This window comes from Nocardia sp. NBC_00403, from assembly GCF_036046055.1.
GTDB lineage: Bacteria > Actinomycetota > Actinomycetes > Mycobacteriales > Mycobacteriaceae > Nocardia.
Genome location: NZ_CP107939.1, coordinates 4,365,776 through 4,423,446 on the forward strand (window position 1 = coordinate 4,365,776; position 57,671 = coordinate 4,423,446).

General features: G+C 65.4%; 53 protein-coding genes (2 of these 53 running past the window's edge). 25 read left to right on the forward strand and 28 right to left on the reverse strand.

The features are described 5' to 3' along the window. The 4 genes from eat to OHQ90_RS19355 all read right to left on the reverse strand — a co-directional run. Positions 1-312 carry the 5' end (the start) of an ethanolamine permease gene (eat, locus tag OHQ90_RS19340; protein WP_328399390.1) on the reverse strand. 1,122 nt of this gene lie to the left of the window's left edge, so 312 of the gene's 1,434 nt are visible here — the first part of the coding sequence; it begins with the start codon at positions 310-312; its stop codon lies off the left edge, out of view. 25 nt (positions 313-337) lie between these two features. Continuing rightward, positions 338-895 (reverse strand): DUF779 domain-containing protein, encoded by a 558-nt coding sequence (locus tag OHQ90_RS19345; protein ID WP_328399392.1) that lies wholly within the window; start codon positions 893-895, stop codon positions 338-340. After that, the gene (adh, locus tag OHQ90_RS19350) at positions 895-2,418 is read right to left on the reverse strand and encodes an aldehyde dehydrogenase (protein ID WP_328399394.1); all 1,524 of its coding nucleotides are present in this window, start codon (positions 2,416-2,418) and stop codon (positions 895-897) included. The genes OHQ90_RS19345 and adh overlap by 1 nt, the downstream gene beginning before the upstream one ends. Before the next feature lie 92 nt (positions 2,419-2,510). Beyond that, on the reverse strand, positions 2,511-3,818 hold the full coding sequence (locus tag OHQ90_RS19355) for a transcriptional regulator (protein WP_328399396.1): 1,308 nt from the start codon (positions 3,816-3,818) through the stop codon (positions 2,511-2,513). A 164-nt stretch (positions 3,819-3,982) separates the two neighbouring features. Between OHQ90_RS19355 and OHQ90_RS19360 the strand changes: the two genes are divergently transcribed. After that, on the forward strand, positions 3,983-4,558 hold the full coding sequence (locus OHQ90_RS19360; RefSeq protein WP_328399398.1) for a GNAT family N-acetyltransferase: 576 nt from the start codon (positions 3,983-3,985) through the stop codon (positions 4,556-4,558). 58 nt (positions 4,559-4,616) lie between these two features. On the opposite strand, the gene OHQ90_RS19365 is transcribed toward OHQ90_RS19360, so the two are convergent. Next, positions 4,617-4,913: a hypothetical protein gene (locus tag OHQ90_RS19365; RefSeq protein WP_328399400.1), complete on the reverse strand. Its 297-nt coding sequence runs from the start codon at positions 4,911-4,913 to the stop codon at positions 4,617-4,619. A 323-nt stretch (positions 4,914-5,236) separates the two neighbouring features. Between OHQ90_RS19365 and OHQ90_RS19370 the strand changes: the two genes are divergently transcribed. Then, positions 5,237-5,542 (forward strand): hypothetical protein, encoded by a 306-nt coding sequence (locus tag OHQ90_RS19370; RefSeq protein WP_328399402.1) that lies wholly within the window; start codon positions 5,237-5,239, stop codon positions 5,540-5,542. 44 nt (positions 5,543-5,586) lie between these two features. On the opposite strand, the gene OHQ90_RS19375 is transcribed toward OHQ90_RS19370, so the two are convergent. The 4 genes from OHQ90_RS19375 to OHQ90_RS19390 are packed head-to-tail and all read right to left on the reverse strand — an operon-like array spanning position 5,587 to position 9,324. Further along, positions 5,587-6,924: a hypothetical protein gene (locus tag OHQ90_RS19375; protein WP_328399404.1), complete on the reverse strand. Its 1,338-nt coding sequence runs from the start codon at positions 6,922-6,924 to the stop codon at positions 5,587-5,589. Then, a complete protein-coding gene (locus OHQ90_RS19380; protein ID WP_328399406.1) occupies positions 6,921-7,298 on the reverse strand; it encodes a hypothetical protein in 378 nt (125 codons plus the stop codon). Before OHQ90_RS19380 ends, OHQ90_RS19375 begins: the two co-directional genes overlap by 4 nt. Continuing rightward, entirely contained in the window at positions 7,298-7,486 is a 189-nt protein-coding gene (locus OHQ90_RS19385; protein WP_328399408.1) for a hypothetical protein, read from the reverse strand. Before OHQ90_RS19385 ends, OHQ90_RS19380 begins: the two co-directional genes overlap by 1 nt. After that, positions 7,483-9,324, reverse strand: a complete 1,842-nt coding sequence (locus tag OHQ90_RS19390; RefSeq protein WP_328399410.1) for a hypothetical protein — start codon at positions 9,322-9,324, stop codon at positions 7,483-7,485. Before OHQ90_RS19390 ends, OHQ90_RS19385 begins: the two co-directional genes overlap by 4 nt. A gap of 162 nt (positions 9,325-9,486) precedes the next feature. Between OHQ90_RS19390 and OHQ90_RS19395 the strand changes: the two genes are divergently transcribed. Continuing rightward, positions 9,487-10,143 carry a SanA/YdcF family protein gene (locus tag OHQ90_RS19395; RefSeq protein ID WP_328399412.1) on the forward strand — a complete coding sequence of 219 codons (657 nt, stop codon included), beginning with the start codon at positions 9,487-9,489 and terminating at the stop codon, positions 10,141-10,143. 1,241 nt (positions 10,144-11,384) lie between these two features. On the opposite strand, the gene OHQ90_RS19400 is transcribed toward OHQ90_RS19395, so the two are convergent. Then, complete coding sequence (locus tag OHQ90_RS19400; RefSeq protein ID WP_328399414.1) at positions 11,385-12,008, reverse strand: sigma-70 family RNA polymerase sigma factor; 624 nt, start codon at positions 12,006-12,008, stop codon at positions 11,385-11,387. 797 nt (positions 12,009-12,805) lie between these two features. Here OHQ90_RS19400 and OHQ90_RS19405 point away from each other — a divergent pair. Next, positions 12,806-14,140 (forward strand): lipase family protein, encoded by a 1,335-nt coding sequence (locus OHQ90_RS19405; RefSeq protein WP_328399416.1) that lies wholly within the window; start codon positions 12,806-12,808, stop codon positions 14,138-14,140. Here OHQ90_RS19405 and OHQ90_RS19410 read toward each other — a convergent pair. Further along, positions 14,137-14,763: a TetR family transcriptional regulator gene (locus OHQ90_RS19410; protein ID WP_328399418.1), complete on the reverse strand. Its 627-nt coding sequence runs from the start codon at positions 14,761-14,763 to the stop codon at positions 14,137-14,139. The two genes, OHQ90_RS19405 and OHQ90_RS19410, sit on opposite strands and share 4 nt — an antisense overlap. After that, positions 14,760-15,608, reverse strand: a complete 849-nt coding sequence (locus OHQ90_RS19415; protein WP_328399420.1) for an enoyl-CoA hydratase/isomerase family protein — start codon at positions 15,606-15,608, stop codon at positions 14,760-14,762. The genes OHQ90_RS19410 and OHQ90_RS19415 overlap by 4 nt, the downstream gene beginning before the upstream one ends. A gap of 88 nt (positions 15,609-15,696) precedes the next feature. Between OHQ90_RS19415 and OHQ90_RS19420 the strand changes: the two genes are divergently transcribed. Continuing rightward, the gene (locus OHQ90_RS19420; RefSeq protein WP_328399422.1) at positions 15,697-16,338 is read left to right on the forward strand and encodes a DedA family protein; all 642 of its coding nucleotides are present in this window, start codon (positions 15,697-15,699) and stop codon (positions 16,336-16,338) included. Between the two features lie 43 nt (positions 16,339-16,381). On the opposite strand, the gene OHQ90_RS19425 is transcribed toward OHQ90_RS19420, so the two are convergent. After that, positions 16,382-16,537 (reverse strand): hypothetical protein, encoded by a 156-nt coding sequence (locus tag OHQ90_RS19425; RefSeq protein ID WP_328399424.1) that lies wholly within the window; start codon positions 16,535-16,537, stop codon positions 16,382-16,384. A gap of 286 nt (positions 16,538-16,823) precedes the next feature. On the opposite strand from OHQ90_RS19425, the gene OHQ90_RS19430 reads away from it, so the two are divergent. Continuing rightward, entirely contained in the window at positions 16,824-17,747 is a 924-nt protein-coding gene (locus OHQ90_RS19430) for a DMT family transporter (protein WP_328399426.1), read from the forward strand. A gap of 51 nt (positions 17,748-17,798) precedes the next feature. Here the strand turns inward: OHQ90_RS19430 and OHQ90_RS19435 are convergent, their stop codons facing one another. Continuing rightward, positions 17,799-18,215, reverse strand: a complete 417-nt coding sequence (locus OHQ90_RS19435; protein ID WP_328399428.1) for a hypothetical protein — start codon at positions 18,213-18,215, stop codon at positions 17,799-17,801. A 143-nt stretch (positions 18,216-18,358) separates the two neighbouring features. On the opposite strand from OHQ90_RS19435, the gene OHQ90_RS19440 reads away from it, so the two are divergent. The 5 genes from OHQ90_RS19440 (at position 18,359) to OHQ90_RS19460 (ending at position 26,105) form a co-directional block, all read left to right on the forward strand. Beyond that, positions 18,359-19,030, forward strand: coding sequence for a hypothetical protein (locus OHQ90_RS19440; protein ID WP_328399430.1), 672 nt, complete (start codon positions 18,359-18,361; stop codon positions 19,028-19,030). A gap of 380 nt (positions 19,031-19,410) precedes the next feature. Continuing rightward, positions 19,411-21,072, forward strand: coding sequence for a fatty acyl-AMP ligase (locus tag OHQ90_RS19445; protein ID WP_328399432.1), 1,662 nt, complete (start codon positions 19,411-19,413; stop codon positions 21,070-21,072). Positions 21,073-21,099: 27 nt separating this feature from the next. Then, the gene (locus OHQ90_RS19450; protein ID WP_328399434.1) at positions 21,100-21,366 is read left to right on the forward strand and encodes an acyl carrier protein; all 267 of its coding nucleotides are present in this window, start codon (positions 21,100-21,102) and stop codon (positions 21,364-21,366) included. Beyond that, positions 21,363-25,754: a type I polyketide synthase gene (locus OHQ90_RS19455; protein WP_328399436.1), complete on the forward strand. Its 4,392-nt coding sequence runs from the start codon at positions 21,363-21,365 to the stop codon at positions 25,752-25,754. The genes OHQ90_RS19450 and OHQ90_RS19455 overlap by 4 nt, the downstream gene beginning before the upstream one ends. A 141-nt stretch (positions 25,755-25,895) precedes the next feature. Then, positions 25,896-26,105, forward strand: a complete 210-nt coding sequence (locus OHQ90_RS19460) for a hypothetical protein (protein ID WP_328399438.1) — start codon at positions 25,896-25,898, stop codon at positions 26,103-26,105. A gap of 59 nt (positions 26,106-26,164) precedes the next feature. Here the strand turns inward: OHQ90_RS19460 and OHQ90_RS19465 are convergent, their stop codons facing one another. Further along, positions 26,165-26,386 (reverse strand): hypothetical protein, encoded by a 222-nt coding sequence (locus OHQ90_RS19465; protein ID WP_328399440.1) that lies wholly within the window; start codon positions 26,384-26,386, stop codon positions 26,165-26,167. A gap of 215 nt (positions 26,387-26,601) precedes the next feature. Here OHQ90_RS19465 and OHQ90_RS19470 point away from each other — a divergent pair, with 215 nt between their 5' ends. The 9 genes from OHQ90_RS19470 to OHQ90_RS19510 all read left to right on the forward strand — a co-directional run bounded on the left by OHQ90_RS19470 (position 26,602) and on the right by OHQ90_RS19510 (position 37,443). Next, the gene (locus OHQ90_RS19470) at positions 26,602-27,909 is read left to right on the forward strand and encodes a cytochrome P450 (protein ID WP_328399442.1); all 1,308 of its coding nucleotides are present in this window, start codon (positions 26,602-26,604) and stop codon (positions 27,907-27,909) included. Positions 27,910-28,083: 174 nt separating this feature from the next. After that, positions 28,084-29,226 (forward strand): polyprenyl synthetase family protein, encoded by a 1,143-nt coding sequence (locus tag OHQ90_RS19475; protein ID WP_328399444.1) that lies wholly within the window; start codon positions 28,084-28,086, stop codon positions 29,224-29,226. 15 nt (positions 29,227-29,241) lie between these two features. After that, positions 29,242-29,868: a biliverdin-producing heme oxygenase gene (locus tag OHQ90_RS19480; protein WP_328412946.1), complete on the forward strand. Its 627-nt coding sequence runs from the start codon at positions 29,242-29,244 to the stop codon at positions 29,866-29,868. Between the two features lie 41 nt (positions 29,869-29,909). Then, positions 29,910-31,085, forward strand: coding sequence for a PucR family transcriptional regulator (locus OHQ90_RS19485; protein ID WP_328399446.1), 1,176 nt, complete (start codon positions 29,910-29,912; stop codon positions 31,083-31,085). Between the two features lie 177 nt (positions 31,086-31,262). Beyond that, on the forward strand, positions 31,263-32,711 hold the full coding sequence (gene lpdA / locus OHQ90_RS19490; protein ID WP_328399448.1) for a dihydrolipoyl dehydrogenase: 1,449 nt from the start codon (positions 31,263-31,265) through the stop codon (positions 32,709-32,711). Positions 32,712-32,722: 11 nt separating this feature from the next. After that, positions 32,723-33,769, forward strand: a complete 1,047-nt coding sequence (gene pdhA, locus OHQ90_RS19495) for a pyruvate dehydrogenase (acetyl-transferring) E1 component subunit alpha (RefSeq protein ID WP_328399450.1) — start codon at positions 32,723-32,725, stop codon at positions 33,767-33,769. Between the two features lie 41 nt (positions 33,770-33,810). Beyond that, entirely contained in the window at positions 33,811-34,794 is a 984-nt protein-coding gene (locus OHQ90_RS19500) for an alpha-ketoacid dehydrogenase subunit beta (RefSeq protein ID WP_328412947.1), read from the forward strand. 18 nt (positions 34,795-34,812) lie between these two features. After that, entirely contained in the window at positions 34,813-36,102 is a 1,290-nt protein-coding gene (locus tag OHQ90_RS19505; RefSeq protein WP_328399452.1) for a dihydrolipoamide acetyltransferase family protein, read from the forward strand. A gap of 84 nt (positions 36,103-36,186) precedes the next feature. Continuing rightward, positions 36,187-37,443 (forward strand): cytochrome P450, encoded by a 1,257-nt coding sequence (locus OHQ90_RS19510; RefSeq protein ID WP_328399454.1) that lies wholly within the window; start codon positions 36,187-36,189, stop codon positions 37,441-37,443. A gap of 372 nt (positions 37,444-37,815) precedes the next feature. Here OHQ90_RS19510 and OHQ90_RS19515 read toward each other — a convergent pair whose 3' ends face one another. Continuing rightward, entirely contained in the window at positions 37,816-39,126 is a 1,311-nt protein-coding gene (locus OHQ90_RS19515; RefSeq protein WP_442941137.1) for a class I SAM-dependent methyltransferase, read from the reverse strand. 270 nt (positions 39,127-39,396) lie between these two features. Between OHQ90_RS19515 and OHQ90_RS19520 the strand changes: the two genes are divergently transcribed. Continuing rightward, positions 39,397-40,041 carry a class I SAM-dependent methyltransferase gene (locus OHQ90_RS19520; protein WP_328399456.1) on the forward strand — a complete coding sequence of 215 codons (645 nt, stop codon included), beginning with the start codon at positions 39,397-39,399 and terminating at the stop codon, positions 40,039-40,041. Between the two features lie 74 nt (positions 40,042-40,115). Here the strand turns inward: OHQ90_RS19520 and OHQ90_RS19525 are convergent, their stop codons facing one another. The 5 genes from OHQ90_RS19525 to OHQ90_RS19545 form a co-directional block, all read right to left on the reverse strand. Further along, positions 40,116-40,835 (reverse strand): DsbA family oxidoreductase, encoded by a 720-nt coding sequence (locus OHQ90_RS19525; protein ID WP_328399457.1) that lies wholly within the window; start codon positions 40,833-40,835, stop codon positions 40,116-40,118. Between the two features lie 264 nt (positions 40,836-41,099). Beyond that, on the reverse strand, positions 41,100-42,164 hold the full coding sequence (locus OHQ90_RS19530; RefSeq protein ID WP_328399459.1) for a sulfite oxidase: 1,065 nt from the start codon (positions 42,162-42,164) through the stop codon (positions 41,100-41,102). Continuing rightward, positions 42,161-43,534, reverse strand: coding sequence for an FAD-binding oxidoreductase (locus tag OHQ90_RS19535; RefSeq protein WP_328399461.1), 1,374 nt, complete (start codon positions 43,532-43,534; stop codon positions 42,161-42,163). The genes OHQ90_RS19530 and OHQ90_RS19535 overlap by 4 nt, the downstream gene beginning before the upstream one ends. A gap of 549 nt (positions 43,535-44,083) precedes the next feature. Then, on the reverse strand, positions 44,084-45,376 hold the full coding sequence (locus OHQ90_RS19540; protein ID WP_328399463.1) for an MFS transporter: 1,293 nt from the start codon (positions 45,374-45,376) through the stop codon (positions 44,084-44,086). Then, a complete protein-coding gene (locus OHQ90_RS19545) occupies positions 45,376-45,600 on the reverse strand; it encodes an FAD-binding protein (RefSeq protein ID WP_328399465.1) in 225 nt (74 codons plus the stop codon). Before OHQ90_RS19545 ends, OHQ90_RS19540 begins: the two co-directional genes overlap by 1 nt. A gap of 113 nt (positions 45,601-45,713) precedes the next feature. On the opposite strand from OHQ90_RS19545, the gene OHQ90_RS19550 reads away from it, so the two are divergent. From OHQ90_RS19550 to OHQ90_RS19560, 3 genes are all read left to right on the forward strand, one after another. Then, positions 45,714-46,298 (forward strand): helix-turn-helix domain-containing protein, encoded by a 585-nt coding sequence (locus tag OHQ90_RS19550; protein WP_328399467.1) that lies wholly within the window; start codon positions 45,714-45,716, stop codon positions 46,296-46,298. Positions 46,299-46,425: 127 nt separating this feature from the next. After that, on the forward strand, positions 46,426-47,034 hold the full coding sequence (locus OHQ90_RS19555) for a ClpP family protease (protein ID WP_328399469.1): 609 nt from the start codon (positions 46,426-46,428) through the stop codon (positions 47,032-47,034). Beyond that, positions 47,031-47,624 carry a ClpP family protease gene (locus OHQ90_RS19560; protein ID WP_328399471.1) on the forward strand — a complete coding sequence of 198 codons (594 nt, stop codon included), beginning with the start codon at positions 47,031-47,033 and terminating at the stop codon, positions 47,622-47,624. The genes OHQ90_RS19555 and OHQ90_RS19560 overlap by 4 nt, the downstream gene beginning before the upstream one ends. Before the next feature lie 46 nt (positions 47,625-47,670). On the opposite strand, the gene OHQ90_RS19565 is transcribed toward OHQ90_RS19560, so the two are convergent. The 3 genes from OHQ90_RS19565 to gndA all read right to left on the reverse strand — a co-directional run bounded on the left by OHQ90_RS19565 (position 47,671) and on the right by gndA (position 51,263). Beyond that, positions 47,671-48,057: a helix-turn-helix domain-containing protein gene (locus OHQ90_RS19565; protein WP_328399473.1), complete on the reverse strand. Its 387-nt coding sequence runs from the start codon at positions 48,055-48,057 to the stop codon at positions 47,671-47,673. A gap of 217 nt (positions 48,058-48,274) precedes the next feature. Further along, positions 48,275-49,588 (reverse strand): hypothetical protein, encoded by a 1,314-nt coding sequence (locus OHQ90_RS19570; RefSeq protein WP_328399475.1) that lies wholly within the window; start codon positions 49,586-49,588, stop codon positions 48,275-48,277. A 229-nt stretch (positions 49,589-49,817) separates the two neighbouring features. After that, positions 49,818-51,263 (reverse strand): NADP-dependent phosphogluconate dehydrogenase, encoded by a 1,446-nt coding sequence (gene gndA, locus OHQ90_RS19575; RefSeq protein ID WP_328399477.1) that lies wholly within the window; start codon positions 51,261-51,263, stop codon positions 49,818-49,820. A gap of 416 nt (positions 51,264-51,679) precedes the next feature. On the opposite strand from gndA, the gene OHQ90_RS19580 reads away from it, so the two are divergent. Beyond that, entirely contained in the window at positions 51,680-53,221 is a 1,542-nt protein-coding gene (locus tag OHQ90_RS19580) for a flavin-containing monooxygenase (protein ID WP_328399479.1), read from the forward strand. Positions 53,222-53,237: 16 nt separating this feature from the next. On the opposite strand, the gene OHQ90_RS19585 is transcribed toward OHQ90_RS19580, so the two are convergent. The 4 genes from OHQ90_RS19585 to OHQ90_RS19600 all read right to left on the reverse strand — a co-directional run. Then, positions 53,238-54,389: an aminotransferase class I/II-fold pyridoxal phosphate-dependent enzyme gene (locus OHQ90_RS19585; protein ID WP_328399481.1), complete on the reverse strand. Its 1,152-nt coding sequence runs from the start codon at positions 54,387-54,389 to the stop codon at positions 53,238-53,240. Between the two features lie 23 nt (positions 54,390-54,412). Beyond that, positions 54,413-55,633, reverse strand: coding sequence for a cytochrome P450 (locus OHQ90_RS19590; RefSeq protein ID WP_328399483.1), 1,221 nt, complete (start codon positions 55,631-55,633; stop codon positions 54,413-54,415). Next, entirely contained in the window at positions 55,630-57,402 is a 1,773-nt protein-coding gene (locus OHQ90_RS19595) for a non-ribosomal peptide synthetase (RefSeq protein WP_328399485.1), read from the reverse strand. The genes OHQ90_RS19590 and OHQ90_RS19595 overlap by 4 nt, the downstream gene beginning before the upstream one ends. Positions 57,403-57,482: 80 nt before the next feature. Beyond that, a protein-coding gene (locus tag OHQ90_RS19600) for an alpha/beta fold hydrolase (protein WP_328399487.1) crosses the window boundary here: on the reverse strand, positions 57,483-57,671 show its 3' portion. It continues 633 nt past the right edge of the window; 189 of the gene's 822 nt are visible here — the last part of the coding sequence; the start codon falls outside the window, past its right edge; it ends in the stop codon at positions 57,483-57,485.

Below are 57,671 nucleotides of genomic sequence, written 5' to 3' on the forward strand. Positions count from 1 at the left end.
CCCGAGCGCGCGCCGGGCGAAGGTGTAGCCGCCACCCGCGGCGGGCAACGCCGAGGACATCTCGGCCATGCCGAGCACCATGGCCAGGTACATGCCTGCGATTACCACGGTGGCGATGAGCAGTCCGCCGAAACCGCCTTGCGCCAGGCCGTTGTTCCAGCCGGCGTAGTCGCCGGAGATCACGTAGCTGATGCCGAGACCGGCGAGGAGTAACCAGCCCGCGGACCCCGACTTCAGGGTTCGCTTCGCGAGGTAGGCACTGTCCTCGGTGTGGAAGTCCTCGTGGGTGGGCTTATTGGTGGGGATCGCCATTGCGACCTCCTTCTTGCTGGATGAATCACAGGGTGTTCTGGGATGTTCCGCGGCCGGGAACAGGGCAGGCATCGGCCGCTTCGGCGACGACCTGGGGTTGGGTTGGTGGTGCGGGACGCTCGCCGCGCTCCCAGCCCGCGCCGGTCACGGTGTCGACCGTGGCCAGCGCGAGCAGTTCGGCTTGCTCGAAAACTCTTCCGCGACTGAGGAATCGGAACCCTTCCGGCGATTCCAGGCTGAATCCGGAACCACGTCCCGGCACGACGTCGAGGACGAGCTGGGTGTGCTGCCAGGCGGCGAACTGCGGGCCCGAGATCCACACCGGCGCGATATCGTCCGGTTCGGGCGCAGTGCCGGGCAGTTCGTCCACCAGCAACCGTAGATCCAGCAGTCCGAGCAGCACATCGCGGTCGCCGACCACGAATTCACCTGCGGGATAGCACATCGGAGCCGAGCCGTCACAGCAGCCGCCGGACTGGTGCAGCATCAGCGGCCCGTGCAGACCGCGGAGGCGACGGAGCAGATCCATCGCCGCCGCGGTGGCACGCACCCGCCGGGGGATTGCCGCAGCGGCATCGACCATCAGAAGAAGCCTTGCGCCTTCGACGCGTAGCCGACCAAGAGGTTCTTCGTCTGCTGGTAGTGGTCGAGCATCATGTGGTGGTTCTCGCGGCCGATCCCGGACTGCTTGTAGCCGCCGAACGCCGCGTGCGCGGGGTACTGATGGTAGGTATTGGTCCACACCCGCCCGGCCTGGATGTCGCGGCCGGCCCGGTAGGCCACCGCGCCGTCGCGCGACCACACACCCGCGCCGAGTCCATAGAGGGTGTCGTTGGCGATCTTGATGGCGTCGTCGTAGTCGGCGAACGAGGTGACCGAGACGACGGGGCCGAAGATTTCTTCCTGGAAGATCCGCATCGCATTGTGTCCCGCGAAGACCGTTGGCTGCACGTAGTAGCCGCCGGACAGGTCGCCGCCGAGGTCGGCGCGCTCGCCACCGGTGAGCAGTGTGGCGCCCTCACCCTTGCCGATCTCGATGTAGGACAGGATCTTTTCGAGCTGATCGTTGCTGGCCTGCGCGCCGATCATGGTCTCGGTGTCGAGTGGATCGCCCTGCCGCACAGCCTTGGTGCGCACCACGGCCGAGGCCAGGAATTCGTCGTAGATATCGGCCTGGATAAGTGCGCGCGACGGGCAGGTGCAGACCTCGCCCTGATTGAGCGCGAACATGGTGAAGCCTTCCAGGGCCTTGTCCTGGTAGTCGTCATTCGCGGCGAGCACATCGGAGAAGAAGATGTTCGGGCTCTTGCCGCCGAGCTCCAGAGTGACCGGAATCAGATTCTGGGAGGCGTACTGCATGATCAGGCGGCCGGTGGTGGTCTCGCCGGTGAATGCGATCTTCTTGATCCGCGGGCTCGATGCGAGTGGTTTGCCCGCCTCGACGCCGAAGCCGTTGACGATATTGAGGACGCCGGGCGGCAGCAGATCGCCGATGAGGCTGATCAGGAACAGGATTGAGGCCGGGGTCTGCTCGGCGGGCTTGAGGACAACGGCATTACCCGCGGCGAGGGCGGGTGCGAGCTTCCAGGTGGCCATCAGAATCGGGAAGTTCCACGGAATGATCTGGCCGACCACGCCGAGCGGCTCGTGGAAGTGGTAGGCGACCGTGTCGACATCGATCTCCGACAGCGAGCCCTCCTGGGCGCGGATGGCGCCGGCGAAGTAGCGGAAGTGGTCGATCGCGAGCGGGATGTCGGCGGCCAGGGTTTCGCGGATCGGCTTGCCGTTGTCCCAGGTCTCCGCGAGGGCGATCGCCTCGAGGTGCTGTTCCATCCGGTCGGCGATCTTGTTGAGGATGATCGCGCGTTCGGCAACCGAGGTCTTGCCCCAGGCCGGCGCGGCGGCGTGGGCGGCATCGAGGGCGAGTTCGATGTCCTCGGCGGTGCCGCGGGCGACCTCGCAGAACGGCTGACCCGTGACCGGTGTCGGATTCTCGAAGTATTGCCCCTTGACGGGCGCTACCCATTCGCCGCCGATCCAGTTGTCGTAGCGGGCCTGGAACGACATGGCGGCGTCGGGCGTTCCTGGGCGGGCGAAGACGGTCATCGAATGCTCCTCGGTCTGGTGACATTTCCTGCGGCAGGTGTGACCCGGAACACTACGAGCGTCCATGTTGCACGACAGTTGCAAAAAACTGGTCAAATGCCCAATTTGTGGTCGAGCAGCGTCAGCTGGGATTTGACCTGGGCATACATCGAGGACTGGTGGTCGAGGGAAGCGAGGTAGGCGGTCCACGCTGCAACGTCGTCGCGCCCGTCGACCGAACTGGTCCACCGGCCGAGCAGCCTGCGATCACCCGCCGTCAGCAGGGCGGCACGCAGTCGGCCACGCAACTCGGCGCGCAGCTCGGTGATGCCGGGCGCCAGCGAGCGGGGCAGGATCGGGCCCGGATAGGCGCGCAACGCCGCCGTCGTATCGCCGCGCGCGAGTGCCCGTCGGACCTCGTCGACATCGGTGTCGAGCTCCATCAGTAGCCGATACGGTCGCGAGCCGAGACCGTTGGCGCCCAACAGCTTGCGCACTCGGGACAGTTCCGCCCGCACCGTCACCGGATCCAGCTCCGATTCGTCGAGCAGCATCGCGAGGTGGTCGGCGCTCAGTCCCTCCGGGTGGTCGGCCAGCAGCAACAGGATCTCGGCATGTCGTTGCGACATACGGATGCGCTCACCGTCACGGGTCAGCGACGGACGGTCCGAGCCGAGCACCCGCAGTCGCGGCGTCGCCGCATCGAGCGGCTTGGGCGAGTTGAGCAGGTGCAGCCGCAGCTCGGATTCAGCGGCCAGCACAGTTGCCCTGATCAGCGACAATGCCTCCACCGCGGCGACGCGCGGGCCGCCGGTGATGTCGATGGCTCCGATGATCTGGCCGGTGAGCGGATCGTGCACGGGGGCGGCCGAGCAGCTCCACTCGTGCGCGACGCGGCTGAAGTGCTCGGCCCCGAAGATCTGCACATGGTGATCGAGGGCGAGTGCGGTACCGGGGGCATTGGTGCCGACCCTGTCCTCGCTCCAGTCCGCGCCCTCCACGAAGTTCATCGCAAGGGCCCGGTCCTTGACCCTCGAATCGCCCTCGACCCAGAGCAATCGGCCCTCGGCGTCACTGATCGCCACGAGCAGTCCGGCCTCGGCGGCGTCTTCGACCAGCAGTTTTCGCACCACCGGCCGGATGAGCGCCGTCGGATGCGCGGCCCGATACCGCTGCAGTTCCAGACCGTCGAGATCCACCGCATCGCCGAAGCCGTCCGGGTTCACACCGTTGTTGCGGCTGCGCCGCCAGGAATCGAGAACCACCGGACGCACCGAGCCGCCATCGGGGCGCGGCGTCGGCGGACGGTCGACGCCTTCGAGGAAGGAGCGGTGCGCGGACGACACTCGTTGCGCCAACTGCGTGAGGTCGTCATCCGGTCTGACGGCGACCCAGGGGTTGCCGCGCGCTGCTGTGTTCAATCGGTTTCCTTCGTGTTTGCTCGCAACCACTGTAACGCTGGTCACATATCGTTTATTCAGGGGTGACGGAGTTGGGGCGGACCGATGCACGACCTATACGCAAGCCGCTTGTGAATCGCGGTGGCGGCGCCGCCGAAGGTCGGCGGCCGCTAGGGTCGGAAGGCGTGCTGCAACCGGACTACCCGATAGTGACCGAGCGACTCCTACTTCGACCGGCAACCGTCGCGGACATCGACGACATGCATGCGTATAAGTCTCGGCCCGAAGTCTGTCGGTATTTGCCGTACGAACCGATGTCTCGCGCCGAGGTGGCCGAGCGGGTCTCGGGGGTATGGGCCAGAACTGAGCTCACCGAAGTCGGTCAGGCGCTCAATCTGTGCGTCGAGGAGGCGGCGTCCGGTCGGCTGCTCGGCGATGTCGTCTTGTTCTGGCGTGATGCCGAGAACCGCACCGGTGAGATCGGATTCGTGTTTTCGCCGGGTGCGGCAGGGCGCGGTTATGCCACCGAGGCGGCGAGCGTGCTCTTGCGATTGGGGTTCGAAGGGCTGTCGCTGCACCGTATTACCGCAAGGCTGGATGCGCGCAATCATGCCTCCGCCCGTGTTCTGGAGCGGATCGGAATGCGTCGCGAAGCTTTGCATGCGCAAGACCTGTGGTCCAAGAACGAGTGGAGCGATACCGCGGTCTACGCGATGCTGAACCATGAATGGGAGCAGACACCTCGGCTCCAAGGATCCTGACCGCTCCCATCCTGCCACCGGCACGTGGCTCTGCCTGCCGCGCGCGGTCGGCGGGTGTCTATAGCAGTTCGGCGTACATGGCGCCGTCGAGGACGCCGAACTCGATCTGGCGGGGGAACATCGTCGGATGACGAGTGGCCAAGTGGGCGTGGGTGGTTGCGATGACGGTAATCGCCCAGTCGTGCAGTTGTTCGGGCAGCTGTAGCAGGGTGCTGTCGGTGCAGCGAATGTAAGGGCGGGTCGGTTCGCCCGTTGCGGCCATGGGGTTGCCGAGGCCGACGTCGGCGACGTCCACGATGAGTCCCGTGTGGCGTGGGGACGCGACTGTCGGCGGTTGCAGTTCGATCTCGTCCATGGCGCATGAGGATAGCCAGAAGTGAACTCGAGTCAGCTCGAATCGGCGGAGGTTCGTCGATATCGTGATAAATCGTTTCGGCAAGTGGTGTGCGGCCCAATAGCCAAGCAGCGTAGCGTCGCCGAGGGCGGGCCAGGGCATCCAGGTGTCCGCGGGTTGACAGCTGCATTCGCAGTGTGGAGTTCGCCATACTGGATGTCGGTGTGGGAAGGTCGCCATATTGCTTTTGCAAGTACATCTGTCCTTGCAGGAGTACCGTACGCCACGGAAGGCGGGGTGTTCCATACCAAAAGAACACCGATCCCAATCCAACGGAGGTTCGGGTGGAGGCGTTGATCTATGGGTACTTGCGTGAAGATTTGGCCGATGGTCGCAGTGCAGAGCTAGAGGATGCAATGAGCACCCTCGCCCGCGAGGCGGGCCTCTGCTTCGCCGCAACGTTCCATGAATCGACTTCAGGTGACGGCACCGCGTTCGCCGAGCTCACGCAGGAGCTCAAGCGGGCCGACGCGCACCATGTGGTGGTGCCGTCGCTCGATCATTTTGCCGGCCAGACGATTCCGCGATGCGTACTGCTCGCGAAGCTCACCGGGGAAGCGGCGGCCAAGGTCTGGACCATCGAGGGCTGAACAACGACCATTTCGGTAGTGCGCCTACCGGTCCCGCGATCGATTCATCCGCCGAACAGCAGATACAACCCGGTGAAGGTGAATCCGACCATTGTCAGCATGAGGGCGAGCTGGCCGGTAGCGCGATGGGCGGGCGGTAGCAGGCGCAGGCAGCGGTCGTGGGCGGCGGTGACGCCGAGTACGTGACCGGTGAGGACAGCGAGCACCTTGGTGGTGGCCAGCACGGAGGGATGGTTCGACAGCACATAGTGCACGCGGTGGCCCGCGAGCCCGAGCAGGTTCCAGCCACGCTGCCACGGATCTTCGAAGAGCAACAGCGTGTTCTGACCTTTCTCGACAAGAAAGGTCAGGTAGTGCGCGATCACGTAGCCCGCGATGATCGGTGTGATGCTGTGGGCGAGCAGGCCGGGCAGCCGAGCCCGCTCGACGCGGCCGAGACCGCCGGTCGCGCGGGCCGCCAGGCTGAAAACTGTTCCCACGACCAGGATTACGGTAAGCAGTCCGAGTGTGCGAATCATCGTGGCAACCACCACCGAATCGCCGCCGAGCGAGTCGCGGAGATTCCGCCAGGCGGGCAGCGCGGAGAGGCTGTCGAAGGCAGTGGAACCCAACAGCGTCGCCGCAAGCGCAACGGACCCGGGCAGCACCGGGGTCCCGGCCAGGTTGTTCAGCGGTGCGCGCAAGACCAGAGCGCCCGACGGACGGCGGCGTCCCAGCGGGCCGAGTCGGGCCAGCAGACTGCTGTAGACCTCGAAGGGGTCGGCGCGCTCGGCCCACAGCGTGCCGAAAAGAACAGTACCCGCTCCCGTGATCAGCACATACCCGAGCAGCCACCAGCCGACGGCCGCAACCGAACCGGGATCGGGTGCCGCAAGTTCCAGCCAGACGAAGGTGAACAACCCCAGCACCGCAGGCCGGCATCCCCACGACGACGGGTACCCGAAGAAGCCGTCTTCAGGACTGCGACCCGATATCCGACAGCCGAATCGGTGCACTGCCCGCACTGGTGAGATCACCTTCCAGACCGGCCCGAGCAGCAGTGACGCCAGCATCACCCCGACCCACAGGTAGATGTACACCACACCGGGGAGCGGATTGCGGTGCGGCGAAGGCGAACCCGATACCACGATCAGTCCGACCACGCTCGCGGCACCAACGCTCGCCACCGCGATCAGTGCCCGAACCACCCGAGAATCGACCACCGACCCGACGATGGTGGGCAACAGCACGCCGGGTGAGTCCGGGTCCAGCCGGGGCCGCCGCCACACCACCAGCAGCACCGCGAACGAGAACGTCAGCGTCCACGCGGCGCCGATCAGTGCGTAGGACAACGGAATCGGCAGATCGGCTGCGCCGTCGATACCGTGCGCCAGCGGTGTCACTGGCGAATCAGCAGCGTGGTCACGGTCTTACCGGCATGGTGCAGTTCCACGTCGACACGACCGGGCACAACGACCGTGAATCGGAATTCCTGCCCGGCGCGGGGTTCGACAGGAAAGGTGTAGCCCGGCTCGGAGTGCACATGCAGTTCCTCGCTGGTGTCGCTGTCGACGCGAAGGACGATCGGCTGAAACACCCTCGCTTCGGTCCGCGTGTTCGTGGGAGTGACCGTCCCTCCAGCGATTCGCACCGCAATGCCGACCTCGTCAGGGGGCACGGTCGGTGACGCTCGGTCCGGATCGGGAGTCGTCGAACAAGCGGCGACGATCGCCGACCCGGCAATGATCGCGGCAAGCATTCGTCCGGCGTCGCGCATCAGTTCTCCTTCTCTTCCGACCGGGATTCGATGTCGTCGTCGTCGGCGGCGTCGCGGGCCTCGGAGCGGCGATCACGCACCGCGATCACCACGATGACACCCACCAGCGCCAGCGCCGGCACGAACGCGGGGATAGCCAGCAGGACAGTATGATCGGCGAGAATCTCTACACCGTGCGCGTACCTCACCGCAGTGCCCTCGGCGTCGACGCGTCGGTGTGTGTGGCACGGCGGTAGGCGAGGTTGATGCGAGCCGCGCCCCATGACAACGCCCAAATGAGGGTGAGCGAGCAGAGCAGCACGACCATCGACGCGGTTGTGAGCAGCCATGCCGGGTGGTCGAAAGATCGTTCTCGTTGCAGCACGGTGACTTCTGCGACGAACGGCCGGGTGAACTGGTCCAGCGCAGGAACCCCGGCCGCGTCGATGCCGCGATCATGTGGCATGTAGATCGGCAGTGCGGTCAGTGTGCGGGCGTCGTGCACCCGAAGGATTGTCTTCCAGTTGCCGTAGGCCGGAACCGGTTTCGTGCTGACATAGTGCCCAGGACCGACCTGCTGCAGCCGATCGACCACCAGTCCACGACCGGGGCTCGTCGGGCCGATACCGCCCTGCCAGGCGAGGATCTGCACCCACTCCGGATCCGCACTCACCAGATCGGCCGGGGACAACGTGACATCCGCGGTCACCGTCCGCCCGCCGTCCACCGGTTCGGCATCGCGCAATTGCACTGTCGCGGAGGCATTCTCGGGGACTTGGATTCGCAGGCCGTTGGCAGTGGCCAGGGCGGCAATCGCCACGGCGCCGATGACGATGACGCGCCGCATCGAGGCTCCCGGCAACGGCTCGCCGCGCAAGACGAGGCCTAGCATCGCCCCGAGTGCGCCGCCCGCGATCCCGACCGGCACCGCCATCGAGAGCAGCTCCGGCCACATGGCGGCGGGCCAGGGATCGACGAACATTCTTCGCACCCACAAGGATTCGAGCCAGAGACCGGCGGTGGCGGCCACCAGCCCGGTCAGCGCACCCCACCACACGGGCTTGCGGATCAGCGGCAGCAACCCCATCGACTCCACCACCAGCGCGACGCCGAGGTACAGCGGGAACACATTGTGTGGCGCGCCGAGTATCGGTCCGACCAGCACCGCGACGGACCCGCGCACCGCGAATGCGAACGCGACGACGACCAGTGCGCTACCGCGCCCGAGGGTGTAGCGCGCCGCGACCAGGGCGATCGTGCTCGCTGCGGCGATCAGCATCGGCTGGAACACGAGGCGGAACTGCTCGACACCGAAGTCGAATTCGACCTGGTACACCGATAATCCGATCAGCAGTCCGCCGAAGACGAGGGCCCGCACCAGCCACAGCAACGGGCCATCGGTGCGTTCCGGATCGGGCCGGTCGAGGCGGCCTTCGAATTCGAGTAGCAGCACCGCGATCAACGACAGTCCCGCCCCACCGATCAGCATCAGATGCGTCGGCCCCCAGAGGGTGACATCCTGGCCGAAGAGTCGATGCCAGATGTCGTCGAGCGGAAAGCCGATCAGGGCGTAGAGCCCCGCGCCCGCCATGAGCACGCCACCGACCGGCGCGTGCCAGTCGCGGGTGATTCGGATGGCGGCCGGACCCGGCTTCTCGTCGAGCGGCAGGACGACGGCCGACATGCCCGCGATGAACAGGAAGAACAACCCGACCAAGATGAAGTAGTGGGCCGGATTGGCCAGCGGACCTTGATCGCGGCCCTTGCCGATGTGCAGGCTCACATCCCAGATGAACCCCAACAGAGCCGTGTTGATGGTGGCGATGAACAGCGCAAGCGGCAATGCCACCCAGCCCGGTCGATTGGCGAGCCGCCCCAGGCTATCGGCCGTGGTTTTCAACCAGGTGATCCTGCGGGTGCGGTGGAGGTACGCGACCCAGAACGACGCGACGGCGACCACCAGCGCGGCCCCGGTCATCAACGCGACTTGATCCAGGGCGGCTCCGCCGCCTTCCGAACCACGCCCGAGCACCGCGAAGGTTGACATCGCTCAACGCTCTTCTCTGTAACTCCCGGTTCTCCCAACTTGCGAGTGCCCACGAATCCGACAGATATGCGCAAGATCGTGCACAGATTCGCAATAGCTTCGGGTGTCCATGGCTGCCCTGACGGCATCAAGCGCGCCGGGCTGCGCACGTAGGCTCATTTGGTGAAGCAACCAACTGTCGGTGTAGTGGCGCGGGGTGGGCAGTCCGGCGGCGGGCCAGGGCGGCGGGTGCACAGGAGGCTCGAGTTCGGCGTTGTGCTCGCGGCGGGGCTGGTGTTGGTCGTGGTCGGGGCGAATGTGCGGCTATGGATGATGTCGTCGGGGCACAGGTTCGAGCCTGCGGCGGCGCCGGCGGTTCCGGTGGTGATCGTGCCGGGGGCGAAGGTGGGGCCTGATGGTGCACCGATGGCGTATCTGAGGGGCCGGCTCGATGTCGCGATCGAGCTGTTGCGGGCCGGGAAAGCCCGCGAGATCCTGGTGTCCGGCGATGCGGCGGGCACCTCGGGGGACGAGATTGCTTCGATGACGAGGTACCTCGTCGACCACGGAGTCGATCCAGCGCTCGTGCGCTCCGATGGGGAGGGCCTGTCGACGCGGGAGACGTGTGCACGAGCCGAACGGTTGTTCGATATCGACCGCGCGATCATCGTCACTCAGTATCGACATGTGCCGCGGGCTGTCGCGTTGTGCCGTGCGGAAGGGATCGACGCCGACGGAGTGACCGCGTACTGCGAGTGCAGGCGGATGACGGTGGTGCGCAACAATATCCGCGAGTGGTTTGCCGCTCCCAAGGCGGTAGTGGGCTTGATCCTGCGTTGATCAGGTCGGGTGCGGGGCCCAGTTGATCGGCCGACCGGATCTCGGTGCTCGACTGAAACGCCCGGTCAGCAGCTTCCCGGCTTTGGGGATAGTCACTATTGCGCCATTCGGGCGTGCGCGTGCGCTGGTGTTCGGCACAGGCTCGGCGAATTCTGCACAGTGAAATCTGTTGGGTCCCACTCGATTTACTGTGCGGTGTAAAGCGTTGGATCGGCAAATGATCTTGATTGCGGCGTAGACGCTCTATTGATTCGGGGGTTGAGGATTTGCAGCGTGCTGTGAATTCGGGCGTACGCTTCGGTCGGAAATCGCAGGTAGGACTGGTTTGCAGTCACGGCAAGAATGGAGGAAGGCCATGGCTACCGGGACCTTCACCTTCAATAATGGCTACGGATACTCTGAGCAGATAGAAAATCCGGACGAATATCAGACATATAACATAGTTATTGGCAATGGTTTGGTTGACAACCAGACGAGTGCCACTGTCACGCTCTACTCCGAACCTGATTGCCGGGGAAACTCCGACTATTTGTACTCACGCAGCAGCAAGTACCTTGGTGAGTCTTGGCGTAGCTTCAGATTCACCAGCTGACGGGTCGGCCGCCTTCGTGTCGGCCGATCGAGATCGTGCTCCTGCCGCGGGTGAATGTCCGGATCCTGCCGGGTGGGAGTCGATGCGCCCCTGGGCTGTGGCCTGCGCGGAGGTGGTCATCCGTCGGACAGATTATTCCCTGTGACGGGAAGGCCCTTGTGGTCGGCGAGAGGAGAATTGAAGGGGTCGACAGTGAAGTACTGATCAATCGCCCTCGACGGCAGTGCGGTGCGAACAACCTGTCGTCACGTGCGCAGGAAGTTGATGTCCCATGCTCGACTCACGTATTTTCTTCATTCTGGTCGTCTTGATGGTTCTCGTGGTGACGGTCGCCATCAGTGCGATTCATTTGCGGGCTCTGCACCATCCGCCGGGAGTCGGCGGTGTCGGAATGCGAAGGCGCACTGCGGCCGTGAATCGAATACCGACGAAAAAGGTTGTGCGGTACGACATTTGGCCCGCTGCCTGGACTCACGAGGCTCCATCGCAACCGTTCACGATCGCGGAGGCGCATGACGAAATGCAGCGGCACCGCAATTGTGGCGTCGACATCTGCGATCGTAAGGCTGCCGCGCTCAGAGCATTGGTGGAGGGCGGGAAGGTCAAGTTGGATTCGTCGCGCCATCGGGCGTAGCGCAACACCTCTCCGTCATTCGTTGCTCAGCCATACCTCCAGCTGCTTGAGTCCGACGCGAATGCGGCTCTTGACGGTCGGTAACGGGATTCCTAGGAGGTCGGCGACTTCGCGGTAGGTGCGGTCGCCGTAGTAGGCCAGGGCGATTGATTCGCGTTCGCGTGCATTCAGTCTCGCTAGATTGTCTCGGATCGATTGGTAGTCGAAATGCTCGTCGACCTGTTCGGCAACGACATCATGACCACGCCTGGTCTCGGTATTGCGGTAGTTGTTCTCCCGGGCTACGATCGCCTGCTCGGCTCGCACCAGGTCGACGGCGCGCCGATGAGTCAGCATCATCAGCCAGGTCAGCGGGGCGGACCGAGTGTGGTCGTAGCGATCGGCGGTGGTCCAGGCCTGTAAATAGACCTCCTGAGTGATGTCCTCCGCGATCGTGCGGCTGCGCACGATGTGTACCGCGAACCCGAAGACCCGTTGGCTGGTTGCGTGATAAAACTCGGTGAAGGCGGCCCGATCACCGGCGGCGATCTCGGCGAGCAGCTCGCCGAGCCGGTGTCGCGGATCGATCGGAAGGCCGTTGTCCGACGGTCGAGGTGTCGCGTCTGTCCGAACAGCTGTGCTCGGTGTCATAACGACCATCGCTGCCTCCTCATTCCGGACGGCTCGGTTATCGTCCAGTTCGTGGCGCGTCGGCATTGGGGGTTGGCGCAGCCTTTGGTAATGCGCGCCGACGCTGGGCATTCGAGGCTGTCCGCAATCCGATCCGAAAGGGGAGCGATAAAAGCACGCGCCCGAATTCGGCGGATTGCCCGAGCGATCACGCTCTGCATGTGATCGCTCGAAAGGGCTTGTCGACCGAGGATTCGTACTCTACTGCTTCAGCGTAAACAGTCGTGGGTTTTTTGATCCAGACTGGGGGCAAACTGTGAGCATTGCCGACTCCGAGTATGAACTGATTGCCATCAGTGAGCTCTACCTTGCGAAATACGAATGTAGCGCAGTACCTGTTTCCAGTAGGGATCCTTCTTTTGTAACGAGTGGGTATCGAAATGGTCGATTATTAGTTGCAATTGTTGTCGTGCTAGTTGATATCGCGGCAACTCCTGTTCTGGAATGCGAGGAAACTCCTGTTCTGGAATGGAATTCGCAGGGAATCGGCATTGCGGAACCGGTTCGGTGCGGTGGCCGCGTACTCGGGTCGTGGTCAGCGCTCGACAGGTCCATGCCGTGTCCTTCGGCAGCGACCACCACGAGGCGAACCGGCGGCCGAGACGCTGGCAGTACGTGATGCGCTGCGGTGTCCGTTGGCGACGTGCACAACTGGTCGCAGCGGAAGCTGTCGGAATGCGGATGGCGTCACAGCTTGGTTCAGCGGTCTACTTGTCACCAGTCCGGTGATCGGACGACTGGATCACATACATCGAGGTGAGGGCTATATGTTCGGGGTTCCCCGTAGATCCAAATGGGTCGCGGCGCTATTGACGGCGCTGTGCCTTTCGGTGGCCGCCGGGGTCGCCGCAGGCGATCCTTTTCCAGCCTTTCCGCCGGATCAAAACCAGTTGCCGCAGTTGCCTGCGGAACCGTCGCTCTACGACCTGCTCCCGATCCCGGTACCCGACGAGGACCCGTGGTACGCGGATCCGGCGGATTTGGCGGCATATGCGCCGGGTGAGATCATTCGCACCCGCACGGTGCAGACTCGGATCCTGGGAATCCCGTTCCCCGTCGACACCAGGCAGCTGCTCTATCGCAGCAACGATGTGCACGACAACCCCATCGCGACCGCCACCTCGGTGATCACTCCCGGCATTCCGTGGCTCGGTGGCCCCCGCCCGGTTGTTTCGTTCCAGGAAGCGATCGACTCGACCGACTCGTCGTGCAATCCGTCGTACACGCTGCAAACGGGCACCATGAAAGAAAGCCTGCTTGCGCAATATTGGCTGATGCAGGGCTTCGCGCTGAACGTCCCGGATTTCGATGGCAAGTTCAACACCTTCAATACCTTCGACGAAGGCAAGATGGTGCTCGACAGTCTTCGTGCCATGAAAAACGATGCGGCGCTGGGGCTTACCGATTCGGGGATCGCGCTGTACGGCTACTCCGGCGGCGGTTCCGGTTCGATCCGGGCGGCCGAGCTGCGCAGAACATACGCTCCCGATGTGCGACTGCTGGGTACCGCTATCGGCGGCACACCCGGTGATCTGCGGTTACAGGCGCGCTACGCGACCATGCGGCAACCCGGACTCACCGGAATCAGCAACTTCACCATGTGGCTCGGTTTCGCGGGCCTATCGCGTGAATTCCCTGAGGTATTCGACGCGAAGAAGCTGCTGACCGAGGAGGGCCAACGCATTCTGCACGATGTGCAGAGCCGCTGCGTCTACACCATTGCGCTGACCGGAATGTATCGGCCGATCAGCGACTACTACCAGCCGGGCAAGACGTTGGAATCCATTCCCGAGGTCATGCAGGTGCTGACGGAGCAAAGTCTCGGTCAGCAGATTCCGGACAGTCCCCTCTTCTGGTGGCATGGGATGTGGGACGAGTTGATACCGCCGTCGGTGGTGCTGCCGGTGGTCGACGAGTACTGGAATCGTGGCGCCGATCTACGGTTCTACACGATGCCGCTGCCGGAGCACATCACCAACGCGGCCGCGGGATGGCCGCCGGCGGTGGCGTGGACCAGCGCGGTCCTGCGTGGTCTTGCGCCGGGTCCTCGGTTCAAGGCGGACTCCCGGATCCTGGGCAGCACTGGCCTCCCGGGTAGCTAGTTCGGGCTCGTCATCCCGTTCTCCAGCAGCGCGAGGCAGTCGTCGAGCAATTGTCGGTGGCGCTGCATGAATCCTTCCGACAGGTCGTCAGCCGCTGCAGTCCATGCTGCGATCGCGACGCCGATGATGGCGCCGGCGAGGGTGGTGGTCGGTAGGTCGGGAGCGGGCAGGCCGAGGCGTTCGGCCAGCTCACCCGCGAGCAGCGGGATCGCGGCGGCCATCTGTGCGGGCACCCTAGCGCGGAGTTCGGGGACGGTGCGCAGGAGATGTTCGCGTTCCGCGCTGATGGCCCTGTCGGCGGGTGTTGCCGAGTCGGTCAGTGCGCGCACTGTGTCACGAAGTGCCCGAACGGGATTGATGCCTTCGAGGTTGTCCGGGAGTGCGGCGATCACCGCGAGGTCGGCGACGTCGTGCAGCACGACGTCGGCCTTGGCTGGGAAGTAGCGGAAGAAGGTCACGCGTGACACGCCCGCGGCGGCAGCGATCTGGTCGACGGTGGTTGCGGTGTAGCCCTGTTCGCGGAACAGCCGTAGTGCTTCGCGTTGCAGCGTGGCCTGTGCCAGCGCCTTCTTCCGTTCGCGGTGCGACCCCGTTGCCGGGGTCGAACGATCTGGTGACGTCACGAGGTACCGAACCGGCTGTTCATTGTGCGCAGTTTATCGAGGTCGCCTGCTTCGCCCATTGTCATACCCCAGAGTTGGTGCGCAGCGTGGAACCCGAGGTCTTCGACGAGGGCGCGCTTCCATGGACGGGTCGCGATCGCGTGCGTCAGCCGGCGTGAGCCGCGCGGTCGCGCCATGATCATTTCGGCGATCTGCCACGCCCTCGGCAGTAGTCGATCCCGGCGGAGGATTTCGTTGACCAAGCCTAATTCCATTGCGGTGCGGCCACTTATCGGCTCACCTGTGTACATGTAGTAGGACGCGCGCTTGACCCCGATGGTGCGCTGCAAGGTCAGTGCCATGCCGTCGCCGGGGACGCCACCGGCGAGGAAGTGCGGGTCGAAGAAATCGGCGTCCTCGACGCAGAGTGTGATATCGCAGGCGGTCGCGAATTCGCAATGGGTCCCCGGCCCGTTGACGGCGGCGATCGTCGGTATGTCGATGGCGAACAAGAGGTTCTGTAGCAGCAGCACCATGTCGTCGTACATCTTCAGCTGACTGTCGATGGTCCAGTCGGGGAAGGGCGTGTGCCACAGCTGCGACGGGTCGCCGGTATGCCACCAATCGCCGGTTCCGGTGATGATGACGACCTCGTTCTCCGGGTCGTTGCCGACCTCGGTCCACACGCGATGCCAGGCGTTGTGGCCGCGCCAGCTGTGCTGGAACGGTCCGCCGTCGGTGTGCATCCTCAGCTCGATGATGCCGTTGCGGCGGGTCATCACGAAAAACTCGCGGTACCGCTCGGCGTACTCCTCGAAGGGCGTGTATGCCGCGCGGCCGTCGAACGGCGACAGGTTCTCGGTCACGGTGGATCCTCTCGGTGCTCGTGGGTGAGCGTCCTCCGCCCATTGCCAAAATGATACTAGTAACAAATGATATGAGTATCATTTTGGCATGAATGATCAGCTGCTGGATCTGGCGCGCGACGTAATGGGCTCGCCCTTGGTCTATCTCGTTGTTTTCGCTGTCGCCGGGCTGGACGGAGTCCTCCCGGTATTCCCCAGCGAAGTCGTGCTGCTCGTCTCGGGCGGTTTCGCGGCGACCGGTCGTCCGAACATCGGGTTGCTCATCCTCGCCGCGTCGGCCGGCGCGGCGGTCGGCGACCACGTGAGCTTTCGGATCGGCAGGCACGCGGGACGGCCGCTGCTGCGCAAGATTCCGGTGGGAACCAAGCGGCACCGGGCGGTTGGCTGGATCGTGAGCGTGCTGGAGCGTCGCGGACCGGTCTTCATCGTGATCGGCCGGTTCCTGCCCGGCATGCGGTCGATCATGACGCTCACCGCGGGGGCGGTCGGCGTCCCACCACGAACCTTCACCGCATTCGACATCATCGGAGCTGTGCTGTGGGGTATATCGGGTGCGCTGCTCGGCTACTTCGGCGGCAACACCTTCCAGGATTCACCGCTCGCCGGTTTCTCCTTCGCCCTGGTCCTCGTGACGACGGTCGTCGTGCTCGGCGAAGTGGGACGCAGGCTGCAAGCGTCGGGCAACCGGACTGCGCACAGCGCGAAATGCACTCAGGGCCAGCGGCGATGACGGAGCCCGTCGGCGAGGCGCCCGCACCGGCGCCTTCGGTCGGCTACCTGCCGTGGTGGTCGCGCCTGTGGACTTCCTCTTCGTGTTCGCTGATTTCGCGCTCGAGTTCCTGGTGAAGGATGCCGCCGGCGCGTGATCTGCGCAGCGCCGCGAGGTCGCGCATGAGCTCCAGGTAGTTCTTTTCACTCGTTCGGCGCATCACACACCCGGATGTGGCCTGCGTCGCACGCCAGCCGAAAGCGGTGCAGCGTCATGTCCGGCCGCTCCTGCCTCGGCCGTGGGCGGGCCGACTGTTGCGCGGAGACGTCGCGGTGTCTGTGTCCGTGAACGAAGTGCCTCCGGCTTCCTCAACGGTACACTGCCGCAGCTACCTGCCGATTCGACGCGAACGGCCTGGCGTGGGGCTGTCGAGCGGCTGAAGGCTGCGGCGGGGGCGGTATCGGAAAACTGTGTGCTTTCCCGTCGGGGTGCTCTACGTTCGGAGAATGGAGCAAGGCGTTCGGTCCGACGATCGGAAGGCGGTCGTCGCGGCCGTTGTCACGGTGGTGTTGTGGGCTTCGGCATTCGTGTTCATTCGTGCTGCGGGAGAAGACTTCTCACCGGGAGCGCTGGCGCTGGGCCGACTGTTGACCGGAGCCATCGCCTTGGTGGCGATCCTGATCGTCACGGGGGAGGGGTTGCCTGCCCGAGCTGCGTGGCGGGGCATCTTGATCTCCGGTGTGCTCTGGTTCGGGGTGTATATGGTCGCCCTGAACTGGGGTGAGCAGTATGTCGATGCGGGCACCGCGGCGATGGTGATCAACATCGGGCCTGTGCTGATTGCCGTGCTGAGTGGATTGGTGCTGGGTGAGGGGTTCCCCACGCGGCTGATGGTGGGGATCGCGGTGGCGTTCGCCGGCGCGATCGTGGTCGGGCTGTCGAACTCTGGTGGCGGCCGCAGCGCGGTGCTCGGGGTGATCCTGTGCCTGACGGCTGCGGCGACCTGGGCGATATCGGTGGTCGCGCAGAAACCCGCGCTCGCCCATGCGTCGGCGCTGCAGGTGACCACCGGCGGATGCGTGATCGGCGCCATCGCCTGTCTACCGTTCACAGGTCAGCTGGTCCGCGAGGCCGTGGATGCTCCGGTGTCCTCGACGTTGAGCCTGGTGTATCTGGGTGTGTTCCCAACAGCTTTGGCGTTCACGACGTGGGCCTACGCCCTCGCCCGCACGACAGCGGGCAAGATGGGCGTGACGACCTACGCGGTCCCGGCACTCGTCGTGCTGATGGCGTGGATCGCGCTCGACGAAGTCCCGGCCCCCCTTGCCATCGTCGGCGGTCTGCTGTGCCTGTCCGGTGTGGCGATCACTCGTGCCCGCCCTCGACGCCCGAAAGATGCCGCGCCGGAACAGGTATCGACTCCGGCGTAATCGCGCCGTGGCATGCCGAGCTCGGCCACCGGCCGCTGTGCACGGGTCCATCTAGTCCCAGTAGTTGAAGAGCGCTTCGCCGCGAGTCGCAGGCTTCCAGTACTCGATATCGGCTGGGTCGATCTCGGGCTGGGCTGCGGCGTCGAACGGACCATTGAGGTCGGCTGCGGTATGCGCCTCGAATCCCGACTGCTCGGCAAGGGCGGCTACCAGTTCGCGGGCATCGACGAATGTCAGTGGGCCGGACTCGTTCGCGCCGTCGGCATGATCGATCACTCGCGGTTCGGCGATCGCGAGAACCGCTGAATCGCGTCGCCAGACCACCGCGACCCGGTAGTCGCCGTAGGCAACGATTCCCTGGTGGAAGTTCGGCGTCACATCATCGGGTGAACGGAACTCGATCACTTTTCCGCCTGTGCGGCGGGCCGCGTCGTAACACGCCTGGCGGAATGCGCGGAGTTGGATCACGACGGTGATGGTATCGCCAACTCGACGTGCGGGTTCGCGAGCGGAACCACTCGTTCGCACGCTGGCTATTCGCGGACTGCGTCCGGGGTCTGCTGTTACGCTGCGCAGAGCAAATGGAACGTGTTCTAGAAAGTGGTGACGGCATGACGCAGGTGAAGCTCGTTTTCGCGCTGTGGGGTGCCGAGGATCTGCTGGCTGCCGAACTGGCCGAGCGTCTCGGGGCCGCGGGAGTCGAGACGGCTCAGGTGAACATTTCCGACAGCGCGGTCGCGCAGGCCATGGTGCGACTCACGGCGTTCGATGCGCCGGTGCAGGCGGTGGTCAGCGTCTGGTTGCGTGACGAGCAGGGCGTCGGGGCCGTGGCCGAAGTGCTCGCAGCGGTCGCCGATCGGGTCGTCGGGTGGCGGGTCGAGGCGGTGTCGCCGATCGAGCTGCCCGCCGTTCCGATCGGGGAGCGCGCGGCGGGGCTGTCGAACATCGCCTTCCTGCGGCGTCCCGCCGATCAGCCCTACGACGAGTGGCTGGACTACTGGCGCAACCAGCACACCGAGATCGCTATCGCGACCCAAGCGACATTCGGCTATGTGCAGAACCGGGTGATCGGTGCTGCGACGGACGGAGCACCAGAGGTCGCCGCCGTGATCGAGGAGCTGTTCCCGATCGAGGCCCTGACCGACCCACACGCGTTCTACGGCAGCGGTGGTGACAACGCGGAGCTGGCCCGGCGATTCGATCGATTGATGACGAGCGTCGCCAAGTTCGGCGCGGACAAGAACATCGACGTGGTCCCGACGAGCCGCTATCGCATTCTCTGAGTCGACGGGCCGCGCGGGGCCGTTACTCGCGGCTGGCCAAGGCGTCGAGCCAGGTCCCGGCCGCATACGATGCGCAGCCGTGCCCGGGGTCGTCGACCTCACGGCTCATCAGCCGATTATCCCAAGACATGACAGCGAGGGGTCGACATCCGTCGATCGGAACCTCTGATTTACCCGAGGTGTGCTCGAAGCGGGCTCTGCCGATCGCGGACTTCGTATCGGTGCATGGAATCTTGTGTCGGTCTCCCCACTCAGGGTGGGTTTGATGCTCACCCCGGGGGTTAGCTGGGCGATACCTGTGGTCCCTATCTCCAGGGGCGTGGAGAGCGGATAGTAATAGTCATCCCCTATGACGATCTCCATTACGAAGGAACTACGGAATGCAGCCGAGTTACGTTCACCACGTCAGGCAGCAAGTTTTGAAATACGGGGAGACCAGGTCGTACACCTATCTTCGTGAGGCCGGACGCGAACTCACCGAGGAGATCGTCACCTATCGCGAACTCGATCGCGACGCCAGGGCTGTGGCCGCCTGGCTGGCCGACCGTCCGGAATCGGCGGAGCCTGTCGTGCTGCTCTATCTCGACGGAATGGAGTTCCTGCGAGCCTTCCTCGGCTGCCTGTATGCCGGTGTGGTTGCGGTGCCCGCGCCCGTGCCGCACGACGAGCGCAGTACCCAACGAGTGGCGGGCGTGATCGCGGATTCCGGTGCGCGCTTGGTCCTGACGACCACCAACTTCCAGCCGATGGTCGCGGCCGAAACGACCGCGATCGTCGTGGCAACCAACGAACCGCTCGGCGATCCAGAGGTGTGGCGGATGCCCGATATCGACTCGGGAACCATCGCGTTCCTGCAGTACACATCGGGTTCGACGGGCACCCCGAAGGGCGTCGTCGTCACCCACGGCAACCTCATGCACAACGAGGCCGCGATCACCGCGATCGGGTTCAACGATGCCGCGACCGGCGTCAGCTGGATCCCGCAGTTCCATGACATGGGACTGATCGGCTCGCTGCTCGGCACGATGTATGCCGGAGCGAACCTGGTGTTCATGTCGCCGACAACCTTCCTCAAGCGCCCGGCGCGTTGGTTACAGGCCATCGACAAGTACCGCGCCACCTTCACCGCCGCACCGAATTTCGCCTACGAACTCATCGCCCGAAGAGTTACCGACGAGCAGCTGGCCGATCTCGATCTGTCCACGCTCGAGGTTGCCCTGTGCGGGGCCGAGCCGGTTCGCGAACGAACCATGGCGGCGGTGCTCGAGCGGTTCGGGCCCGTGGGCTTGCGGTCGACGGCATTCCTGCCTGCCTACGGTCTGGCCGAGGTGACGCTGCTCGCCAGCGCCGGACCGATCAACGCGGCGCCCGTCGTCATGGACCACGGAAATGACGGCCGGCTCGTCGGCTGCGGGAGCGCGGCTCGCGGTCTCGACATCCGCATCGTCGACCCGAATACCCATCAGCAGACGCCGGGCGGCCACGTCGGCGAGATCTGGATTCGCGGCGAGAGCGTCACCGCCGGGTACTGGAACCGTCCGGAGGAGACCCGCGAGACCTTCGATGCCCACATCGGCAGCGAGGGGCCGTTCCTGCGCACCGGTGATCTCGGTCTGCTGCGTGATGGCGAGTTGTTCGTCGCGGGCCGCCTGAAGGATCTGCTGATCGTCAACGGCCGCAACCTGTATCCCCAGGACATCGAGGAACTGGTGAGCGAGCTACACCCGGCCCTCACCGCAGGGGTCGCCGTATCCGTCGATGCGGGCGGGCGGGAACGACTGGTCGTGATGCAGGGCGTGAAGAAGGGACTGCTGGGCGACACCACACTCGCCGAGCTGACCGCGGCGATCAAAATCGCGGTCGCTCGCGGGTTCGACGTCCCGGCGCCGAATGTCGTTCTCGTAGAAACCCGATCGGTGCACCACACCACCAGCGGCAAGGTCCAGCGCAGCTCGATGCGCGCCGCGTATCTGGAGGACCGCATCGGAGGCGTCCTGCACGAAGATCTCGAACCGGCACTGAGCCGAGCACTGACCGTCTGATCGACCTGCCCGCCGAGGAGCCGAAATATGTTCAGCACGACCGTCACCCACCCGTCGACAATCCAGGGTTGGCTCGTGGAGCGCATTGCCGACTACACCGAACGCGCACCGCACCAGGTGGACCCGGCGGTTCCGCTAGCCGAGCTCGGCATGGACTCCGTATCGACCGTGACCCTGTGTGGCGAGATCGAGGACCGGTGGTCATTGGACGTCGACCCGACCCTGGTCTTCGATTACCCCACCATCGCCGATATCGCCGGGTATATCGCCGCCGAGTTCAGCGTCGCCGCATGAACGATATCGCCATCGTCGGTCTCGACTGCCGGTTCCCGCAAGCAGCCGATCCAGCGGCATTGTGGCAGTTGCTGATCGAAGGGCGTGAGGTGATTTCGGAGGTTCCGGCAAGTCGCTGGAACGCCGAGGACTTCCACGACCCGGCCGGAGCGCCGGGCACGATCAACACCCGTAGCGGCGGATTCATCGACGACGCGGACGCGTTCGACCATGATTTCTTCGGCATCACGCCGCGTGAGGCGGAGGCGATGGATCCGCAGCAGCGATTGCTGCTGCAAGCCACCTGGCGCGCATTCGAGGATGCCACACTCGATCCGCGCGCCCAGTCCGGTTCTCGAACAGGGGTTTTCGTGGGCGTCATGGCCAATGAATGGGCCAACCTGCAGATGAGCGACTACCGCGCGATCACGCCGCAGCACGGGTCGGGCAACGGATACTTCATGACCGCCAACCGGTTGTCCTACCAGTTCGATCTGAAGGGTCCGAGCATCGCGGTCGACACGGCCTGCTCGTCCTCCCTGGTCGCGGTCCATCTCGCCTGCGCCGCTTTGGCTTCCGGTGAATGCGACCAGGCGGTCGCGGGCGGGGTGAACCTCGTGTTGACCCCGGCCGTCGGAGTGTTCTACACCCAAGCCGGTCTCTCCGCTCCGGATGCCCGGTGTAAACCGTTCAGCGGCAACGCCGACGGGATCGTGCGCGGCGAGGGTGTCGCGGTGCTGGTGCTGCGTCGCCTCTCCGACGCGCAGGCCGCAGGCCTGCCGATCTATGCGGTGATCAAAGGCAGCGCGGTCAACTCCGACGGGCGAAGCAACGGCATCACCGCCCCGAACCGGTGGGCGCAGCAGCAGGTGATCGGCGAGGCGTATCAGCGGGCCGGTGTCAGGTCCGAGGACGTTGACTTCATCGAGGCGCACGGCACCGGAACGGTGCTCGGCGACATGATCGAGGTCAAGGCGCTCGGCAAGCTGCACGCGAACGATCGCCCGCGACCCTGCGGAATCGGTTCCATCAAAGGCAATCTCGGCCACACCGAGGGTGCTGCCGGGGTCGCGGGCCTCATCAAGGTCGCGCTCAGCCTGCATCACGGTGTCGTTCCGCCGTCGCGGTTTGCCGACCAGGAGAACCCGCGGCTGCGGATGGCGGAGCACGGTCTGCGCCTGCTCGCCGAACCGATGTCGCTGGATGGGCCTGCGCACGGCGGCGTCAGTAGTTTCGGCATCGGCGGCACGAACGCGCACATGGTGCTGGCGAGTGCGCCCACGACCGCGGCGCGGGAGGACGGCGTGCCCGAACGGACAGCAGCGGCTTCGGGGCGTGCGGTGCTGACGCTGTCGTCGGACAACGAGGAAGGGCTGCGGCGCAACGCACTTCGGCTGGCCCAAACGTTGGGGTCGGTGCCGGAGGATCGGTTCGCGCAGCTGTGCTGGACGAGCAATCAGGTCAAGTCGTCGGGTCGCAGCCGGCTCGCGATCGTCGCGAACGACCGCGACGAGGCGATTGCCCGCCTGTGGTCAGGTGCGGAATCCGGTGTCGCGCAACCGCTCGCGGTCGGCTGGATGTTCACCGGACAAGGATCGCAATTCGCCGGAATGGCGGGGGCGCTGCACGCGGCGAGCCCCTCGTTCCGGCGTGCCCTGGCACTGGTCGATGACGCCATGACCGCCCACCTCGGCCGCTCGGTGCGGGATTTGCTGCTCGACGAGAGCGCCGACATCGACCGCACCGAACTCGCGCAGCCCGCGATCTTCGCGATGGAATACGCGCTGGCCAAGTCGCTCGCCGATGCGGGGGTCCAGCCCGCGTGGGTGATCGGTCACAGCATCGGCGAATTCGCGGCCGCGGCAGTGGCGGGGGTGTTCGACCTCGAGGACGCGTGCCGCCTTGTCGTCGCGCGTGGCCGACTGATGCAACAGTTGCCGCCGGGCGGGATGATGCTCGCCGCGCGAACTGCCGAGGCGCAGATTGCGGATGTGCTCGCCGACGAACAGATGGTCACGCTCGCCGCTGTCAACGGACGAGATGAGGTAGTGATTTCCGGTGCCGCGGAGGCGATCACGCGCATCGGGGCAGCGCTGGACGCGCGGGCTGTGACCACGAAGACGCTCACGGTGTCCCACGCGTTCCACAGCCCGCTGATGGATCCGATGCTGGCCGAATTCGAAGCCATCGCGCGCGCCTGCACCTTCCGTGCACCTGGGCTCCCGGTTTACTCGACCGTGCGCGGCTGCCTACTTGCTGCAGACGAGGCGATGGACGCCGCGTACTGGACCGAACACGTCCGTGCCACTGTGCTTTTCGGCGCCGCAATCGAAGCCGCACTTGGCACCGAGCCCACGCATGTCGTCGAGATCGGTCCGCGTCGAGTCCTGGTTCCCCTCGTCGGTCGTATCCGGCCCGACCTGATTGCGCGCTGCCTGGCGCCGAGTCCGGGTCCCGGCGCGACCGGCAGCGAACTCGCCGAGGTCGTCGCCGCGCTGTATCGCGATGGTGCGGACCCCGCCTGGGACGAACTGTACGAACCGGCACAGCGTGTCCGCTATCGCCTGCCGGTGTATGAATTCGCGACCGAGCATCGGTTCTGGGTCGAGCCGCCCGCCTTCAGCTCGGCGGTCGCGGACCCGCCCGGATCATCGACCGCGCTGCATGCCGAACTACACACTCTTCCAATAGCTTTCGCACATCGCGAGGACACTACGATGGACCAACTGGTCGCACTCTTCCGTGAGCAGAACGCCGTATTGGCGAGCATGGTTGCGGCACCAACCGAAGCGCGCGCGCCGCAGGCTGTTGCCGAACGGTCCAATACCGCGCCCACCGCCAACACCCCGGACGCCGTCGCCGCTATCGTGCGTGCAGAACTGGCCAGGGTCAGCGGATTCCCTGCCGACCGGCTTCGCGAAACCCAAACCCTCAGTGACGGACTCGGATTCGACTCCCTCATGCTGACCGATCTGTTCGCCGGACTCGTCCGCAAACTTCCTGGACTCACCATCGACCCGAGCTGGTTCACGGCGGCGACGACCATGGGTGACGTCATTACCTACGCCACGGGTCAGTTCGCCGGTCCGTCTGCCCCTGATGTCACACCGCCTGCTGTCCATGCCGCAGTACCGGCGGCGACTATCGCCGCCGCAGACGGTCCCGGTGTCGCACCGGAATCCCGGCCCACCGCCGTTGCGCCGGAGTACCTGATCTCCGAGTTCGCCGAGGTGAAGGCCATCGCCGATCGGCTTGCCGGCGGCGAGGCGCTCGGCCTGTCCAACCCGTACTTCCTGATCAACGATGGAGTCACCCGGGACACCTCGATCATCGGCGGCGCGCAGGTGGTCAACTTCTCCAGCTACAACTATCTGGGCATGTCCGGTCACCCTGCGGTCGTCGAGGCAGTTCAGGACGCGGTCGCCCGCTACGGCAGCTCGGTCTCGGCCAGCCGCGTACTCTCCGGTGAGAAGCCGGTGCACCGCGAGCTGGAGGCCGAACTCGCCGCGCTGCTCGGCACCGAGGATGCGATCGCACTCGTCGGCGGCCACTCTACGAACGTCACGATCATCGGCCATATCGTCGGGCCGGAAGACCTCGTGATCCACGACAGCCTCGCGCACGACAGCATCCTGCAGGGGTGCAAACTCTCGGGCGCGACCCGGCGGCCGTTCCCGCACAACGACCACGCCGCACTTGATGCTCTGCTGAACGACATTCGCCACCAGTACCGCCGCGTCCTCATCCTCATCGAGGGCGTCTACAGCCAGGACGGCGACATCCCCGATCTGCCCGCGATCATCGATCTCAAGAAAAAGCACAAGGCGCTGTTGATGATCGACGAGGCGCACAGCATCGGCGTGCTCGGCGCGCACGGCGGCGGGATCGGCGAATACTTCGATGTCGATCGGCGCGACGTCGAATTGTGGTCCGGCACCATGTCTAAGGCGCTCGCCGGATGTGGTGGCTACGTGGCGGGCAGCGCGGAGCTGATCCGCTACCTGAAATACACGACGCCCGGATTCGTCTACAGCGTCGGCATGACACCGATGAACGCGGCCGCCTCGCTGGCAGCGATGCGACAACTGCGGGCCGACCGCGAGCCACTCGAACGCCTGCGGCACAACTCGCGACTTTTCCTGCGGCTGGCCCGTGACGCCCGCATCAACACCGGTGACAGCAACGACACCCCGGTCATCCCGTGCATCGTCGGTGACTCGCTGAAGACGATGAGACTGTCCAATGCTTTGCTGACCCGCGGCATCAACGTCAACCCGATCATCTATCCAGCCGTTCCGGAAGACCTTGCGCGCCTTCGGTTCTTCGTCACGGCCTGCCATACCGAGGACCAGATTCGCGACACCGTCGAGATCCTCACCGAGGAACTCGGCGTGCTCGCGCAGCAATAGACGACGCCCGCTGCCGCGTACCGAGCACTTTTCTCAGCGCAGGTGAGGACCGTGCCGACGGCCGTGAAAAGATCTGTGCGAGTAAGCCATCCGCGCAACGGTGCCGGGTGGGCATTGTCGAATCGAGGGAAGCGGGAATCTGTGTTGGACGGGGGACTCTTCGTAGTCGTTCTCGTTGTGTTGCTGGTCGCTGTGCTGCTGGTCGTGGTGGCTGCGGCAATGAACTGGGATCCGAAAAGTCGCCGCGAACAAGATGATTGGGACGAGGAGCCCGATGAACGCCGCCGTCCGCGCGGGCGAGTTGCGCAGCGTCAGGGCGGCCATTGGCCGCAGCGGGACGATCGATACTGATCACGTGGTGCAGTGGTAACACCGAACCGGTCGGGTAGCCCGGCTCGGTGCCCCTGCGGTCAGTCGGTCCGGTCGCCGACCTCCGGGAATCTGGCTCGCAGTTGGTCCAAGCACCTGCGAACCTCGTCCAACTCTCTACCGAACAGCTGCGCCTCGGCGGTCGATCGGAGGACTCCGCGACGGGTCGTCAATGTTTCGATCGTGCTGGTCAGGGTTGCGGCCTCATGGGTGAGCAGGTCATAGAACACGCGGGCCTGTTCTATGTCGGACTCGTCGAGCATCTGCTATCCGTATCAATCAGCCTGCGCCGCAAGGTGTTCGATAGTTCTACTGCTGTACACCTGGTCGTTTCCCATGGTTCATGATTGCCTCGGGCTCGTCCGTAGTCAATGGCACCTATGCGATGCCGGTGCTCGTCGAAGGGGTGGTCCACGCCGCTGTCCGAACCGAGTTCTCGACGCTGCGTAGTTGCCGGCGCCCGTCTACTGTCGGTCCGGTGACCACCACGACCACGTCCGCGCCGGCGCGATTTCGGCTGTTCGGCAGCGCCATCCGCCTGGTGACCGATCCACTGCGAGCGCTGTCCGAACTGCCCGCATACGGCGATATCGTCACGATCGGGATGGGGCGGTGGCAGGCGTTCGTGGTCTGCGACCCCGAGTTGACCAAGCAGGTCCTTGTCGACGACCGGATCTATGACAAAGGCGGCGTGCTCGCCGAGCGTGCCAGGGAGATCGCCGGCAATGGCTTGGTCACGTGCAGTCATGCCGACCATCGCCGCCAGCGGCGGCTGGTGCAGCCCGCCTTCGGGCGAGACCTGCTACCCGGCTACGCGGCGGTGATGGCCGAACAGGTCACGGCGGTGACCGAGACTTGGCAAGACGGCGGAATCATCGATGCGCTCGCGGCCATGTATGCGATCACCACGCGGATCAGCTGCGCGACAATGTTCGCCACCGAAATACCGGCGGACCGCCTCGCCCAGGTGACCAGCGATCTCGACACCTTCATGTCGGGGGTGTATCGGCGTGTTCTGCTCCCGCCACTGCTGGACCGGATTCCCACGCCGGGCAAACGCCGCTACGACCAGGCCGTAACGCGTCTGCGCGGCCTCGGCGAGGAGATCGTCGCCGATGATCGGGTCGCCGACCGCGGCGCCATCCTGTCGGTCCTCATGGCAGCGCGCGACGAGCACGGTGCCGGGCTGTCGGAGGCGGAGCTGGCCGACCAGGTGGTGACGTTCTTCGCAGCCTCGGTCGACACCACCGCGGTCGCGTTGGCCTGGGCATTGCACCTGTTGACGGATCATCCGGACGTCGCGGACCGCGTGCACCAGGAGGCCGATGCGGTGCTGTCGGGCCGCACCGCCACCCTGGCCGATCTGCCCGCACTCGAGCTCACCGGCCGGGTCGTCATGGAGACCCTGCGGCTGTACCCGCCCCTGTGGTTTCTCACCCGTGTCACCACGGCGGCCACCGAGCTGGGCGGACACCGGATTCCGGCGGGCGCCACGGTCGTCTGCAGCCCCTACCTCATCCATCACCGCGGCGACCTGCACTCCGAGCCGGGGCGTTTCGACCCCGACCGGCACGACGAGCGGCTGGCCCGCGGCGCGCTCGTCCCGTTCGGCGTCGGTGCCCGCAAGTGCATCGGCGAGAGCTTCGCCATGGCCGAAACAACTCTTGCCCTGGCCACTCTCGCCGCGCGCTGGCGCTTCGAAGCGGTCTCCGACACGCGAACCGTGGCCGCACCCAGGTTTGTGCTCGCGCCGCGAACGCTGCGATTGCGCACCGTGGCGCGCTGACCGAGCGGTATTGCTGATCGGGCGAAGCGGACAAAACACTCCCCGCAATTGGGAAACCGTCCAGTTTGCATCGCCCATAAACTCCTCCATGGTGCACGGCCTCCACAGATGGACAGGGGCCGGAGTCGGACCGCCCCGGGGCTCCGGGCCGGTCCGGGCGATAGGAGGCCAGAGATGACAGCCGTCGACAATGACACGCAGGTGGGCGCCTTCGTGCGCGGCGACTCGGAACTACTGGAGACCGATCTCCGGGTGTTTCTCGCCGAACTGACGGTCTCGGCATCGAAGGTGGCAGGCGCTGCCTACGGGCCACGGGAACTGGACACCGCGCTGCGGCAGGCATTCCACGACCCGATCACCGACGCGCTGGGGTCGAAGGTGGGGCAGGAGGCCCTGCGCCCGGCAGGCGGTCCGGGCTTTCGGCCGTCGATCGTGTACTGGGTCTTCCGCAACTACCGGGGTTTCGCGAGTACCGGCGAGGCGGCCGCCGATCTGGCGGTCATCCGCCGGGTAGCGGTGGCGGTTCGAATTCTTTTGAAGGCCGCGGTCGTCCTCGACGATATCGAGGACGGCAGTCCGGTGCGCTACGGCGAGCCCGCGTTGCATGCCACCCACGGAGTGCCGCTCGCCCTCAACACCGGAGCCTGGATGGTGCTCGCGGCGCTGCGTCACACGCAAACCCCTGCCGTCGTCGGCTACCTCGTGCAGGCCGTCGAGAACGGCTTCATCGGTCAGTCGATAGACATGTCCACCCGGCTGGCCGAGGTCCGGCGCGAGATCGTCGCGGCACAGGTGAGCGATCGGGTGAAGTTCTGGGAGTCGGTCGCGACGTTGAAGACCTCGACGCTGTTCCGGATGCCGCTCAACGCGGCCGCGACCGCGCTGCGGGTGCCGGAGGAGGAGCTGACCGTGCTCGACGACGCCATGCGGCAGTTGGGCTTGGCAAGCCAGATCTTCAACGACCTCACCGATTTCGTGCCCGAGTTCGGCGGTGCCAACACCCACGAGGACTTCGACGGGCTGACCAACAGGGTGTGCCTCGAACTGCTCGGCGCCGAACCCGCGCTCTCCGAGCTCGGCGCCGACATGGTCGGCGAGCGGTTGAAGACCTTCACCCTCGGCCACCCTGGATTCGGTGCGACGCTGGTCGAGCTCGCGGCACAGGCGGTCGACCTCAAGGAAAAGGCCAAGAGCCGCATTCATCAACTGTGCCGATCGACCGACAGCGCAACGTATTTCGACATGACGATCGATCGCAAGGGTCATGTCATGGAGCGGTTGCACGACGCCGTTCGTGCCCAGTACTCGAACGAGTAGCGCGACGTGGCAACCATGATCATGCAACGGCTACGTGCCGAAACCCGCGCCTGGCACAACGCGCTGGAAGCGACACCCTTCAACCTTGAACTCCTGAGTAGGACACTGCCGCTGGGCCGCTATGTCGGCCAGTTACGGGCCTACCGAATCATCCTCGGCGCCCTGGAGACCGGGCTGGCCGGCTCCGACGACCCGACAGTGACCGCGGTGTGGCGCTCCGATCTTGCCAAAGTGCCGCTGCTGGAACAGGATTTGGAGTTCTTCGATGCTGTGTCCGACGACGTCACGGCCGTCACCGTGGCAGCACAGTTCGCGGCGCTGATCTCCGACCGGATCACCGCGGCTCCCGCCGCGGCGCTCGGGTTCCTGTATGTGATGGAAGGGTCCACGATGGGCGGATTGGAGTTGACCGCACATGTCCGGGCGACGTTCGGATTGGCGGACGGTCGCGGCCTCGCCTACTACAACAGCGGCGACCGGCAACGCTGGGCCGGTTTCGCCGCACGGATGAACGACGTCGTCATCGATGCACCCGTGCAGCAGACGGTGCTGGGGGCGGCGGACACGGGCTACCGGGCGATAGCTGACACGCTGGCCGCGCTGTCGCGGCCGGATCGCGAAGAATCGATGCCCGGTGAGTAGCGTCGATCGATATGGGAGCGCCTCGATCCGCTTTATCCACGGTGGGCACACGGAAGCTCGCCGCGGAATGCATCGCCGACATTCCGGTGCTAACCCGTCGCCTGCTGGCGGCGATCTTCACCGACAACCCGGAATGGACCGACTACACCTCGGTGCCGCGCGCGGACCTGCGTGACGGTTGCCGCCGCTACCTGACGCGCATCCTGGAACTGCTCAGCGGTGCTGCGACCGATCCCGAACGCGACGACGTCGCCGCCTCGATCGGCCGGCATCGCGCCGAACAGGGTGTGCCGCTGGAAGCGATGCTGCGCACCTTCCGGCTCGGTGGACGGATCGTGTGGGAAGCGTTGCTGGACAACGCCGAAAGCGCCGGCTCGCAGCCACACGAGATCCGCGAAGCCGGCACCGCCATGTGGACGGTGATCGACGGGTTGTCTTCGGCGTTGTCCACGTCGTATCGGAACACCGAGCTCGAGCAGGTGCGCAGGGATGAGCGACGCAGGCATGCGCTGATCGAGGATCTGCTGGCCGGGCGCGCCCAGGATGCCACGTTCGCCGCGCGGGCGGCCCGTGAGCTCGAGCTGCCCGTGCACGGCGCTTATCTGGTGCTGGCAGCGGATGTAAGGGCAGACGGCCGGCCCGCGCTGGTCGGGCCCGAGACCGTCCTGGCGGCACTGGGCATCCGCTCGGTGTGGCACACCCGTGTCGACAGCATGATCGGGCTGGTGTCGCTGGAACAGCGGGACATCGCCGCCGTGCTCGACCCGTTGCGTCCCCTCGTCCGCGGCCGGGCCGCGTCGTCGCCCGCGGTGCCCGGGCTTGCCCAGGTGGACAGCGGCCACGCGCTGGCTCGAATCGCCATGGACACGCTGCCCAAGGGTGCGGTCGAGCTGGTGTCGCTCGAGGAGCGCTATCCGGAGGCCCTGCTGGTGAACTCCCCGGATCTGACCGGACTGCTGGTTGCCCGCACGCTCGGCCCGGTGCTGGAGTTGCCGCGGCGAGAACGCGACGTGCTGCTGCAGACCCTCACGGCCTGGCTGGCCGAAAACTGTTCGGCGGCCAATGCATCGATCCGTCTGCACTGCCACCGCAACACCGTGCTCAACCGCCTGCAGCGCGTCTCCGGCCTGATCGGTCGCCCGGTCGACGGGCAGCGCGCCTATCTCGAGCTTTCGCTCGCATTGTCGGCGCTCGAGCTGACGGGACGTACAGACTGACCCCGCCTACACGCCGATCCGGGAGCAGGCGGATTGGGCGCAGCGCCCAATTTCGTGGCCCGATTGCTGGGCTTCGAAGGCATTGTATGTGCATTCCGGTCCGGCAAGACTCGATCGAAACGACCTATGCCACAACCTCGGTGTAGTCGAATCATTCGAGATTGAGGAGCACCACGAGTGCCGGAGTTCGACCTGCTGGTGATCGGAGGCGGGCCTGGCGGCTATGTCGCCGCCATCCGTGCGGCCCAGCGTGGCCTGTCGGTGGGCCTGGTGGAGAAGGAGCGACCAGGGGGAGTGTGCCTGAACTGGGGCTGCATTCCGACGAAGGCAATGTTGCGATCGGCCGAGGTGTTCCAAACAGTCAAGGACGCAGCAGATTACGGCGTGTACGCCGACAACGTGCGTTTCGACTTTCCTGCCGTGCGGCAGCGCAAGGACGGCATCGTCAAGGAGCTCACCGACGGGGTCGCCGGTCTGCTCGCGGCCAACGGTGTCACCGTCATCGAGGGACACGCTCGTTTCACCGGACCGACCACCGTCGACGTGCACGAGGTCGGTCCGTCCCCGATCGGTCCCGACGGCCCGCGCTACGCGGCCGCGCCCACCGCGGCGATCCGGCAGCTCACCGCACGCGACATCATCGTCGCGACCGGATCCGTGCCCGCGCGCCTGCCCGTGCCAGGAGCCGACCTGCCCGGGGTGATCACCTCCGACGGCGCGTTCGGTCTGACGACCGTTCCGGACCGGCTGGTGATCGTCGGCGGCAGCGCAGTCGGCGCCGAATGGGCAAGCCTGTTCGCCACTTTCGGCAGCGACGTCACCATCGTGGAGATGCAGGACCGCCTGGTTCCCGCCGAAGACAGCGACATCGGCGCTGCCCTGGGCCGGTCCTTCACGAAGCACGGCATCTCGGTGCTGACCGGAACAACGGTCGCCTCGATCGCGCAGGGCGAGGCGCTGCGGGTCACGGTGACAGGCAAGCACGCGCGTGAACTCGACGCCGATGTCGTGCTCGTCGGTGTCGGACGTCGCCCCAACACTGCCGACCTCGGACTCGACCGCGCCGGAATCGCCACCGACGAAAGAGGATTCATTCCGGTGGACGATCGGTTGCGCACCGGCGTCGAGCATGTCTACGCGATCGGCGACGTCACCGGCCGGGCGTTGCTCGCGCACGTCGCCTCGCACCAGGGCCTCACCGCGGCCGATGTCATTGCCGGACACGCCAGCCACATCGACTACACCGCCATCCCCGCCGCGACGTTCACCCACCCCGAGATCGCCAGTGTCGGCCTGACGGAGGCCGCGGCGCGCGCGGCCGGACACGAGATCGTCACCGCGCGGTTCCCCTTCGCGGCGCTGGGTCGCGCCAAGACCTTCGGCGACACCGAAGGCTTCGTCAAAATCATTGCCGGAAAGCAGTATCAGGAAGTGCTCGGCGTCCACATCATCGGACCGTCGGCCAGCGACCTGATCACCGAGGGCGCTCTCGCGATCAGTCTCGAGGCGACGCTCGACGAACTTGCCGACACCATCCACGCCCACCCCACCCTCGGCGAGATCGGGATGGAGGCCGCACTGACCGCGCTCGGCCTGCCCGTGCACATCGCGCCGCGGCAGCGCTGAGGAGGATCACCGTGACCGAAACAATCGACCGCGCTCCCAACGCCTTCGCCGTCGAGGAGCCCGACACCCTGCGCGGTTACCTGCGCGACATGATGTTCATCCGGCGCTTCGAAGAACGCGCCGCCCAGGGCTACTCCCAGGCCAAGATCGGCGGCTACTGCCACCTCAATCTCGGTGAGGAAGCCACCGTCGTCGGCCTCGGCGCGGCAATGCGGCCCACCGACTACCTGTTCACCAACTATCGCGAACACGGCTACGCCCTCGCGAAAGGCATCGAGCCCGGCCGGGTGATGGCCGAACTGTACGGTCGCACTACCGGCACGTCCAAAGGCTGGGGCGGTTCGATGCACATGTTCGACACCGCTACCCGCCTGCTCGGTGGCTACGGCATCGTGGGTGGTCAGCTTCCGCTCGCCGTCGGCGCCGCACTCGCCATCGACTATCGCGGCGAGGACGACGTGGTGGTGTGCCAAATGGGTGAGGGCACAACGAATATCGGGGCATTCCACGAATCCCTCAATATCGCGGCGCTGTGGAATCTGCCGGTCGTGTTCGTGGTGATCAACAACCAGTTGGGGATGGGCACCACGGTCGAGAAATCCTCCGCCGAACCCGACCTGTACAAGCGTGCCGCCGCCTACCGGATGCGCGGGGAACAGGTCGACGGCACCGATGTGCTCGCCGTCCGCGATATTGCCAGGGACCTGCTGGAAACCGCTCGGCGCGAGGGTAAACCAGCGCTGCTGGAGACGGTGAGCTACCGGCTCAAGGGGCACTCGGTGGTCGATCCGGCGAAGTACCGCAGCGGCGAGGACACTGCGGCCGCCCGCGAATCCGACCCGGTGGTGCGGTTGCGCGGGGAACTGATCGACGCAGGCGTTCTGGACGAATCCGATGTTGCGGCTATCGAGTCGGCCGTCGAGGCCGAGGTCGACGCGGCGGTGGCTTTCGCTGACGCGAGCCCGCACCCGGACCCGTCGACCCTGTTCGACTACACCTACGCCACGCCGGTGGCGGGGGGAGAGTCGCGCAGGCTGCCCGCCGATCCGCTCTTCTGACCGCACGCTCTTCTGAAACGCAAAGGACAACCGTGCCTGTCATCACCTATCGCGAAGCGCTGCGCGAAACCCTGCGCCAGGAAATGCAACGCGACGAGGACGTCTTCCTGATCGGGGAGGAGATCGGCGTCTTCGAAGGCTCCTACAAGATCACCGCGGGCCTGCTCGCCGAATTCGGCGAGAAGCGCGTGCGCGACACTCCGATCGCCGAGGAGGGTTTCGTCGGCGCCGCGGTCGGCGCCGCGATGCTGGGGCTGCGCCCGGTCGTGGAGATCATGACGATCAACTTCTCGCTGCTGGCGCTGGACCAGATCGTCAATCATGCCGCCAAGATCTACGGCATGTTCGGCGGGCAGACCAGCGTGCCGATGGTCATCCGCACCCCTGGCGGCGGCGGTCAGCAACTCGGCGCGACACATTCGCAGAACATCGAGCTCTACTACGCCTTCGTGCCCGGTCTCAAAGTCGTCGCCCCGAGCACCCCGGCCGACGCCCGCGCCCTGCTGCGGGCCGCGATCGAGGATGACGACCCGGTGCTCTTCCTGGAAAACCTCGCGCTCTACAACACCAAAGGTGAAGTGCCGGACGACCTTCCGCCTGCCGAGATCGGCAAGGCGGCGGTCACCCGCGAGGGCGCCGACATCACGCTCATCGGCTACTCGCGGATGGCGACGATCGCCACCCAGGTCGCCGAGCGGCTGGCCGAATCCGGCATCTCCGCAGAGGTTGTCGATCTGCGCAGTCTGCGTCCGCTCGATCGCGAGACCATCGTGGCCTCGGTGCGCAAGACCGGCTGTGCCGTGGTGGCGGAAGACGACTGGCTGACCTACGGGATCGGCGCCGAGGTCGCGGCGACCATCTCCGATGGCGCCTTCGATTACCTCGACGCACCGGTCCGGCGGGTTGCCGCGGCGGAAGTGCCACTGCCGTATGCCAAATCGCTCGAGCAGGCGGCGCTGCCGTCGGCCGAATCCCTGCACACGGCGGCGCTGGAAACGCTCGCCGCCGTCGGCCGCCGCCGCTGAGAACCCGAGGACGACAACATGCCAGAAATCACCATGCCGCGGCTCTCCGACACGATGGAGGAGGGCGTCGTCGTCGCCTGGCTCAAACAGGTCGGCGACAAGGTCACCCGCGGTGACGTCCTCGCCGAGATCGAGACGGACAAGGCCCTCATGGAGTTGGAGGCCTACGACGACGGGGTGCTCGAACAGATCCTGGCCGAGCCGGGAACCCGTGTCTCCATCGGGAACCCGATCGCGCTGATCGGGGACGGCACCGGGTCGATCGCGAAATCCGTTCCGCCGGTGTCTGCTCCGCCCGTGCCGACCGAATCGGCAACCGACGGCGCTGCGGCCGCAACGGCGACCGAAGTCGTTCGTACACAGGAGACTTCGGCCACCGCTGTTTCGGGTGGCCGCCCGAAGTCCTCGCCACTCGCTCGCAAGATCGCACGCGAATTGGGCGTCGACCTGGCCGCCGTGACAGGGACAGGCCCCGCCGGTCGGATCACTCGACAGGATGTGGATTCCGCCGCGCAGCGTATCGCTGTGTCCGCCGGCACCGCGGCGACGGCTGTCGCGGCCGCGGGTGTGATTGCAAGCGAATCGTCTCCTGCACAAGCGATTCCGGCCGGATACGACGATTTCGAGGAGGTGCCGCTCACCACCGTCCAGCAGGTGTCGGCCAAACGCCTCACCGAGAGCATGCAACAGGCGCCGCACATCTACCTGACCAGCGCCATCGACGTCACCGACCTGCTGGCCTTCCGTGCCGACATCAACGAGACACTGCGGATCGCCGGCGCCGGAAAGGTCAGTGTCAACGACCTGATCGTCAAGGCAGTGGCCGCGACACTGCGTGCCGACTCGTCGGTGAACGTCTCCTACGCGGGGGACAAGCTGCTGCGGCACAACGGCGTTCATATCGGGGTGGCCGTCGCGATCCCGGCCGGGCTCGTCGTGCCGGTCATCCGGGATGCCGACCGCAAGAGCATCTCCGAGATCGCCGCAGAGAGCCGGGACAAGGCAGAACGGGCCCGCGCCCGCAAGCTGCGCGCGGACGAAATGAGCGGCGGCACTTTCACGATCTCCAACCTCGGCATGTTCGGCATCGAACAATTCACCGCCGTGATCAACCCACCCCAAGCGGCCATCCTTGCCGTCGGCGCCGCCGCGGACGAGGTGCAACTGCTCGACGGTCAGGTCGTCGGTCGCAAGATTCTGCGAGTAACACTGTCGGCCGACCATCGCGCGGTCGACGGCGCCACGGCCGCCACCTTCCTCCAGCAACTGAAAGGTCTACTCGAACATCCACTCCGCATCGTTACCTGAACGGGGAATGATTCCGGGTGCATACCCGTCGGTAGCTGCCTAGGCTCACTGGGCTTTGTTGTTCAACCGCCTGGAGTTCCTCCGATGACAATGCCCCCGTCCTCCGCGCCCGGCCCCTCCGGTCGCGCGCAGCTCGGTTCGCCGATCGATACCGATGGCCCACGGGCGTCGCTGTATTCGCCGGAGTTCGCAGCAGACCCGCATGGCGCTTATCGCGAGATGCGGAAGAGATACGGGTCTTTGGTGCCGGTGGATTTGGCGCCGGGTGTGCCCGCCACCTTGGTGGTCGGGTACTACACGGCGCTTCGGATCTTCAACGACGAGGACCATTTCCCAGCCGACCCGCGCATCTGGCAGCAGGACATTCCCACCGGCTGCCCGGTGTTGCCGATGATGCAGTGGCGGCCGAACGCCTTGCGGAATGCCGGCAACGAGCACCTCCGCTATCGGCAAACCAACACCGCGGGTCTGGACAAGGTCGATCCCTACTGGCTGCACGACACCGTGGCCCAGATCGCGACCCCGCTGATCAATTCGTTCTGTACGGCGGGGTCCGCGGATCTGGTTCGCGGGTATGCGTTTCCACTCGCCTTCGCGGTCCTCAACGCCATGCTCGGCTGTCCGGCCGAGATCGCACAGCAGGCCGCGACCGGTATGGCGGCAATCTTCGAAGGTGTCGACGCGGACCGTGGCAACAAGATGCTCGTCGGTGCGCTGCTGGAGCTGACGCAGCTCAAACGCGCCGAACCCGGCGACGATGTCACCACGCGGATGGTGCAGCACTCTTCCGGTCTGAGCGATACGGAGATGGTGCACCAGTTGGCCACGCTCTACGGCGCGGGCATCGAACCGCAGCAGAATCTGATCGTCAACACCATGCTGCTGATCCTCACCGACGAGCGATTCGGCAGCGAGGTGCTCGGCGGTAGCCTCTCGACCAGGGACGCCCTCGATGAAGTGCTGTTCACCGATCCGCCGATGGCGAACTTCTGTATCAGCTTTCCGCGACAACCGATCCTGATCGACGACATCTGGCTGCCCGCCCATCAACCGGTCGTCATCAGCATGGCCGCCTGCAACAACGATCCCGAGATCAGCGTCGACCAGCACTCCGGCAACCGGTCTCACCTATCGTGGGGCGCAGGTCCGCACGTGTGTCCCGCCAGCTCGATGGCCTACATGATCGCCCAGGACGCCATCGACCAACTCCTCGACGCGTTGCCCGAGATCCGACTAGCCGGATCGCTGTCCGACTTGACCTGGCGCCCTGGCCCGTTCCACCGGGCATTGACCGCGCTACCGGTCGTCTTCCCGCCGGCACCGCCGCTACCGGAGCTGTAGCGCGCCACCGCGACAGGTGGTGGTTCGGTCTGCCGAGCGTCGAATCACCCGAAGCGGCGGGAGCGGCCGTACTGGTGGAGGGATGAGCGCGTGAGGTGCAGGAGTGGCACGGTTGATCGATACCGCGACCGCGCCCATCCGGAATTGGGCCTACCGGAGGAAGGATGCCCACCGGCCACCCTGCGCTCGGCCGCGATGTCCGGCGCGGGAGCGCAGGCATTCATTCCATGTCGGGTCTGGTACTGCAGGCATGAGACACGCACCACGGCAAAGGCATTCGTTTCGGGTTGCCGACTGCGGCACCCACCTCGATCGGTTCGTGTTGGCGACCCGAATCACCGATCGGTCGGACGTTCGCCTCGAGCGGTGGGGTCAGCCCCAGGCGCGTCGGGTCGCAGGCATACCGGCATGTCCTTGTGCATCGGGCACGACGGCGAGCACCTGATGGATGCCGAGGCCGCCGTCCTCGAAGCCGAGGGCCGAGGCCGCCATGTAGAGCCGCCACACCCGTGCGCGGCCCTCGCCGACCAGTGAAACCGCCTGATCCCAAGCCTCTTCCAGATTGGCCACCCAGGTGCGCAGGGTCAGCGCATAGTGCTCGCGCAGCGACTCCACATCGCGCACTTCGAAGCCCGCGCGCTCCATGGCCAGCACGACCTCGCCGACATCGAGGAGTTCGCCGTCCGGGAAGACGTAGCGTCCGATGAAGGAGCGGCTACGCATGGTGGACCCGCCGGCCGAGGAGATCGCGTGGTTGAGCAGCCGTCCTTCAGGACGAAGCAAGGTGCGCAGGGTGTCGAAGTACTCCGCGGCGCGCTCGGTTCCGACGTGCTCGAACATGCCGATCGAGGAGATGGCATCGAATGTCTCGCCACGGAGTTCGCGATAGTCGGCGAGTCTGATCTCGACGCTCGCGGACATTCCCGCCTCGGCGACGCGCTCGCGCGCGAGATCTGCCTGTGCCTTGCTGATCGTGACACCGACCACCTGCGCGTCGTACGTCGAAGCCGCGTGCATCGCCATGGAGCCCCAGCCGCAGCCGACATCGAGCAGCCGCATCCCCTGCTGCTCGGCCAGACCGAGTTTGCGGCAGATCAGGTCGTGCTTGGCGCGTTGGGCGTCTTCGAGCGACAGCGCGGCATCCGCGCCGCGACGACCGTCGTCGCCTGGTGCGGCGAACCGTGCGCAGGAGTAGGTCATGCTCGGCCCGAGCACCAACCGGTAGAAGTCGTTGCCGACGTCGTAGTGATGGCTGATCGCCGCCGCGTCGCGGCGTGTGGTGTGCAGCTTCCCGCGCCGCGGCCGTGCCTCCTCGGGAGGTGGCTGCGGCGGTCGACCGAGCGTGCCGAGTTGCCGCGCCGCGCCGACGGCTTTCCACGCGGCGTCGAGACCGAGGCGGGCGTCGCGGGGCGCCGTCGACTGCAGTGATCGAAGGATCTTGAAAAGATCGCCGTCGAGATCGACAGTGCCGGAGACGAAAGCGCGGCCGAGGCCGAGTTCGCCAGGCGCCCACACCAGGTGGCTGAGCGCGTCCTTGGATCGCACGCGCATCGTGCCCGGATACTCCCCCTCGGGGTGGATTGCGCTTCCGTCCCAGAACTCGAACCCGATCGCCGGTCGGGGCCCGAGTGCGGCGCGCAGCAAAGGTCGAAACACGTCGGCGACTGTTGGCTGGTGGCCCATACGAACCACTATGGCCCGCGCAGTCCGCTCAGGTGGACACCGACTCGGCAGAAGAGCCGAACAGATATGTCAATTCATGCACGCGAAGAGCAGCAGTACACAGGTGGTGCTGAGCAGCGGCGACCGCCGCCTCCGCGGAATGTCGACGACCGGAACGGCACGCAGCAGCGTGGGGTGTATCGCCATTCGTCGCCGAGAACGTGTTTCCGCCGCGCGGCGCTGTCCTGATCGGCCTGGGGGCCGGGTCGCACGCACACTAGGCTTGCCGGGGTGAGCCGATTCGCCTGGGACCACAACGCGTACTACCACCGGGCCTTGCTCCGTCACCTCCCGACGCCGTGTGCGGATGTGCTGGATGTGGGTTGCGGCGCAGGCGCTTTCGCCACTGCGCTCGCTGCCCGAGTGCACCACGTCGATGCGCTCGACCGCTCGCCGGAGATGATCGCGGCGGCCGAACGCACGGTGCCCGACAATGTCACATGTGTGCGCGCCGACTTCCTGCGCGATGACATCGTCCCCGAAGGGCGTTATGACGCGGTCTTCTCGGTGGCCGCGCTGCACCACATGCCGCTTGCGGAAGCGTTGCCCCGCATGGCGGCAGCACTACGCCCCGGCGGGGTGCTCGCCGCGATCGCACTGCCCAGGACCGACCTGCCCCGCGAACTCCCCATCGAGCTCGCCGCACTCGCCGCGCAGCGAGTATGCGCCACGGTATTTGCTACGGCCAGGGCCACGAGCGGAGGCGATTGGTACGCACGAGAACCCACGCAAGGCGAGATGCCTGTCGTGCTCGACCCGTCCCTGACGACGCGCGAAGTCCGCGACGAGGCGACTGCGGTCCTGCCCGGCGCGGACGTCCGCCGCTTGCTCTTCTGGCGCTATCTTTTGGTCTGGCGCAAGCCCCCGGAAGGCTAGCGGCGAACTCTTCCGCGGTGGAAGCCGCCCGGGTGCGCTGTTGCGTCGCGATCCGGATTCGGCTGTCGCGCAGTTCAATCGTGAGCGGGCAGCTCGCATCCATCCGGACCACAGACGTCCGCACCGCCGGCCATCTGCACGAGGGGTTCACGATCGCCCCATGCCTGATCGAGAGCTTGGGCGAACACCGTGGATGGATGGGCGCCGGAGACGCCGTACTTCCGGTCGATGACGAAGAAGGGCACACCGGTGGCGTCGAGCTGCGCTGCCTCCTGTTCGTCGGCGCGCACCGCGTCGGCGTAGGCATCGGGGTCGGCGAGCACCGCGCGGACGCCCGTTTCGTCGAGGCCGGCGCCGATTGCGATCTCGGCCAACCGCTGGTGGTCGCCGAACAAGGACTGCTGCTCCGCGAAGTTCGCGCGGTAGAGGGCGTCGAGCAGCTCGTCCTGCTTGCCCTTCGCCAGCGCGTGGTGCAACAGCCGGTGCATATCGAAGGAGCTGCCGTAGTCGCGCCCCTCGGTCAGGTACGGCAGACCGAGCTCGGCGGCCTGGGCGCCGATGCCGCGTTCATTGGCCGCCGCTTGCGCCTCGCTGATCCCGTATTTGCGCGCGATCTTCGCGATCACCGGACCTGATTCGTCGGCCGACAGTGTCGGATCCAATTCGAACGAACGATGCACCACCTCGACGTCGTCGTGGTGCGCGAACTCCGACAACGCCCGCTCGAAGCGTGCTTTCCCCAGGTAGCAGAAGGGACAGTTGATATCGGTCCAGATCTCGACCTGCACGGTCATCCTCTCTCGTCGTCGCCCCCGGCCACCATCTGGCAACATCTCGGCGACCGCATCTGTTCCCGCCATCCGTGATGCGGTCGTGATCGGTGCGCCGCGGGTGGTTGTCTACGTCGTCGGCGACATCGCCGACACCGAGTCGATCACCGCCTTCGTAGAAAACCCCCTGGCATTCCGCAAACGCCCGCGCCGGATGCACGTCGTCGCGGTATCGCGCGAAACGCGATGGGCAAGGCGCGGAAGAAGCTGCTGCTTTCTTGCCGCTGATCAGCGGACCGTGACGGCGACGCTCTGAATCGAATTGTTTCCCATGCCCTGGAGGTTCCACACCGGTGCGGACGGCTGGATGCCGCCGTCGGCATCGGTGGCGCGGCAGCTCAGCAGATACTCACCCGGGCGGGCGTCCCACACGTAACTCCACCCGCGCCAGGCGAATTCGGCGAGCACGGGACCCAATATTGCGTCCTGCCACACGCCATCGATGCCGACCTCGACGCCTGCCACGGGGGCGGTGCCGCACCACGCACGGCCGCGAATCGTGACGGCGCTCGCTTCGACCGTGCGCCGCCGAGTCTGGAAGTCCGGAATTCCTGGTGGAATCATCAACGCACGCAATCTAATTCGTGATACGGGCTCCCCGGGATCGTGATTGTGCTGTTGGTAGCGGTAGGCCGACGTTTGCTGGAACCCGGTGAACGGCTGGTCGACGACCTCTATCTCTCGCAGCCATTTGACGCTCGTCATGCCATACCACCCGGGTACGAGCAGCCGCAGCGGAAAGCCGTGCTGCGGCGGCAAAGCCGCGCCGTTCATCTCGTACGCGAGCAGCGTTTCGGGTCGGCCGCATTCGCCGATGCCGAGCGAGCGCTGGTAGTTGTGCTCGACGTTGTCCTGGAAACCGCGATCGGCCCCGGTGAAGACCACCTCGACCGCCCCGTCTCGCACACCACACTCGTCGAGGATGCCGCGCAGCGGTGTGCCCGTCCACGATGCGGTGCCGATCGCCTCCAGTCCCCAGGGCTGGCTGACGTTGCGCGGGTCCATCGCGGTGCGTCCATTGCCGGCGCATTCCAGGGTGACCGGCGTCGTCGTCGCGGGCCGGGATCTGATGTCTTCGACAGACAGCTCGAGTTCTCGCTCGACGCTTCCGGTGACGCGCAACCGCCAGGTCGATGCGTCGACCTCGGGTATATCGAAATGAATCAGCAAGTAGTGCATGCCGATCGGCGTGAGGTCGTAGCGCATGCCTTCCAGCGGCATGCCATGGTTGCGCGTGGCAAGGGCGAGCTCGTCGAACCGCACGCCCTCTGCACGCGAGATGAGCTCGGTCATGTGCCCGGGCTGATGTTCTGATTGAGGTGGAACAGGTTGTCCGGGTCATAGGTTCGTTTGGCCTCGGTAAGCCGTTGGTAATTCTCGCCGTAATTCTCGGGTACGCGGGACCGGTCGTCGTCGTCCATGAAATTGATGTAGCCGCCGGGCTCGGAGTGTGGTGCGGTCGCGTTGTAGTAATCGCGAACCCATTGAATGCGCTCTGCGTCGTCGGCGGGATCCTGCCAGGAGGCCAGAATCACGGTCGCGAACGTCGCGTTGCGATAGGGGAATGCGCTGTCCGCTGCCGCGACTCGGTGGCAGGCGCCGTTGATCGGATACATATGCATTGTCGCGCTCACCTCGGGCACTTTCGGGCCGTAGATCAGGTGTTGTTCGATGGCAGCGTCGGTCAATTCGGTGACGAAGCTGCCTTTCCAGTAGCTGCGGATGCCCTTGGGGAAGATCGCGTCGAACGCGGTGTTCAGGGCTGGATAGGGCATCGGCCCGACCATTTCGCCGACTCTGGGCGCCAGGTCTCGGAACGGCTGCATCGCTTCTTTGCCCTTGTCGAGCGGTCCGGCCCAATGCACGATCGCGGCGCAGAGCGTGTCGCCGTGCCGGTCGGCGGGGATGAACTCCAGCGGCGGAGCGATCTGGAAGGCGGGAAATGCGCCGTAGGCTTCGGACGCGACGGGGATGAAGTCTCGGAAAAAGCGCAGCAGCGCCCCTGCGTGCTCGAGTTCGTAGAAGAACAGGCCGACGTAGACCTCGTCGACGGGGTGTAGCCGGTACTCGAACGACGTGACAACGCCGAAGTTGCCACCGCCGCCGCGCAGCGCCCAGAAGAGGTCTTCGTTCTCGGTCGGGCTCGCGGTCAGTGCCTGCCCGTCGGCCGTGACCACATCGGCCGACAGCAAGTTGTCGATCGTCAATCCGTATGCGCGGGAAAGATATCCGATACCGCCACCGAGGGTGAGCCCGGCAATGCCGGTGGTCGACACGATCCCGCCGGTCGTCGCGAGCCCATAGGTGTGTGTCGCGTAATTGAAGTCGCCCCAGGTTGCCCCGGCCCCGGCTCGTGCGGTGCGAAACCTCGGGTCGACGTGCACCCAGCGCATCAATGACAAGTCGATGACGACGCCGCTGTCGTTGGTACCGAATCCGGGCGCGCTGTGCCCGCCGCCCTTGATCGAGAGATCATGTCCTGCGTCGCGCGCGAAGTTCACTGCCGCGACGACGTCGGCGACTTGCTCCGGTCGAACGATGACCAGCGGACGGCGATCGAACATTCCATTGTGGACCGTGCGTGCCTCGTGGTAACCCGGATCGTCGGCGGTAATGACAGGTGCGCGCACCAGCTCACGCAATTCTTGCAATGTCGTGCCCATCGATATTCCCCTATCGTGCGGCGAATGGCGCGTAAGCTTCGGCACTGCTCGAAAATTCGGCCGAAATCGCTTGTCGCGATTCGGAATTCGGTGAAAGGTCGAAGCGCTCGTCTGCGTTCCGGGGTCTCGCCGCTGGTTGCCTGTATCGAATAAGAATCTCGCCGATCTCCCGACCCGCGTTTGCGTCCATCGATAGTGACGGAGGTAGCTAAGTATAGGACTCGAGCGGCGCGAAGAGTTGAAAGCCCGCTTCCTCTTGCGTTCGATGTGCCGACGCCTGCTGTGGGCAGATGACCGCGACAAGACCAGGCCCCAGCTCATCTGTGTCCAGCTGGGGCCTAGTTGTATTTCAAGCGGCCCGTTCGGGCAATTCACCTACGCAAGGTTTCGATGCACACGTACAGGAGTTTCTATCTCTGCGACGACGTAGGCGATCGGTCGGGTCTTGCATCGCTGGACCAGGCGTCGGCGGCCTTCAATGTCGAGCGGGGCGTTTGAGGTGCGTCACTGCTGTCTCCTATCGAGTCCCAACCGGCTGTGGCGGCCTTGTCACGCGCCGGACGGTTGGTTGTTCAGGCGGTGGGTGATGTCAGCTGTTGCCCGTTGCCCGTTGCCCGTTGCCCGTTGCCCGTTGCCCGTTGCCGTTGATCGTGCCTGTCGTGCTCGGTCAAGGAGGATGAGCGGGACAGCGGCTGCGGCGAGAGCGGTTCCGATCAAGTACACCGAGGTGAGAGTGGCACCGTGTGTGAGTGTCGCGGCGGCTAGCGCGGGTGTGATGCTGATGCCCAGCTGGAAAGCCGACACGGTTGTGGCGCCCGCGATGGTGGGGGCATCGGCCGCGATGGCGAATACGCGCCCGTAGAGGGCGGGGTTGAGCACGAACGCGGCGATACCTGTCAGGAACACCGCAGGCGCCACTGCCCAGATCTGCTCGATCACGACAACCATGACGACCGACAGAATCACAACGCCGACCGCGCCGGTGATCAGTGCGAAGTGAGGGCGCTGATCGGAGATCCTGCCACCGATGGAAAGTCCGATGAAGGCGCCCACCCCGAAGAGCGCCAGGATGGCCGGGATCCAGACCTCACGGATACCAGTGATGTCGGCGAGCATGGCCGCGAGATAGTTGAACGAGATCATGTACGCCGCGGTGGTCAGGATGGTGATCCCGTATACGCCCCACAGCGATGGGTTCCGCATCGTGGCGAGTTCCCGTGACAGGCTCGACCCGGTGGCCGGGTCGGTGGCCGATGTGCCGGCGGGGAGTCCGACTACGCAGGCAATGGCTCCGGCGAGGGTCAGGGCCACGACGGCCCAGAATCCTCCGCGCCAATCGGTGAAGTGGCTGAGCAGCGTCCCGGCGGGACCACCGGCGACCATGGCTACGCTGAGGCCGCTGACCACGACGCCGGACGCGCGAGCGTTGCGGTCCGGGGTTACCAGGCTGATCGCGGTCACCGACGCCACAGCGAAGAAGCCGGCGTAGGCGAGTCCGGAAACGACCCTGGAAAGCAGCATGACTTGGTAGTTGCCCAGCAGGCCGACGATGATGCTGACGGCAAAGACCACCTGGGTCGCAACCAGGGCGGTGCGACGTGGCCAGCGGAGGCTGAACACGGCGAAAAGCGGCCCGCCGAAGACAACGCCTAACGCGAACGCGGTGATGAGCATTCCGGCTGAGGAGAGCGCGACGTCGAGGTCGGTGGCGACCGCGGGCAGGACTCCAGCCATCAGGAATTCAGCACTGCCCATCGCGAACAGGCTGAAACCCAGCAGGTACACCCCGGCAGGCAGCCTGTCGGAGCGACTGGTCCGGGACGACTCTACGGTGGTGGCCATCAGCAAACACACTCGCTCGGCGACATGCCATCGCGTGTCAGGTACCCGTGCATGTGGTCGGCGGATGCGTTCCGGGGTGGACCACCATCAACGACCAAGGTCGCGAACTGTGCTCTCGCGAGTACGACGCCGGCTGATAGCCCAGCAGCCCCACCACCGATAATGATTGTGTCCCAAAACACCTCTGACACTGAGTTGTTCGTTGTATCCGTTGTTGCGTCCATTTGGATCACCTCCGAACCGGAGCATCAGGGGTGTCACCCGAAACCAACAAACACTGTTGCTGAATCCGGGACACATTGATCGAAATCCGGGACACATTGATTGACTGGATCTCATGGAAGAGCAACCGAGTGTCGATGCCGTGATCGAGCAGATTGCTCCCCGGTTGCGGCGCGCCCGCGAGAAGAAGGGCGTCAGTCTGTCCGACCTCGCCCGCGCTACTGGCATCTCGACCAGCACCCTGTCCCGACTGGGATCAGCTCAGCGCAAGCCCAGCCTCGAACTCCTCTTGCCGATCACCGCTGCCCTCGGCATCCCACTCGATGAGATCGCCACAGCACCCCGGATCCTCGACCCTCGCGTGCCGCAGCATCCCACCAGAAAAGACGGCCGAGTGCTGATTCCACTGTCGCGTCAACAGGGGGAACCACGTGCATACAAGATGACCATCCCCGCACACGACCAGGAACCCCACCTGCGGACCCACGCAGGCTACGAGTGGCTCTACGTGCTCCGCGGACAACTCCGCGCCAAACTCGGCGACCACGACTTCATCATGGGCGGCGGCGAAGCCTCCGAGTTCGAATGCCAGGTTCCACACTGGTTCGGCGCCGCCGGACGCGGCAGCGTCGAAGTCCTCAGCCTCTTCGGAAAGCACGGCGAACGCATCCACGTCCGCACCCGCGCCCAAAAACGCTGAGATGTCATGCCTTCCCGCCGGATGTCATGGTTGCGTCGCGGGGCGAGCTCGTCGTCGCTGCTGTGGGCAGATCTGCTCACGGCAGCGCGAGCCGCTTTTCGGGCTGTCGGTGCGGCACGGTGGACGTATGGCTCACGACGACAACAACACTCGAATGTTCAGCTGGCGAGCTCGCGAGCAACTGCTCAGCCGCCGCATACTCGTGCTCGACGGTCCGCTCGACGACGACAACGGGACGTTGCTGATGACACAGCTGCTCACGCTCGCCGCGGAGGACCCGGAGGCAGGTATTTCGCTGTGGATTCATTCTCCCGGCGGCTCGGTGCCCACGATGCTCGCGATCCGTGACGTCATGCGGCTCGTGCCATGCGAGGTTTCCACGCTCGCACTCGGATTGGCATGCAGTGCAGGGCAATTCCTGTTGTCCTCCGGCAGCAGAGGGCATCGTTTCGCCTTGCCGCGCGCCAGGGTGCTCATGCATCAGGGCTCGGCCGGCATCGGTGGCAGCGCGGTCGACGTCGAGGTCCAGGCCGAAGACCTGCGGTACACGGTGGACACCGTGCTCGGCATCATCGCTGAGGACACCAGGCAGCCCTTCGACCGGATCTACGAGGATTCGCTGCACGACCGCTGGTTCACCGCGACACAGGCCAAGGAGTACGGCTTCATCGACCACATTGTCGACTCGTTCGGGCAGATCGTGCCCCAACGCCAGCGGATCGGAATATCGGCATGACCAGCTACACGATTCCCAATGTCATCGCGCAGCATCCGCGCGGCGGTGAGCGGATCACCGACATCTACTCGCACCTGCTCGCCGAGCGGATCGTCTACCTCGGCACGCCGATCGACTCGGGTGTGGCGAATGCGCTGATCGCACAGCTGCTGCATCTGGATTCGGAGGCACCTGAGCAGGAGATCAACCTGTACATCAACTGCGAGGGCGGCGACCTGTCTGCGATGCTCGCGGTGTACGACACCATGCAGCACATCGGCGCACCGGTGCAGACCACCTGCGTCGGTCAGGCCATCGCCGTCGGTGCGGTGTTGCTGGCGGGCGGGGCGCCCGGTCGCCGCGCCATGCTTCCGCATGCCCGAGTGGTATTGCACCAGCCCGCCTCGCGCGGACAGGGCGCGATTCCCGACCTGATCTTGCAGGCCGACGAGCTCGTGCGGATGCGCGCGGAGATCGAGTCCATCCTGTCCAAGCACACCGGACAGCCGCCGGAACGGCTGCGGCACGACACCGACCGCGATCGAGTTTTCACCGCGCAGGCCGCCGTCGACTACGGTCTCGTCGACCGCCTGCTGGAAGCGCGCTCCTGACTCGGCGGCGCTGAATTGCCCTGCGACACCAGATGATCAGGAGTGGCTAGGCCGCGAGCGCCAGCATTGTCGGCGCGGTGCCCGACTGCGGTGTGGACCGGGGGAGAAGGGTGAGCCGGCGATGAGCGCGCAGTTCGTCGGCCACCTGCTCGGTCAGTCCCCCGAGGGTGGTGCCGAGAGCCCCGGCCAGCGCGGCGATCATCTCGCTCGAGGGTTCCTTGCGACCACGCTCCACCTCGGACAGGTATTGCGGTGAGACGCCGGCACGTCCTGCCGTTTCGGCGATGGTGTCGCGCTGGTCCTGTCGAAGCGTGCGTAACTGTTGTCCGAGCACTTCACGCCACAGCGGCTCCCGTTCGGACTGCTGCTCCGGTCGTCGACGCTGCTCGTCGCGTCCACCGGGGATCGAGTGCAGTCTCGGATGCTCGGTCATAGTCAGAGCGTAAGGCCACCTCGGCCCAGCGTGCCTAGTTATTACGCTCTGGGCGTACGAACTCTGTCGACGATGTTCGGCCCACTGCCACGACCGCTGTCGGGTCAGGTCAATCGGTCGGCCACGGTGCCGAGGCCCCGCCGATCCATCCAGCTCGGCTGATCCACCTCGGCCGGGAATTGAGCAGGCTGGGGCGATGACATCGTTCGGCTACGTATCAGCCCGGGCCGTCGGCATATTCGGCGATCTGCTCCATCACTTCCTGAAATTCCGCCGAGACGTGCAGTTCGAGCTCGTCACCGGACTCGCGAACCTCGGCAGCGAGTTCGATGATGCCGTCGTTCCACCAATAGACCGACGGGCTCACGGGGGAAGGCCGCTCGGCGTGCGTCACCATCGCCATTTTCGCCAGCGTGCCCACGGTGACATAGGCGTCCGTGCCATTGAGCGGGTGAATAAAGACCGTGCCCTCGCACGGGACCACGAATGCCGCACCCCAGTGTCCGACCACTGGATACGCGCCGAGCCAGCGCACATGTGCGCTGGCATAGTCGCCCGAGCCATAGAGGCCGAAGATCCGCTCGCCGTCTTCGTCTTCGAGATCTTCGACTGTGAGAAGTCCGTCGTCGTGGGTATTGTCCTCCGCGAGCTCGAACAGGTCCTGTTCCTGAATCTGCCAGTGGGACAGGCGGTCATAGGTGACCGCGACGATCGTATTGACCTGATCGATCACCACCCGCTGCGCGAGTCCGGGAGCAAGGGTTCGTGCCACGACCGGGATGCCGACGTCCGCCATATCCTCCGGGTACATCCGTGCCCGCAGTAATGGTCGTATCCGTTCGAAGTCGTCCAGGTCGAGCGGGTCCGTCGCCGCGACGTCCAGCTCGGCGAACATCGTGCTCAGATGATCCGCCACCAAGGCGGGCCACTGGTCCTGCGGCTCCGCGGCGATCTTCCGGCGCAGATTGTCCAACGGCAGCACCCAGTCGGACGCCCCGTCTCCGGACAACAGCAATTCGTCGGATTCGATTGTGCAGGAATAGCCGCGGTTCTGCACGATCGTCTCGACCAACGTGAGCAGCAGATCTGCGGAGTCGGCGCCATGCCCGGCCTCGATGCGCGACCACAGCCGGGTGAACTGGTTGCCGTCGCGGACGCGGACGGCTTTGGTGATGTATTCCATGGGAGCCAGTTGCGCAGCGTCCGCTTCGAGTGCGACACACGGCGTGCCCGCGTATTTCCCCTGCCCCCAGAGCCACTCGCCGCCACCTGCTCGCAACAGCGTCTCGCCGAGGTACCCGACGGCGGCCTTGACGACGGGTAGGGCAGAGGGTTCCTTCATGACGGCCGGATCCGGCAGTGCCGCAAGGACGAACTGTTCCAATTCGGCCAACGACTCCGGCGAGTAGTCGGCGAAGAACCCAGCCGAATAGGTGGCGAACACATCCGCAACCAACGGCGCGAGCTGCCGCCGCCAGGCCGCCACCCGCTCTTCATCGGTCTCGGCAGGTACGTCGATCCAGAAGCTCACATCACCACTCCGCTAGGCAAGGCAACACGAGATCCCGCGCGCCGCACCGTTTTCTACAGCCTCGGCGCGAGGTGAGCAACCGTCGGGCTTGCCAAGGCTGGGATCCACAGCGGCCGGCTGGTTCGACGCGAGGCAGGCGCCGACACTCTCGGCTGAGGTCTTGCGCCACAGCATGACCGGCGTGGGCGGCAACCGCACGCCGGTCGTGGCTGTCGATATCGGCTTGGTGTCAGTCGGCCGAGACTTCGCTGCGGTCACCGCTCCAGAGGGTGTGGAACTTGCCTTCGGCGTCGATGCGCTCGTAGGTGTGTGCACCGAAGAAGTCGCGCTGGCCCTGGGTGAGTGCGGCCGGGAGACGCTCGGCCCGCAGGGCGTCGTAGTACGACAGCGACGAGGCGAATGCAGGCACCGGAATGCCGAGCAGGGTTGCGGTGGAGACCACGCGCCGCCAGCTGTCGATGGCCGTTTCGATTGCTTCGCGGAAGTACGGAGCGAGGATCAGGCTCGGCAGGGCGGGGTTCTCGTCGTAGGCCTCCTTGATCCGGTTCAGGAAGCGGGCCCGGATGATGCAGCCGCCACGCCAGATCGTGGCCAGGTCGCCGGGGTGCAGGTCCCAGTTGTATTCCACACTGCCTGCGGCGATCTGATCGAAGCCCTGCGCATAGGCGACGACCTTCGACGCATAGAGCGCCTGCCGGATGTCTTCGGTGAATTGCGCTACGTCGGTCGGCTTATCGGCCAGCTTGCCGGAGGCGAGGCCGACCGCGGCTTTGCGCTGGGCCCTGGACCCGGACAGCGCCCGCGCGAACACCGCTTCAGCGATACCGGTCACCGGAATCCCGAGATCGAGCGCAGCCTTCACCGTCCAGCGGCCGGTGCCCTTCTGCTCAGCGGCGTCGACGATGACATCGACCAGCGGCTTGCCCGTCTTCGCGTCGACCTGTTCGAGCACCTCGGCGGTGATCTCGACGAGATAGCTCTCCAGATCGCCGGAGTTCCATTGGGTGAACACCTCGGCGATCTGCTTGGCGCCGAAGCCGAGTGCATCGCGGAACAGGTGGTAGGCCTCGCCGATCAGCTGCATGTCGGCGTACTCGATGCCGTTGTGGACCATCTTGACGAAGTGCCCCGAGCCGTCGGGCCCGATGTGGGTGCAGCAGGGCGTGCCGTCGACCTGCGCCGCAATCGATTCCAGCAGCGGGCCGAGCGAGTCGTAGGACTCCTTCGGGCCGCCGGGCATGATCGAGGGACCGTTGAGCGCGCCCTCTTCGCCGCCGGAGATGCCCGCGCCGACGAAGTTCAGTCCACGTTCCTTCATGGCCGCTTCACGGCGAATGGTGTCGGTGTAGAGCGCATTGCCGCCGTCGATGATGATGTCGCCCGGCTCCATGGCCGCCGCGAGCTCCTCGATGACGGCGTCCGTCGGATCGCCCGCCTTGACCATGATCAGCACCCGGCGCGGCTTCTCCAGCGCCGCGACGAATTCCTCGATGGTCTCGGTGCGCACGAAGTCGCCGTCGTCGCCGTGCGCCTCGAGCAGGGCGTCGGTCTTGGCCACGCTGCGGTTGTGCAGCGCCACTGTGTAGCCGTGCTTGGCGAAGTTTCGGGCGATGTTGCTGCCCATGACTGCCAGGCCGGTAACCCCGATCTGTGCGCGCGCTGTAGAGGTCGCCATGAATCCGCTCTCTTCGTTCGACAGGTGCAATGTGCGTGACCGCGCGAAGCTGTTCGGCCTCGACCTTTCTACCCCTTCGGTCGCCTCGATGACGAACACACCCGCCGAGTCGATGGGTCGGGCTTATTCCAGGTGGTCGCGCCGGAGTCGATTCCCCCGACTGGTAGCTGTATGTGTGCTGTACCTAATTATCTACGTTCGTAGGTGGAGTAGTAGATCTGTAGCTATCTCTTGTCAGGCTTAGTTCGTGCAATGTACCAGCGCGGTCACTACCCGCTCACGCCTATGAGACAACACACTGCCGAACTGTTACTGGTTTTCGATTTCATAACCAGTAACCTGTTGTCAACGCTGCAGCGGATAGTTTGCTGACGCAAGTGATGTCCACCGGTGCGGCCGTAGAATCGAGGAACGTCATGGACGAGCATCTGGATCTGAAGGTGGTGATCGTCGGCGGTGGGTTCGGCGGACTCGGCATGGGGGTCGCGCTGAAGCAGGCGGGAATCGACAGCTTCGCGATACTGGAGAAGGGCGGCGATGTCGGCGGGGTGTGGCGGGAGAACACCTATCCCGGCTGCTCGTGCGACATTCCGTCGCACCTGTACTCGTTCTCGTTCGCGCCGTACCGCAGCGCGAGGACGCGGTACCCGGGCCAACAAGAGATCCTGGCTTATCTTCGCGGAGTGGCCGACAGCTACGACCTGCTGCCGCACCTGCGCCTGCACACCACCGTCGCCGAAGCGTCCTATCGCGAGGACATCGCTCGGTGGGAATTGACCACCGGGACCGGACAGCGCATCGTGGCCGACCTCCTCGTCTTCGCCGTAGGCCAGTTGCATCGCCGCTATATCCCCGACATCCCGGGCCGCGCGGACTTCACCGGCGCGGCCTTCCACTCGGCGCACTGGGACCATTGCCAGGACTTGCGCGGCCGGGATGTTGCGGTGGTCGGCACCGGATCCAGCGCCGCGCAACTGCTGCCGAAGATCGCGGCCGATGCCCGCACGGTGACCGTGTATCAGCGCACTCCGCACTGGGTGTTGCCGAAACCGTCGGCCGAGTTCGGCTCGATCAGCCGCTGGGTGTTGCGGACGCCGGGCGCTCACCGGCTCTACCGGCGGGCCCTGTACTACGGCGCCGACATCGTGTTGGCCCCGATCATGCACCGCGGCTGGTCCGCCCGGCCGGCCCAATGGGTGGCACGCACCCACTTGCGACGACACGTCAGTGATCGGGCACTACGCGCGGCCCTCACTCCCGACTATCCGATCGGCAGCAAGCGGATCGTTTTCGACAGTCGGTTCTATTCCACCCTGGGCCGGGAGAATGTCGAGCTGGTCACCGATCCCATCGCGCGCGTCACCCGGAACGGGATCGAAACCGGCGACGGCACGCATCGGCGCGCGGATGTCATCGTGTGGGCCACCGGTTTTCGGGCGCCGGAGTTCCTGACGCCGATGACGGTCCGCGGACGGGGCGGTCGACTCCTGCACGAGCAATGGTCGGATGGGGCGGAGGCGTTTCTGGGGTTGGCCGTGCCCGGATACCCCAGCGCATTCCTCATCGCCGGACCGAACTCGTTCAATCCGGCGGGCAGCAACCCCGGCATGAAGGAACACCAGATCGCCTACATCATGGCCTGTCTGAGGTGGCGCGACGCGATCGGCGCCCCGGCGATCGAGGTGAGCGGCGACGCGATGCAGCAGTACCGGCAATGGCTGGCACAGGCCATCGCCAAAACCGTGTGGCCCGCGACCGGCAGGAGTTGGTACAAGCACGAGAACGGGCGCGTCACCAACCCATGGCCGGCCTCGGCACGAACCTTCGCACGCATGCTGCACCACCACCCCGCGGAGGCATTCGTAGCTGTCGCAACGAACGTCGATGCGACGGTGACGCCGCTACCGATCCGCCAGCACCCCCCGACCCACGACGAGGCCACACCGACGGCATCGTGACCAGGACGGTCGGTGGCTATCGACCATCGGTCGCGACGTCATGGCACAACTCGTCGATCACCTGCTTGCGCACATGGGACACGGTGACGATGCGAGCGCGGTCGCCGACGGTGGCCAAATGGTATTTCCGACAGATCCATTCGGCGGGCCGGTCGAAAGTGACCATGATCGACAGGGGATTTCGGGAAGGACGCAGCCCGGCGTCAGCGAGTTTCTCGACAGCCCGCTCGGCCATCTCGAGGGAGGTCTGTGCGGTCAGCTCCAGCCCCGCCATCCCCTGTGCGGCCAATGACTGCCAGATCAGTGCGACAGCCAGCCCACTGCGACATCCGGCAAGGGTGGCATCGGTCGCGCCGATGTACTCGCCTGCCACTTCCGAGCTGACCAGTTCGGACCGGCACAGCGCGAGTGCGCTCGGCATCGGCATGCCGAGCGCCTTGTGCATGCACACCGTGACGCTGCCGACTTCCTCGCGCACGAAACCCCACGACGCCCGCTCGGGGGTGAACGGCAGGATGAGTCCGCTCAATGCCGCATCCAGGTGCACATACACCCGGCCCGCCGCCGATGCCGCCGTGATGATGGCGTCCACGTCGTCGATCGCGCCCGTCATGGTGGTGCCGATGTTCGCGACAACGACGGCGCCGCGGCCTGTGTCTGCGGCGCACGCGCGGGCCAGCGCGTCGATGTCGATCCGGCCCTGCTCGTCACAGTCGACGACGACCAATTCCTTGCGCATCAGTTTGGCGCTCTTACGGACCGAATAGTGGGTTGCCCGACTGCAATAGATTCTGGCTTCCGGTAGCAGATCACACCCGCGGTCGAGGCCGAACTGATTGGCCTCGGTGCCGCCGCCGGTTACGTATCCGTAAGTCCGGCTCGGATCTCCATTGGCGAGCCGGGCGACGAAGTCGACGACGGCCAGCTCCATGTCCTTGACGCCGACGCGCGCTTTGTCCTCGCTGTCCGGGTCGCCGACATTGGTGGCGAAGATGTCGAGTAGTCCGGCGAACCTGCTGAAGCCGAAGTCGAGATTGGCGGGGAACCCCACGATGTAGGGCGCTTCGGCCCGCATCTCGGCAATGAAGGCGTCCAGCGGCGCGCACGATTCCTGCGCCGGTCGAGGGGAGCGGCCGATCCGGTACCGGTCGGAGTTCGAGAGATTCATGTGTACCGCCTGATGGGGGAGAGCTATACGAGCTCGATCGGCAAGGTGGCATACCCGTGCAGAAAGTTCGAATACAGCGGTCGTGGTCTGCCGGTGGGGATGATGGTTCGGGCCGTGCGCCGCATCTCGTCCAGCACGATCGCAAGCTCCAAGCGGGCCAGATGCGCACCGACGCAGAAGTGCGGACCGTACCCGAATGCCAGATGGGGATTGGGCTTTCGATCGAACTGCACCGCATCAGGGTCGGAGAATCGGGTCTCGTCCCGGTTCGCGGAGACATTCCACATCGTGACGATTTCTCCCGCCGTGATGTGCGTGCCGTGTATTTCTACGTCGGTGTTCGCGACACGTCCGAAATGCATGGTGGGAGCGAAGCATCGGATGATCTCTTCGACCGCCGTGCCGAGATCGCCCGCTGCCTCGAAGCGGTCCCATAGGCGCGCATCCTCGGCGAAGGCGTGTACCGCGTTGATCATGGTCAACCGGCTGGTCTCGTCGCCGCCCAGAATGATGCTGTAGCAATTGGTGACGATCTGCTCGTCCGACAGTGGCGCGTCCTCGAATTCCTCGCCGATCAGCGCGGTGATCAGGCCTTCGGCCGGGTGTCGGCGCTGGTCCTCCACATGGTCGAGCAGGCACAGCAGTATCTCCTGGCGCGCGGCCAAGGCCGAGACATCCGACTGCGCGGCGTCTTCGGAGCTCAGGGCCTGCTTGGTCAACGACACCAGCAGGTCGTGATCACTGTCCGGAATGCCGAGTAGGTCGCAGATGGTCCAGATCGGGATCCGGGAGGCGATCTCCTCCGCGAAATCGAAAGCGCCCGAACCCGACCATTCGGCCAGTAATCGCCTGGTGCGTTCCTGAATGCGGGGTGCCAACGCGCGCACCGCATCTCGTGTCAGCGCCGCTGTCATCAGCCGACGCAGGCGGGTATGCCGGGGTGGGTCGGTCACCGCCAGCATGGCGCCCGCCGCGTTGTCCCGACCCGCCAGCAGGGTGAGCAGGACGTTGCCCCGTTGCGAGGTGAATCGCTTGCTGTCGCGGTATACGGTCACCGCCGGGTCGTAGCCGCAGACCACCCAGAATCCGGGGTGGCCGGATGCACCCTCGTGCCAGAAGATCGGATGCCGCCGACGTCGGTCGCGCCAGAATTCCGACATGTCGGCGCGCAAGTGTGTCGTCGGTTCGGTGAGATCCCAGACGTGCGTGTCATCCGGGCTCGTCGACCGGACTGCTCCGGTCATCTCCCGATCACCAACTCCGGTTCCGAAATCGACAGCAGCGCAGCCAGTTGCGCGGGCGACGGGGCATCGAGCAGCATCCGCATCGTCATGCGCGCGCCGAGGACTGTCCGGATCCGGCGGGTGAGTTTGGCGGCTTCCATTGATTCACCGCCGAGATCGAAGAAGCTGTCCGCGGGATGGAACTCGGGCAGGCTCAACGTTTCCGCGAACAGTTCGCACAGCACCCGTTCCGCCGGTGTCATCGTCTCCGGCGCGGTGCGGTGGGAGCCGGTCTGTCGGACCGATTCCGTCACAGCGGCGTAGTCGGTCTTTCCGTGCGGTGTGCGCGGCAATTCGGGGCGGATCTCGACGCGATCGGGCAGCAGATAGCCGGGGAGGTGTTCGGTGAGGAAACCCTTGACCTCGATCGCACCGATCGCATCGTCGACCACGATGCAGCAGACCAGCTGCGTGTCGGTCGACACCACGGCCGCCTGGCGCACACCGGGGCACCGCAGTGCGATGGTTTCGATTTCACCGGGCTCGATGCGCCGACCGCGCAACTTGATGCGTCGGTCCATGCGCCCGAGGAATTCGAGCTGGCCATCGGGGAGCTGCCGGACGAGATCGCCCGACCGATAGAACCTTCGGCCGGTCACCAGGTCGTCGATGAACGCCGCCGCGGTCTCCTGTGGCAATCCCAGATATCCGTGTGCGACTCCGAGTCCGCCGATCCAGAGCTCGCCCGCGGCACCCGGCTCTGTGTCCGTGCCGTCGTCACCGACGATCCGCAAGGTGGTGCCCTCGATGGCGCGGCCGATCGGGATGGGTGGTGCCGCACCGACCAGCGGATCACTGATGGTTGCACACACGGTGGTTTCGGTGGGCCCGTAGGAATTGATGAGATGGTGCCGGACGCTCCACTCCTCGACCACGGCCGAGTTCGCCGCCTCGCCCGCGATGATGAGTCGCAAGCCGGGCGGCATCTTGTGCTCCGGTATCGCCGCGAGCACGGAAGGCACCATGATCGCGTGGCTGATGCGATGCGCGACAATGACTTCGGCGATGCCGACACCGTCGGTCAGCGCATCATGCGCGGCGAACACTGCCGTCGCTCCCGCGCCCAGTGTCGAGGTGATTTCCGCGATCGAGGCATCGAAGGAAGCCGGGGCGAATTGCAGCATGCGTGCGCCGGGCCGGAGTTCGAGTGCTGCCGCGGTAGCGTCCGCCATGGCCGCGATGCCTCGATGCGGCACTGCTACGCCCTTCGGTGCACCCGAGGAGCCGGAGGTGAAGATGACGTACGCGAGGTCGTCCGGGTCGATGGCCGGGTAGGTCGGTGGATCCTGTCCGGCGGCATCCACGGTGTCGGGCGACAGGATCGTCACTGTGACAATCTCTTCGGGTAGCGTCGGCGGTGGATTTCCCGGCTCCAGCAGGGCGAATCGAATCGCGCACGCTGCGAGCATGGATCGCGTTCGTTCCGGGGGTTGATCAGCGGCGAGTGGTACATACACCGCGCCGAGACGCCAGATCGCCAACATTGCCGCGGTCGTGTAGGGATTGCGTCGCTGTGGCACCACCACGGCGACCGAATCCGACTCGGCAACACCGGCTTCGGTCAATTCCCGGCAGATTCGACCGACCCAATGATCCAGATCCCGGTAGGTCAGCGTTAACTGGCTACCTATCAGCGCAACCTCGTGCGCGACACCGAAAGTTTGTTCGTCTAACCGTTGCAACCAGGACCGATTCGGTGGTTGGAGCGGCACCTCATCAGGTGTTTGCACGGTCGTGACTGTAAGCGACCGACCGGTCCGACGCGTTACGGCACCACCAACAATGGGAATAGCCTTGAGTTTACAAACACTCAGTGATCTTGGTTACCCCGGCTGGACAGGAAGTCGATCACCACGCGATTGACTTCCTCGGGACGCTCGAGGTATCCGAGATGACCGCATCGATCGATTTCGACATAACGGGCGCCGGGTATTGCGGCGGCAACTTCCCGGCAGTACATCGGTGGCGCAAGTTGATCGTCGGTGAAGCCGATGATCAA

What these genes read in the sequence shown, in the direction of transcription:
- OHQ90_RS19525 (WP_328399457.1), bottom strand. Translation starts at nt 40,835, where the DNA reads ATGACCGTGCAGGTCGAGATCTGGACCGATATCAACTGTCCCTTCTGC.
- OHQ90_RS19550 (WP_328399467.1), top strand. Translation starts at nt 45,714, where the DNA reads ATGGAAGAGCAACCGAGTGTCGATGCCGTGATCGAGCAGATTGCTCCC.
- OHQ90_RS19530 (WP_328399459.1), bottom strand. Translation starts at nt 42,164, where the DNA reads ATGACCGAGCTCATCTCGCGTGCAGAGGGCGTGCGGTTCGACGAGCTC.
- OHQ90_RS19515 (WP_442941137.1), bottom strand. Translation starts at nt 39,126, where the DNA reads ATGGGCCACCAGCCAACAGTCGCCGACGTGTTTCGACCTTTGCTGCGC.
- OHQ90_RS19475 (WP_328399444.1), top strand. Translation starts at nt 28,084, where the DNA reads ATGACAGCCGTCGACAATGACACGCAGGTGGGCGCCTTCGTGCGCGGC.
- OHQ90_RS19540 (WP_328399463.1), bottom strand. Translation starts at nt 45,376, where the DNA reads ATGGCCACCACCGTAGAGTCGTCCCGGACCAGTCGCTCCGACAGGCTG.
- OHQ90_RS19425 (WP_328399424.1), bottom strand. Translation starts at nt 16,537, where the DNA reads ATGCGCCGAACGAGTGAAAAGAACTACCTGGAGCTCATGCGCGACCTC.
- OHQ90_RS19565 (WP_328399473.1), bottom strand. Translation starts at nt 48,057, where the DNA reads ATGACCGAGCATCCGAGACTGCACTCGATCCCCGGTGGACGCGACGAG.
- OHQ90_RS19380 (WP_328399406.1), bottom strand. Translation starts at nt 7,298, where the DNA reads ATGCGCGACGCCGGACGAATGCTTGCCGCGATCATTGCCGGGTCGGCG.
- OHQ90_RS19400 (WP_328399414.1), bottom strand. Translation starts at nt 12,008, where the DNA reads ATGGTCGTTATGACACCGAGCACAGCTGTTCGGACAGACGCGACACCT.
- OHQ90_RS19505 (WP_328399452.1), top strand. Translation starts at nt 34,813, where the DNA reads ATGCCAGAAATCACCATGCCGCGGCTCTCCGACACGATGGAGGAGGGC.
- OHQ90_RS19535 (WP_328399461.1), bottom strand. Translation starts at nt 43,534, where the DNA reads ATGGGCACGACATTGCAAGAATTGCGTGAGCTGGTGCGCGCACCTGTC.
- OHQ90_RS19545 (WP_328399465.1), bottom strand. Translation starts at nt 45,600, where the DNA reads ATGGACGCAACAACGGATACAACGAACAACTCAGTGTCAGAGGTGTTT.
- OHQ90_RS19555 (WP_328399469.1), top strand. Translation starts at nt 46,426, where the DNA reads ATGGCTCACGACGACAACAACACTCGAATGTTCAGCTGGCGAGCTCGC.
- OHQ90_RS19405 (WP_328399416.1), top strand. Translation starts at nt 12,806, where the DNA reads ATGTTCGGGGTTCCCCGTAGATCCAAATGGGTCGCGGCGCTATTGACG.
- OHQ90_RS19590 (WP_328399483.1), bottom strand. Translation starts at nt 55,633, where the DNA reads ATGACCGGAGCAGTCCGGTCGACGAGCCCGGATGACACGCACGTCTGG.
- OHQ90_RS19420 (WP_328399422.1), top strand. Translation starts at nt 15,697, where the DNA reads ATGAATGATCAGCTGCTGGATCTGGCGCGCGACGTAATGGGCTCGCCC.
- OHQ90_RS19465 (WP_328399440.1), bottom strand. Translation starts at nt 26,386, where the DNA reads ATGCTCGACGAGTCCGACATAGAACAGGCCCGCGTGTTCTATGACCTG.
- OHQ90_RS19560 (WP_328399471.1), top strand. Translation starts at nt 47,031, where the DNA reads ATGACCAGCTACACGATTCCCAATGTCATCGCGCAGCATCCGCGCGGC.
- OHQ90_RS19580 (WP_328399479.1), top strand. Translation starts at nt 51,680, where the DNA reads ATGGACGAGCATCTGGATCTGAAGGTGGTGATCGTCGGCGGTGGGTTC.
- OHQ90_RS19390 (WP_328399410.1), bottom strand. Translation starts at nt 9,324, where the DNA reads ATGTCAACCTTCGCGGTGCTCGGGCGTGGTTCGGAAGGCGGCGGAGCC.
- OHQ90_RS19510 (WP_328399454.1), top strand. Translation starts at nt 36,187, where the DNA reads ATGACAATGCCCCCGTCCTCCGCGCCCGGCCCCTCCGGTCGCGCGCAG.
- OHQ90_RS19480 (WP_328412946.1), top strand. Translation starts at nt 29,242, where the DNA reads ATGATCATGCAACGGCTACGTGCCGAAACCCGCGCCTGGCACAACGCG.
- adh (WP_328399394.1), bottom strand. Translation starts at nt 2,418, where the DNA reads ATGACCGTCTTCGCCCGCCCAGGAACGCCCGACGCCGCCATGTCGTTC.
- OHQ90_RS19585 (WP_328399481.1), bottom strand. Translation starts at nt 54,389, where the DNA reads ATGAATCTCTCGAACTCCGACCGGTACCGGATCGGCCGCTCCCCTCGA.
- gndA (WP_328399477.1), bottom strand. Translation starts at nt 51,263, where the DNA reads ATGGCGACCTCTACAGCGCGCGCACAGATCGGGGTTACCGGCCTGGCA.
- OHQ90_RS19365 (WP_328399400.1), bottom strand. Translation starts at nt 4,913, where the DNA reads ATGGACGAGATCGAACTGCAACCGCCGACAGTCGCGTCCCCACGCCAC.
- OHQ90_RS19450 (WP_328399434.1), top strand. Translation starts at nt 21,100, where the DNA reads ATGTTCAGCACGACCGTCACCCACCCGTCGACAATCCAGGGTTGGCTC.
- OHQ90_RS19445 (WP_328399432.1), top strand. Translation starts at nt 19,411, where the DNA reads ATGCAGCCGAGTTACGTTCACCACGTCAGGCAGCAAGTTTTGAAATAC.
- OHQ90_RS19345 (WP_328399392.1), bottom strand. Translation starts at nt 895, where the DNA reads ATGGTCGATGCCGCTGCGGCAATCCCCCGGCGGGTGCGTGCCACCGCG.
- OHQ90_RS19455 (WP_328399436.1), top strand. Translation starts at nt 21,363, where the DNA reads ATGAACGATATCGCCATCGTCGGTCTCGACTGCCGGTTCCCGCAAGCA.
- OHQ90_RS19440 (WP_328399430.1), top strand. Translation starts at nt 18,359, where the DNA reads ATGACGCAGGTGAAGCTCGTTTTCGCGCTGTGGGGTGCCGAGGATCTG.
- OHQ90_RS19430 (WP_328399426.1), top strand. Translation starts at nt 16,824, where the DNA reads ATGGAGCAAGGCGTTCGGTCCGACGATCGGAAGGCGGTCGTCGCGGCC.